The following is a 57,248-nucleotide window of genomic DNA, read 5'->3' on the forward strand; positions in this document are numbered from 1 at the left end:
CAGCTTTGGCTTTCTGGATAATCGGATCAAAGGCCGTTTTGTCGATACCCGGCAGGACAATATTGCTCTGCAGCGCAATCTTGGTGATGGCGAAACCGCCGCCGCTCTTATCCAGCGTAACCACCGCAACGGTATCGATAGAGGTCGCCGTATAGCCCTCTTCGCTGAGCATTAATGACAGCGCCATTGAGAAGCAGGCGGCATGGGCCGCGCCGATAAGCTCTTCCGGGTTAGTCCCTTTAACACCTTCAAAGCGGGTATTAAAACCATAAGGTTGTTGGTTCAGCGCGCCGCTTTCCGTCGAGACGGTGCCTTTACCGCTTTTCAGATCCCCTTCCCAATGCGCCTGACCTTTCTTATGAATTGCCATCGTTTCACTCCTTTTTGACGTTAAAGGAGTAAGTATAGACAGCTCTAGCTGACCTGAGCCAACTGTTGCTGAATGGCCTCCAGAAACAACGGCAGCGCGCTGGGCTGATAATCCCGTGACAGATAGATGCCATAGACGGCCAGGGATTTTGGCGTATATCCAGGCAGCACCTGCTTTAGCGCGCCGCTGTTTAGCGCGCGCCGGGCTTCCAGTTCCGGCAGCATGGCGATGCCGCATCCGGCAACCGCCGCTTCCATCAGCAGAGAGGAGATCCCGGCGCTCAGATTGCCGGAGACGGCCACCGACACGGGTTCACCCTGCGGATCGGTAAACTGCCATGTCGGGGTGGCGAAATGGCTATAGTGCAGACAGTTATGTTGACTAAGCTCCTCCGGCGAATTTATCTGGCCATGCTGCTGTAGCCACCTCGGCGAGGCGCAGAGTACCGAGCGGCAAATGCCAAGCCGCCGCGCTATCGCCCCCGGCTCCGGATTATCGGTGATCCGGATGGCGACATCGATACGCTCGCCAATCAGACTCACCGGATGGTTATTGATATCCAGTTCGAGACGCAGTTGCGGGTAGCGGGCCAAAAACTCCGGTAGCAGCGGTGAGAGCAACTGCATGGCGGTAAAGTGCGCGCAGGCGACCCGCAGCGTGCCGCTCGGCACCGCGCGTTCCGTCTGCCCCGCGATCTCATCCGCCAATTGCGTGAGGCTACGCGTTTTCTGCAAAACCTTTTCGCCAGCGCTGGTTAAAGTCAGTTTGCGCGTCGAACGATGAATGAGCCGGGTTCCGGCCCAGTGTTCCATCTGCTCCAGATAGCGACTCACCATCGGCCGCGACATACCAAGCGCCCTGGCCGCCGCGCTCAAACTGCCCAGCTCGCATATCCGCATATATACCTGGGCGGCGATCACTCGATCCATATCCGTATCCATCTGCACGTTTTATGAAACTCAGCATCTCTTTTTTCAGGAATTTTCGCAAATCAAGAATGACGTAAAATAAACCTATTCACCTGAAAGAGAGAAAACCAACATGAAAGTATCTGCCCTGGCCATCGCCACCGCCCTGTTCAGCACCACCACTTTTGCCGCGCCGTTGACCCTGCAAACCTACAACCCGCAGGAGAACGCGATCTTCGCGGTGAACTCCACGCTGGCCTCCGGCCCGCACGAGGCGGTGCTTTTTGACGCCCAGTTCAGCGTTAAGGATGGTGAAAAGCTGGTTGAGATGATCAACAAAAGCGGTAAGAAGCTCACGCACATTGTGATCACCTCCGGCGATCCGGATTTCTATTTTGGCCTCGAGCCGCTGGTAAAAGCCTTCCCGCAGGCCAAAGTGGTGGCGACCCCTCAAGTGGTTAAGCATATTGAAGAGACCAAAGCGGCGAAGCTGGCTTACTGGGGCCCGCAGATGAAAGACGGCGCGCCGAAGCAGGTCTATGTTCCACAGGTATTAGCCGCAGATAGCTTCACCATCGACGGCGAGAAAGTGGAAATTCGTCAGCCGCAGAACTACGGCGCGTTCGTCTGGATCCCGGCGAATAAAGCGATTCTTGGCGGCACCGGCGTCGCCTGGGGCATGCACGTCTGGACCGCCGATACCCAAAGCGCGGCGAGCCGTCAACAGTGGCGCCAGACCCTTAACGATATGGCCGCGCTGCATCCGCAACAGGTGATCCCGGGCCACTACCTCGGCACGCCGCCGGCGGGCGACAAGGCTATCGTCTTTACCCGCGACTATCTGGAGAAATTCGAGCAGGCGCTGAAAGCTCATAAAGATTCCGCCAGCGTCATCAAAGCCATGCAGGCGCAATATCCGGGTCTCGCTGAAGAAAGTTCGCTGGAGCTGAGCGCGAAAGTGAACACCGGCGAAATGAAGTGGTAATCGCCCGCGCCTGAATCGAGAACGCTCTTAATCTGCCGACGCAAGGTTGCTATTCGCAAAAAAATGGACCACGATAATCCCGTCGCGTTAAAAAGCGCGGCGTACTTAGGGTTACGTTTCGTCCGGCTTGCGTCGGGCTTGTCCTTGAAACCAGAACAGGATTAAGGAGTAAGAATGAAATCGAACCATCAGGCACGTCATCTTCTCGGTCTGAACTACAAGCTTTCACGCCAGAAAAAAGTGGTGCTGGAAGGCGACGAAGAAACTACCGTTAACCATATCCATGCTACGGGCCGCAAACGCCGCGGTGGTTAATTTTCCAGCTGAGTGATGATAAAAACACCATCCGCTAAACAGGATGGTGTTTTTTTAAGACAATCCCACGCTTCGCATCCTTCTTTTGTTACCATCTGCTCTATACTCTGCCCGCTGCATTTCCTGCCAGCCCGATCGCTTATCGCCGCGCCCGGGTCTGAAGTGAACATCAAGGAGTTAGTGCGATGCAATTCATCTATAAAAAAAACCGTTCTCTTTATATCCCCTACGCTGGCCCGGTTCTGCTTGAGTTTCCGTTACTCAACAAAGGAAGCGCCTTCAGCATGGAAGAGCGTAGCAGCTTCAACCTGCTGGGCCTGCTGCCGGAAGTGGTCGAAACCATCGAAGAACAAGCTGAACGCGCGTGGATCCAGTATCAGGGATTTAAAACCGAGATCGATAAGCACATTTATCTGCGCAACATCCAGGACACCAACGAAACCCTGTTTTATCGCCTGATTGGTAATCATCTCGATGAGATGATGCCGGTTATCTATACCCCCACCGTCGGCGCCGCCTGTGAGCGTTTCTCGGAAATCTACCGTCGCGCGCGCGGCGTGTTCATCTCTTATCAGAATCGCCACAACCTCGACGATATCCTGCAAAACGTACCGAACCATAACGTCAAAGTGATCGTGGTGACCGACGGCGAGCGTATTCTCGGTCTCGGCGACCAGGGTATCGGCGGGATGGGCATCCCTATCGGTAAGCTGTCGCTCTATACCACCTGCGGCGGTATCAGCCCGGCCTACACCCTGCCTATCGTGCTGGATGTCGGCACCAACAACCAACAACTGCTCGACGACCCGCTGTATATGGGCTGGCGTCATCCGCGCGTGACCGACGACGAGTATTATCAATTCGTTGATGACGTTATCCAGGCCATCAAAAACCGTTGGCCAGACGTGCTGCTGCAGTTTGAAGATTTCGCGCAGAAAAACGCCATGCCGCTGCTTAACCGCTATCGTAACGAGATTTGCTCGTTTAACGATGATATTCAGGGCACCGCGGCGGTCACCGTCGGCACATTGATCGCCGCCAGCCGTGGCGCGGGCAGCCAGCTCAGCGAGCAAAAAATTGTCTTCCTCGGCGCGGGCTCCGCCGGTTGCGGTATTGCTGAACAGATCATCGCGCAAATCATGCGCGAAGGGTTGAGCGAAGAGGAAGCCCGCCAGCGCGTATTTATGGTGGACCGCTTTGGCCTGTTGACCGACGGCATGCCGAATCTGCTGTCGTTCCAGAGCAAGCTGGTGCAGAAGCGCGAAAACCTGCAAGGTTGGGATACGACCAACGAAGCGCTCTCGCTGCTTGACGTGGTGCGTAACGTGAAGCCGAATATTCTGATCGGCGTTTCCGGCCAGCCGGGGCTGTTCACGGAAGAAATTATTCGTGAAATGCACAAGCATTGTCCGCGCCCGATCGTCATGCCGCTGTCGAACCCGACCTCCCGCGTTGAAGCCACACCGCAGAACATCCTGACCTGGACCGACGGCGAAGCGCTGGTGGCCACCGGCAGTCCGTTCACCCCGGTGACGGTTAAAGGCAAGCAGTACGCCATCGCGCAGTGTAATAACTCCTATATCTTCCCGGGTATCGGCCTTGGCGTTATCGCCGCGGGGGCATCGCGCGTCACCGACGAGATGCTGATGGCGGCAAGCGAAACCTTAGCCAACCACTCGCCGCTGGTGAATAACGGCGAAGGTCCTGTACTGCCGGAACTGAAAGATATTCAGGCCGTGTCGCGCGCTATTGCGTTCGCTGTCGGTAAAGTGGCTCAGGAACAGGGCGTGGCGGTGAAAACATCGGCCGAGGCGCTGCTGCAGGCCATTAGCGATAATTTCTGGCAGCCGGAATATCGCAACTATCGCCGAACCTCAATTTAATACGTAATCTCTAACCGGGCCAAATATCGGCCCGGTTTTTTTGTCTAATTCGCCTGCCGCTTATTTATATTTTTCGTTCTGATATTTCTTACACCAATATATAAATAAAAACACTTGCTACTTTTCCTTACCCATGCAACATTTTCCACCCCCACATCAAACAAAGGAATGCAAAGTGGAAAATGTGACTTTCAAAGAAAACAAAAACACACAGACAATGATCCGCGTCGTATTAATCCTGATAGGTCTTACTGCTATCTTCGCGGGTCTCTCTCTCTTTAGTGGCGATATGTGGCGAATCATACCCGATGCCGACCCGGAAAAAACCGCAACCGGTACTCTCGTTGGTCTTATTATATATTCACCCAGTAAATTCTTTTTTGCGTTGCTATATATTTTTATCGCCCCTCTAATATGGCTTTTGCTTGTTCGAAAAATCAACTTTCACCTTCTGCACCACCCTATCATCCCTGCAATTTTGTTTCTCTGCGCAGGCATCTTTGTTTTTCTGCATCCAGAAGTGACACCGGGCGAAGACTTGAGCATTCAGTACAGTCGCCACAATAGTTATCATACTTCTATATTCTGGCGAGAAAGAATAACCCGTATTTATCTTAATAACACAATTAAATACGAAACATTTGTCGAGACTAAAGACTCCAGTTGGGATTTTAGCAAATATAATATTAAAAGCGCCTGGCGCTGCAAAGTCGAACAATATTCAAGTTTTTCAACTCTGGGCTTCTATGAAAGCTGGTACCCGGACGATGATCCGCAGGTAATGGCCGCGAACTGTAGACAAATTACGGATATTGAAGGACTCTCTAAAGAAACACTCTACAGTGCCCAGCGGATTGCCACTCAAAATCCCCCGTCAGCGTCGCAAAAAAAGAACGATGAGTAAAATACGACGAAAACCGACATAAACATGTCTGGCTGGCGCGGAATGCCACTATTACTGGTAAACGCGACTTCACTATCACAGACGAGTTAATAGCCAACCACCCGTTAAGTCAGCTGGCAGGAGTGCAAACAGGTCACTCCTGCCCTGGTTGCAGCCTCAGCAAGCCCCTTTGTTCCGTGCGACATCTCAAACTGCCGTCATCGGCAATAAACCCGTACCTGTCTGCTCCACTTTATTGCAATATTTATCGCCGTGTTTACTAAACACCCGTCCATCCTTACGAGTGGCTTCACATATGCTTTATTAACTCGCTCATCCGCGAGTAAAGGTCTTGCCCGCTTACCCGGTCGCCGATAAATTAGCAATCAGATAACGCGGTGCTGAAATAAGCGCGCAGCAAAAACAGAAGGTTTAGGTATGGCGAATATTCGTGATGTCGCCCGTCGGGCCGGGGTGTCAATTAGTAGCGTGTCCAACGTACTTAATAATCGCACACAGCAGATGCGCGAAGAGACCCGACAGCGGATAGTCAAAACGATGGCTGAGTTAAATTACCGCCCGCCGCGTTGCGCCCCGCCGGTCGCCGATTCAGCAACCAAAATGCTCGGCCTGATGGTACCGTCTATCGTCAATCCGAGCTTTTCAGCGCTGGCACATGAACTGGATACTGCCGCGCGCGCTTTTCGCCATCGCCTTTTATTAGGCATTTGCTTCCGCGATGCCGCCGAGGAGTCGGCATTTATCGCGGATATGTTTTTGCATGGCGTACGCGGATTGATCGTCGCCGCCAGCGACGTACGCAAAACCCACTTTGTACGTGCAGCCGAACAAGGCATGACCATTATTAGCTATGACAATCGGCTGGCCGAAAGCGTCCCGCCTCGGGCGCGCTACTTCGATAGTGTCTCAATGGACAACGTTGAAGCGGGACGTCTGGCGGCGCAACATCTGCTGGACAACGGTTGCCGCAATATCGTCTTTGCCACCGAAAGCGGGTTAACGCTAGGGCGCAGCCATAAAATCCTCGGCTTTCAGTCCGCGCTTGCCCAAAGCGGAACAGCGGCAAGAGGCGTGGTGATAGAAGGCAGAGGCAATCGGGAATTCGGCGACGCCGAGATGTTCGAACTGGGCGTAAGTCTGGCGCAAAAAATTAGTGCCCGCACGCCGCGAGTGGATGGCGTGGTGGCGATTAACGATGCGTTAGCCATCGGCATGATGGTTGGGCTCCGCGCGCAGGGCCTGAGAATTGCGGAAGATATTTCGGTCATTGGCATCGATAACATCGCCCTCTCAGCGCTCTCATCGCCCGGCCTTACCTCGGTAATGGCCCCGCTTTCGACAATGGCGTCGATGATGGTAGAGCGGCTCGTCCAGAGAATTGCTGAGCCGGGATTACAAACCGACGAATTTATCTTCGCTCCGGAAGTGATTCAGCGCCAGTCGGTAAGAATAAAGCAACCATAGTTGTTTTATAAATAAATAACACGATGCAGATAATATTTATTATCAGCAGGGAGGCTTACACCCTTTTAGACTCAATACGCATATTAATGTCGGGATTCCCATCCCATTCTTTTGTACTTTAACGAGTATAACCGGAAATAATGATGAACCTACAATCTGCGCAAAATATAGAAAAGAGCGCCATTAAGAAATTGACATGGCACATTGTTCCATTAATGATATTGCTTTATTTTCTGGCTTTTCTTGATCGTAATAATATGGCCTACGCCGCAATGGCGTTAGAGGATAGCCTTGGTCTGACGGCCACCGCCTTTGGCTTTGCTTCGGGAATATTTTTCATCGGTTATTTTATGTTTGAAATCCCCAGCAACGCCGGCACGATTAAGTTCGGTCCGCGGCTGTGGTTCGCGCGTATTCTGATAACCTGGGGAATATTTGCCACCTTGATGGGCTTCGTCAGAACGCCGACCGAACTCTATATCTGTCGTTTTATGCTCGGCGTGTGCGAAGCCGGTTTCTTTCCTTCGGTGGTGTACTACTTCACGATCTTTTTTCCGCCCGCCTGGCGGACCAAAATTCTCGGCATGTTCATTATTGTTCAGCCGCTATCCAACGCCGTCGGTTCACCGATTTCAGGTTTAATTCTGCATATCGATAACGGCTGGTTTGGCCTTGAATCCTGGCAGTGGTTATTTATCCTCGAAGGTATTCCGCCGATCGTTATTGGCCTGTTCATCCCTTTTATTATCAAGAATTCACCACAGGAAGTCGGCTATCTCAACGCTGAAGAAAAAGCGTGGTTAATGAGTAGTACGAACCGTTCAAAATCAGGTAGTAAAGTCTCGCTGGCTGAGTTCGCCAGCGGTATTAAAAATCCCAAATATTTGCTTTATGCACTGCTGAACTTCGGGATGGTTTGCGGGATTTACGGCTTCGGAATGTGGCTACCGTCGATTATTACCGCCATTTCCGGCGATGACATTCTGCGCGTTAGTATGATTGCCCTCATCCCCTACGGCCTGGCGGCGCTACTGGTTTATCCATGGAGCATGCTGGCGAGTAAAACGCGAAAAATCGCCGTTTTTGCCGGTATCAGCATGGTCGTCGCCGCATTAGGACTCGCCGGCGCGGTGGTGTTCTTCAAGTACAACGTCGCGGTTTCACTCTCATTCCTGACCATTGCCGCCATTGGTATCTATACCGCGGTACCGTGTTTCTTATCGATGCCTGCCAACGTCTCGGCGGGCGCGGCGACGGCCGCGGGGCTCGCCGTAGTGAGCTGTATCGGCAACCTGGGCGGCTTCGTCGCCCCCTACGTGGTCGGCCTCCTTAACGACTTCAGCCACAGCAGCACGCCGGGTCTGATATTCCTCGCCATGTGCCTGCTAATCACCGGCCTGATTTGCATTTTCTACTGCGCCAGACAGCGCGAAGGCGTCATTCAATCCTGAAAATTTAAGGAAACATCATGGGAACTCTTATTGGTAAAAAAGCATTTATCACCGGCTCTGAACAAGGTATCGGCTGGGCTACGGCGGAAAAACTGATTCTGGCGGGATGCGATGTCTTTTTACACTATCACAGCGGTGAAGAAGGCCCGCAAGCGCTGGCGGCTATCGCCAGCGCGCGAGGGCAAAAAGCGGCCTGGCGCTATGCGGACTTGATTGACACTGAGGACGCGACCGCCTGCGTGCAGGCCGCCGCGGAATTCCTCGGCGGCATTGACATCCTGGTGAATAACGTCGGCGGCATCGTCGGGCGTAAGTGGCTTGGCGAAATTGACCGTCAGTTCTGGCAAACGGTGTTAGACGTCAATATGACCACCATGCTTAACGTCACCCAGGCGGCGCTTCCCTGGCTCAAATCGGCAACGGATGGCGCCAGCATCATTAACCTCGCCTCGCTGGCTGGGCGCTCCGGCGGGCATGCCGGATCTCTTGCCTATTCAACCACAAAAGGGGCCATCCTGACCTGGACACGCTCTCTGGCGGCTGAACTGGGCGAGCATGGCGTACGCGTCAATGCGGTTGCGCCGGGGCTTATTCTCGGCACCCGTTTTCATAACCGCCACACCACACAGGCATCGGCTGATGAAACCATCCGACAAATTCCGCTAAAGCGCGCGGGAACGCCAGATGACGTCGCCCGCGCCATTGCTTTCCTTGCCGGCGAGTATGACGGATTTATCTCCGGCGCCACTATCGATATTAACGGCGGAATTTATCGCATGTAATGCAAACCGGGCGGCCAGAGATTGCCGCCCGCCAGGGAGTTCCTGATGATCAAATTCGAAATTATCCATCCACAACTGCTGGCTGCTCTGGCGAGCTGCGGCCATAAATCACAAATTCTCATCGCGGATAGCAATTATGCCTGTCGCGTTAATGCCAATGCCGATGCCACGTTGATTCATCTCAACCTCGCGCCAGGCATGGTACCGGCAACTTATATCGTCGAAAAACTGCTTACCTGCGTTAATGTCGAACACGCGACGCTGATGGCATCGCCCCCGGAATTCACTAACACCATCGCCAGTGAATATCGGGAGCTTCTACCGACAAACTGCCCGCTTGAATTTGTCGAACGCCAGGCGTTCTACGCTAAGTCCCGGCTGCCGTTGACCCAACTGGTCATTGCTTCCGGCGAACAGCGTCGTTTTGCCAACCTACTTCTCACCGTGGCCCCGGCCTAATCGTCGTACCCGCCGCCGATAAGTCCGGCGGCGCGATCCTCAATGCTGGTATCTGGTCAAAAGACAATTTAGGCACTACACTCCCTGCATCCATCAACCTACTGAAAAAATAAGGAGGACCCCTATGCTGTACTGTGAACTGTTTAATGTTTCACATACATTTGGCGATCGCGCCAGCTCAAGCGTTATCGGTATCGTGCTGCGATAACTTTAGCTTGAGCGAAGAAGCCAACGACTAAATCCCTTCCTCGGGCTTACCGGGTTATCGTCAGCGATGTTTGACGAGGCATTCTCATGCCTGTAACTCTTGAGTAAGTTCACAATGAGCACACTTTTAAGCGCACAATCTCTCCACGTTGATACGGCCTTTGGCCCACTTTTCAACGACCTCTCCTTTACCCTGAAAAAAGGCGATCGCATTGGCCTGATTGGCTATAACGGTTGCGGCAAAAGCACGCTATTGCAGGTGCTCGACGGCACTCTCACGCCGAATTCTGGCAGCGTATCGCGGGCTAATCACTGCCTGCTGGCGCGAGTAGAACAACATCTTCCTGATGCCCTACTCAGCCAACCGTTATTACAGGTGGTACTGGAAAAACTGGCGCCTGGCGAACGGGATTCGCTGCGCTGGCAAGCGGAGCGGCTGCTCGCTGAAATGGGTTTTACCGTTCAACAGACCCAACAGCAAGCCGCCACCCTGAGCGGCGGACAGCATACCCGTCTGTTGCTTGCCCGCGCCTTGATCCAACAACCCGATTTGCTGTTGCTGGATGAGCCAGGCAACCATCTCGATCTGCCGACCCTGCTGTGGCTGGAAAGCTTTTTACAAACCTGGCAGGGGAGCTTCGTGGTGGTGTCGCACGATAACCTCTTACTGGATGCTGTAACTAATACCAGTTGGATTTTACGCGATAAAACGCTGCACGCTTTCTCACTCCCCTGCAGCGCCGCCCGTCGGGCGCTGGAAGAGCAAGATGCAAGCGATGCTCTGCGCCACAAAGCGGAACAAAAGGAGATCGACCGCGTCGCTGCCAGCGCCAAACGGCTGGCCATCTGGGGCCGGGTTTACGATAACGAAGATCTGGCGCGTAAAGCCAAGCAGATGGAAAGGCAGGTTTCACGCCTGAAGGATAGCCAGACGGAACTCACCGCCGGCACGCCGTGGCGTCTTGAGGTGCATGGCGACGCCGTTCGCGCCGATCGCCTGCTGGAGATGGAAAATCTCCCCGTTCCGCCGGCGCCGGGTCTTCCCGCCCTGTTCACCACCGGTGTGGCGCGGCTGCAAAGCGGCGACCGGGTAGCGATAATGGGTCGCAACGGCGGCGGGAAATCGTCGCTGCTGCGCCTGTTATGGCGGCAAATGCAGCAACCGGCTAGCGAAGCCGGCCTGCGTTTACATCCGCGGCTCCATGCGGGTTATTACGATCAAACCCTGCATCAACTGGCGGATGAGGCCAGCCTGCTGGAGGCGCTGGAGCCCTTTGAGCCTTCACCGGAAACGCGCAAGCGGGCGCTGATTTCCGCCGGCTTCGGCTGGGCGCGACACGGGCAGAAGGTCAGCACTCTCAGCGGCGGCGAACGTTCGCGACTGCTGTTTGTCGGCCTGTCGCTGGCAAGCTATAGCCTTCTGCTGCTCGATGAACCCACCAACCATCTGGATATGGAGGGTAAAGAGGCGCTGGCGGCGACGTTGCGGGAATATCCCGGCGGCCTGCTGCTGGTGAGCCACGATCGACAGCTCATCAGCCAGAGCTGTAACCGCTTCTGGTTAATTGATGAAGACGGGTTAAGCGAGTGGCACGACGTCGACGAGGTGTACACCCGTCTGCGCGGCAACGAGCGCCTTCAGAGCCCGGCGACCCAAACGCCGCCGCAGGCGACGACCGTCGACGACCTGCAAGAGGATCTGCTGGAACGTCTGGTGATGCTGGAGCAGTTATTGGCGGACGATCTGCAGCGTAAGCCGAAGCATCAGAAACCGCAGCTACAGGCGCAGTGGCGTCAGGAGATTGAGGAAATTAATATACAGTTGAGTTAACACGCTTATGCCACCGGAGCTTTAGCGCCCCGGTGGCATGACGGCTTTAGCGGCGGGTAAACTGTTGCTCAAGCATGGTCTTCCCCCATTGATCGCCCCGCCACTCTTTACTCAGCGTAAACCCAAAGGATTCATATAATTTACGCGCCGCCTGCAAGCCGCTAAATGTCCATAGCTGAACCGCATCGAAGCGCTGATTATCACAAAAGTTGATGGCTTCAGTCAGCAAGCGCCGCCCCACGCCGCTGCCACGACAGCCATCGCCGAGAATAAACCAGCGCAGATGCGCTTCATTATTACCGAGGTCTTCGCCATCAATGGCGACAGAGCCGACGACGACGCCATTTTTGACCGCCAGCCAAATCTGGTTACGTTGATTGTTCAGCCTGCCAGAAAATTCAGCCAGACCGCTGGCGACTTTACCTTCAAAAAAATGGCCAAAGCCGTAATGCCGGGCGTAATACTCACCGTGCATTTGCGCAATGCGGCCAATCATTCCCGGCTGATAGCCGGTGACTATCGTGATGTCGTTTGGTCTGCTCGTGACCGGCTGCTGACGACAGCGCTCAAGCGCCCACGAATAGGCCGTCAACCCCTCGGCAACGATCTGCTGCTGTGCGCTATCCAAATGCGCCAGCGCCTCAATCACCCGCATGGCGCCGTACTCATGAATGCGGGCGACCGTCGCCTGCCCTTTGGTTGTCAATGAGAGTTGTTTAAAACGCCCGTCATCAACACAACCATTTTCCTCTATCTCGTTAGCGGTCTGCAGGCGCGATAGCATGCGGCTGACGCTCGATTTATCCAGCCCCAATACCTGCACCAGTTGCGCGGCGGTCATCGCGCCATGATTAGAAATCTCCAGCAGCGCATGCACCGCTGAAGGTGAATAGTCGGTGGCCGCCAGCGTGCTGTTCATAAAGCCGAGCTCGCGCACCATCAATCGTGATGCGCAACGAATTTGATCGATAAGTAAAGTGTCAGACATGGTGACATCCATGAATCAAGATAGTTGCATCATACAACCACCATTCGCTCACCCTGTCAATCACCCTGACGCACGTAGCGCAATGCCGATTAAGCCCCCTAAAATTAGTATAAACGGATGAATATTGTGCCAAATATGCGGCAAATCCCCCCATTCCCAACCATACCGCTTGTAATTAGCGACATAAGATCTAATCCTTAATGAGTATTATTTTCGCTGTTAGCACCTTCGTATCATTAACAAGGAGAAACGCATGAAAGCTGCTGTAGTCACCCACGACCACCAGATTGATGTAACCGACAAAAAGTTACGCCCGCTGGAGCATGGCGAAGCGCTGCTGAAAATGGAATGCTGCGGGGTCTGCCACACTGACCTGCACGTGAAAAACGGCGATTTCGGCGATAAAACCGGCGTCATTCTTGGCCATGAGGGCATCGGCATCGTGGAAAAAGTCGGCCCTGGCGTGACGTCGCTGAAGCCGGGCGATCGCGCGAGCGTGGCCTGGTTCTTCGAAGGCTGCGGCCACTGCGAATACTGTAATAGCGGCAACGAAACCCTGTGCCGCTCGGTGAAAAATGCCGGCTATACCGTCGATGGCGGGATGGCCGAAGAGTGCATCGTCACCGCTGATTACGCGGTCAAAGTGCCGGATGGACTGGATTCGGCCGCCGCCAGCAGCATCACCTGCGCCGGCGTCACCACCTATAAAGCGGTGAAGGTCTCACACATCAAACCCGGCCAGTGGATTGCCATTTATGGCCTCGGCGGCCTGGGTAACCTGGCGCTGCAATATGCCAAAAACGTCTTTAATGCCAAAGTGATCGCCGTTGACGTCAACGACGGACAGCTGGAGCTTGCCGCCTCGATGGGCGCCGACCTGACGGTTAATTCCCGCAACGAAGACGCCGCCAAAATCATTCAGGAGAAAACCGGCGGCGCCCACGCGGCCGTGGTTACCGCCGTTGCTAAAGCGGCATTTAACTCCGCCGTAGATGCGGTTCGCGCCGGCGGCCGCGTCGTCGCCGTTGGCCTACCGCCGGAAGCGATGAGCCTGGATATCCCTCGCCTGGTGCTGGACGGTATTGAAGTAGTGGGTTCGCTGGTCGGTACCCGTCAGGATCTGATTGAAGCCTTCCAGTTTGCCGCCGAAGGCAAAGTGGTGCCGAAAGTCACTCTGCGCCCGCTTGGCGATATCAACGCCATCTTTAAGGAGATGGAACAGGGCCAAATCCGCGGCCGCATGGTTATCGATTTCCGCCGTTAATTCTGTCTGACTCTGCCAGACGAAAAAGTCTAACCTGCTGACTATTCCCGCATGTTGGGAATAGTCAGAATTCGCAAATGCTTAGCGCAAATCGTTGGTTCCTTTGTATTCCGTCGCGCCCGATGATGGCAAGACAATAGATAACAAAGGAATTCACCATGCAAAATCGCTTTCGCCTGGCTACGCTTGCCGCCCTTTTTATCGCAGGCGCATTTTCAGTTTCGGCCGCGCAAACGCCGATCAAAGGCGGCACCTTAATTTATCTGGAACAACAGCCGCACACCAATCTCTATCCGCCGGCCGGCGGTTTTTACCCTAACGGCGGGATCCTCAATCAGATAACCGACAAGCTGACCTGGCAGAACCCGGAAACGCTAGCTATCGAGCCGTGGATCGCCGAAAGCTGGACTAGCAACGACGATAAGACCGAATATACCTTTAAGCTGCGACCTGGCGTCACTTTCTCTGACGGCACCCCACTCGATGCCAACGCGGTCGCAAAGAATTTTGATACCTACGGTTTGGGCAATAAAGCCCTACGTCTGCCGGTTTCCGAAGTGATCAACAATTACGATCGTAGCGAAGTCATCGATCCATTGACCGTCAAATTCTACTTCAAAAAACCCTCACCGGGATTCCTGCAAGGTACCGCGACGATTGGCTCCGGGCTGGTTTCCCTCAGCACCCTGGCGCGAAGTTTTGAGGCGCTGGGCGATGCCCGCCATATCATTGGTTCCGGCCCCTTTACGGTAAAAGATGAAAAACCCGGACGCGAACTAACCCTGGTGGCGCGGAAAGATTATCAGTGGGGGCCGAAAAATCTTGCTCAGCAAGGCCCGGCGAACCTCGACGGTATTACCTATATCGTCACGCCGGAAGATAGCGTACGTATTGGCGCGCTGCTGGCGGGACAGGCCGGGTTTATTCGCCAGGTGCAGGCCTATGATGAAAAACAGGCGACCGACCAGGGCTTTAATATTTATGCCGCGCCGACGCGCGGCGTTAACGATAGCCTGAGCTTCCGCCCTGATAATTCGCTGGTTGCCGACCTGCGGGTACGCCAGGCGCTACTGCATGCTACCAACGCCAAACAGGTTGTCGAGACCCTTTTCTCACCTAACTATCCGCAGGCAAGTTCCGTCATCGCCCGCACCGCCGCGGGATACGTCGACTTAAGCGACAAACTGGCCTTCGATCAGCAGAAAGCCAAACAGCTGCTGGATGAGGCGGGCTGGATCCCGGGCGCGGATGGTATCCGGCAAAAAGCGGGACAGCGGCTGGCGCTCACCGTCTATGAATCCCTGCCGCAGCCGCAGAACAAAGAGGTGCTACAGCTGGTCGCGCAGCAGTGGCGTCAGGTTGGCGTGGCCTTAAGCGTGAAAGCCGGCGACGCCGGCAGCCGGGTACTGGATAATCTCGACCCGCTGAAAACGCCATTAACCGTTTCTGAAGTTGGTCGCGCCGACCCGGACGTGGTGAAAAGTATGTTCTTCCCGGCTAATCGCGATGCCTTGCTGCAACAGGGCGGTTCGAGCGACAAAGTAAAATCCTTCCGTGACGATAAGCTCAACGCCCTGTTAACCGCAATCTCTGCCGAAGTGGATGGGCAAAAGCGTCTGCAGCTAACTGGCGATGCACAGCGTTACCTGCTGGATAACGCCTACGTCATTCCTATCTTTGAAGAACCGCAGGTCTTTGCCGGCGCGTCATGGGTAAAAGGCGTACGTTTTGAAGCCGTAGGCCGTCCGTCGTTTTACGGCGTATGGCTGGATAAACACTAAGGGGGCGCCATGAGCCACTATCTTTGGCGACGGTTGGCACAAGGCGTGCTGGTGCTGTGGGCGGCCTTCACCCTGACCTTTTTTCTGCTGCAGGTACTTCCCGGCGACGCGATTTTGATTAAGTTTCAGAACCCCGATCTGGGGCTGAGCCCGCAACAGATCGCCGAAATGCGTGTGGCCTATGGTGCAGACAGCCCGCTGTGGCGGCAATATTTGCATACCTTGCTGGCCATGCTGCAGGGGGATTTCGGCTATTCACTCCAGGCGGGACTGCCTGTCAGTTCCCTGATTGCCAGCAATTTACCCGACACGCTGGCGCTGGCGTTGCCGGCCTTCGCGCTGGCGGTTCTGCTGGCCTTTGCGATCGCTATCGCTTCGCGTTTGCCGGGGCTACGCGGTATCAGCAATCTGCTACAGTCGTTGCCGGTGCTGTTTATTTCACTGCCGACCTTTTGGCTCGGCATCGCCTTAATCCAGATCTTTTCATTCCAATTGCACTGGGTCCCGGTTATCAATCCCGGACCTCTGCAAGGCCTGGTGCTACCCGTTATCGCGGTGGCGATACCGATTTCCGCGCCGCTGGCGCAAATTCTGTTACGCACCATGGATCACATCGCCGCACAACCCTTCGTTGCCGTTGCTCGCGCCAAGGGAATGAGCGAAACGCGGGTGTTATGGCGGCATGTCACCGGCAATGCTCTGTTGCCGACATTAAACATTGCCGGCCTGCTGCTGGGAGAACTGATCGCCGGGGCCTTAATTACCGAAACCGTTTTTGGCCGCAGCGGGCTCGGCCAACTGACGCAGCAGGCGGTGAATAATCAGGACATTGCCATTCTTCAGGCCGTGGTGATGATTTCAGCGCTGGGCTTTGTCGCGATCAATCTGCTGGTCGATCTGCTGATGCCGATGCTCGACCCGCGCTTAAAACCCCTGCGCGGAGGTGCGCTATGAGTCTGGTCGATTATGCCTCGGCGGCACGACGCCGTCCGGTGAACTGGCGCCGTTTTTCCTTCCAGCCTGGACTGTGGCTGGCATGGTCGGTGATGACGGTTGCGGTACTAATGGCTTTCGCGCCGCAATGGTTTACCGCGTTTAATCCGCTCGACGGCATCGCTGGCGCCCAGCGTCTGGCGCCGCAGGCGGGACACTGGCTGGGTACCGACCAGCTCGGTCGCGATGTGTGGAGCCGAATCGTCTACGGCGCAGGGCATTCGCTGTCCGCGGCCCTGGCCGCCGTCGCTATGGGACTGGTTGTCGGCACGGCGTTGGGCACCGTTGCCGGCGCGCTGGGCGGGCGGGTCGAAGCGGTCGTCATGCGGATTGTCGATATTCTGCTGGCTATTCCCTCGCTCCTGCTATCACTAACGGTAATCATACTGCTCGGTTTTGGCACCCTGAACGCCGCCATGGCGGTTGGCGTTGCCGCTATCGCCAGTTTCGCCCGACTGTCGCGCGCCGAAGTCGTGCGCATTCGTCACAGCGACTATGTCGAAGCAGCCTACGGAAGCGGAGGCACTTTTTTGTCCGTATTCTGGCGGCATATTCTGCCTAACTCGCTTTCGCCGGTGCTGGCTTTCGCCACCCTCCAATTCGGCCAGGCTATTCTTGCCCTCTCAACCCTGAGTTTTCTCGGCTATGGCACTCCGCCGCCGGTGCCGGAATGGGGATTACTTATCGCCGAGGGGCGTAACTATCTTTCCACCGCCTGGTGGCTCACCACCTTCCCCGGAATCGCGGTCATTGCCGTGGTACTGGCAGCCAATCGTATCAGCCAACAACTCAACAGGGAGCGCCGATGAACGTGCTTAGCGTAGAAAACCTCACCATCAGCTACCGCTCTGGCGGGTTGTGGCGCGAAGTGGTTCACCGGGTTAGTTTTACGGTTAAACGCGGCGAGATGCTGGCGTTCGTCGGCGAATCCGGTTCGGGCAAAACCACAACCGCCCAGGCGATTATCGGCCTGCTGGCGGAAAACGCCCGCCTCGATGCCGGGACGGTTCGTCTCAACGGTGAAGAGATTAGCCGCTGGTCAGGCAAGCGGCTGGATAGCCTGCGCGGGGCCAGAATCAGCCTGGTGCCGCAGGATCCCGGCAACTCGCTGAATCCGGTGCAAACCATCGGCGCGCAGGTCGGCGAAATACTCCGCCTGCATCAAAAAAACAGTAAAACCGAGCGTCGAGAGCAGGTTATCGCCCTGCTGGAAAAAGTCGGCTTAAGCCATCCGGAGCAGCGCGTAGACCAGTATCCGCACCAGCTCTCCGGCGGTATGAAGCAGCGGGTGCTGATCGCGATTGCCATCGCCCTGAAGCCGGATTTGATTATTGCCGATGAGCCGACCAGCGCGCTCGACGTGACGGTACAAAAAAGAATCCTCGATCTGCTCGATCATTTGCGTCGTGAATCCGGCACCGCGGTGCTATTTGTCACCCATGACCTCGCGCTGGCGGCGCAGCGTGCCAACCGGCTGGTAGTTTTTCGTCACGGTGAAATTCAGGAACAGGGCAACACGGGAGATGTTATCCGCACCCCACAGCACGGCTATACCCGCCAGTTGCTGTGCGATCTACAGGGGCAAAACCTGCACTTAACCACCGCCATTCGCCCGTTTGTTACGCCGGCAATACGGGTTGAAGGCGTGAGCAAACGCTTTGCGTTAGGGGGCAGCCATCTGCAGGCGCTGAATAACGTAAGCTTTATTTTACCGCGTGGCAGTACCCATGCGCTGGTCGGCGAATCGGGCTCAGGAAAAACCACCCTCGCCCGTATCTTACTGGGTTTTGAGCAGGCCGATAGCGGACAGGTGTCCATTGACGGTATTGCCAGCGGACAATTGAGCCGCGAGGCCCAGCGCCAGCTGCGGCGCAAAATTCAGTTTGTTTATCAAAACCCTTTCGCCTCACTCGATCCTCGCCAGACCTTGTTCGACATTATCGAAGAGCCGCTGAAGAATTTTCAGCGCCTGACCAAAGATGCGCGGCGCCAGCGGGTCGAGTCCGCCGCCGCCCGCGTCGCGCTGGCGCCGGAGCTACTCAACCGAACCGCTCGCGAGCTATCCGGCGGCCAGCGTCAGCGGGTCGCTATCGCCAGGGCTCTGATCCTCGAGCCCACGATTCTGGTGCTCGATGAGGCCACCTCAGCGCTGGATGTCACTGTGCAGGCGCAAATTCTCGCCCTGTTGCTGCAATTACAGCAACAGCTTGGGTTGAGTTATCTGTTTATCACCCACGATCTGGCGACTGTGCGTCGCATCGCCCATAGCGTGACGGTGCTGCGCGCCGGGCAAGTCATCGAACAGGGCGAGGTAAAGCAGTTGTTCGCCGCGCCGCAGCACGACTATACCCGCGAGCTGCTCGCCGCCATTCCTCATTATCACGCACCCAGCATGGAGATTGCATGATGCCTAAACGTCTCGGATTTTTCACCCGCCTACTTGATCGCGCCGCGCCGCAAGAGCGCTATCGCCTGGCGACGGAGCAGATCCGCCACGCGGAACGGCTGGGCTTTGATAGCGCCTGGGTGGCGCAACACCATTTTCATGAAAATGAAGGCGGATTACCGTCGCCACTGGTGTTTCTTGCCCATGCGGCGGCGCATACGCAACGGATCCGTCTCGGTACCGCCATCATTACGCTGCCGATGGAAAACCCGCTGCGCGTCGCGGAAGATGCGGCAGTGCTGGATTTACTCGCTGAGGGTCGCCTGGAAGTGGGTTTTGGCTCCGGCGGGACGCCAACCTCTTTTCTCCCCTTTGGCCTGGCCTGCGAACAACGCGGCGCGATCTTCGCCGATCATCTGCATTTGATTGAAAGCGCCTGGCGCGGCGATACGTTGGCTCATCCGGACAACCATCTTTATCCGCCTGCGCCGCAGCTGGCAAAACGGATTTGGATCGCCACCTTTTCGATTGAAGGCGCTATTCGGGCCGCTAAATCCGGCCATGGGTTGATGCTATCGCGCACGCAGCCGCGCCCGCCAGGTCAAAGCGAGCTGCCGCTGGATGCGATTCAGAACCCGATTATCGACGCCTACCTCGCCGCGCTGCCTGCCGGCGTGTCGCCGCGAATTCTGGCCTCCCGTACCGCGTTTATTGCCGACAGCCAGGGGTACGCGCTACAGGCCGCAGAGCCGGGATTAAGTAAACAGGCGGCAGCCCATCGCGCCGCCGGCCATGAAATTATTGGTGACAATGTCACGGATTACGCTCGCCAGTTGGATGCCCACATTGGCGATGCGCCACATGTGCTTGCATCGCTGGCTAAAGACAGTGTGCTAACCCGGGTGACTGACATTTCGTTTCAGGTCCATTCGGTGGAGCCATCGCATCAGGACACGTTGCGTTCTATCGAACTCATCGCTAAACACATTGCCCCGCAATTCAGATAAGGAGTCGCTATGAGCTTAAGTCAGGATATTTTGGCTGAACTGGCGGAGATCGCCGCCGATTCACCGCTGGGCAAGGCCCGCGCTTTGCGCGACGCTGCGACCCGCCACGCCCAGGGAAGTTACGAGGTGCTATTTAGCCAACAGGATGAGGATTTTCCGCTCGAGGAACGTTTCGCCATCGCCGCAAAAGTGGCCAGACTTCATCAGGCAGATGCGCTGGCGGCGCATTACGCCGGTTTCGGCCTTGCCGACCCGACAACCCCACGGCTTGCCGCCGCGCTGGGATTTGCCCGCCTGCTGACCTTTACTCCGGTGGAAGCGACGCCAGCGGCGATACAAACGCTTAGCGACGCGGGCTGGAGCCTGCGCGGCATTGTGACGCTGGCGCAGCTTATTGCGTTTGTCAGTTTTCAAAGCCGATTACTGAGCGGCTTGCGTTTGTTAAATGGTAAATCAATTTCCGAAGCCGAGACCCCGGTGGTTGCCGGCTACTGGCACACTCATCCCAGGACTGCCCGCGGTAAACCTGCGCCGGTGGCCTTTACGCGCGATGAATTACACTGGGAACCGTGGATTGCCGATAAGCCGCTCGCTGAATTTAATCCCGTCGAGCAGGCGCTACTGGCGCAGTTCGGCCACAGTGACTCCCCCTACTTCCGCCTGCTGGCGCGCAACCAACCGGTGCTTGAACAGCGCACGCTGACCGATAAAGGGATCTTCTATACGCCGGGTGGCCTGCCGCGCGCCGAACGTGAACTGGCGGCAACGGTGGCCAGTAAAATCAACGGCTGCATCTACTGCGCGTCGGTACACGCGCGCAAGGCGGCGCAGTTGGCAAAAGATGAGCGAGCGGTGGAGACCCTGCTGGCGGTGACGCCTGGGGAGAATCTCAGCGATGGTCAAGGGCCGCGCTGGCAGGCGGAGATTGACGCCGCCGCCGCGCTTTCCGTTACCCCACCTGCGATAACCTCAGCGCATCTCAGCGCGCTGGAGCTGCAGGGTCTGGATATCGTCGAACAGTTGGATCTGCTGCAATCGGCGGCATTCTTCGCCTGGGCTAACCGCCTGATGCTAACCCTTGGCGAACCGTGGCGGGATTAATCAGACCTGCTCTGCCTGGGTAACGCGATGACGCGTTACCCGCCGCTGATATCGCGCATACAGCAGTAACGAGCTCATCGCCAGGAACGACAGCGCTGCCGCCGGCAGCGCCACCGAACGCCAACCTGCGCCAAAGGTAATCATCATTCCGCCGCAGTAGGCGCCTATCGCGCTGCCGAGGTTAAACGCTATTTGCCCGCCCGCCGCCCCGAGCATTTCTCCGCCTCTGGCATTTTGTAGCAGTAGTATTTGCAGCGGCGCGGCGAGTGCGAAGAGCCCGGCGCAGCAGATAAACGCCAGCGCCAGCGAAGCCAGCGGCTGCATGCCAAAGGCAAAGATGAGCAGTAACGCCGCGACAATGACGCCGTTGGTCATCGCCGCAATACGCAGCGGACTGTAGCGTCCTGAGATCCTGCCGCTAAAGAGATTACCTAAAACCATCCCCAATCCGACCAGCATCATAATTAACATCATCGCCGACTCGCTAAAGCCGGAGACATTCATCATGAAGGGCTTGATATAGCTAAACCAGGCAAAAACGCCGGCATTGCCGAACATCGTGGCGGCGAAAATAAACCACGGAGCCGGGGTTTTAAGGAAATGGAATTGTTCACTGAGCCGGGAGGCGGATTTGTCATATAGCGTCGGCACCCAGCGCAGTATCGCCAAAAGCACCAGCACATCAAATAGCGCGATGGCCGTGAAGGTATAACGCCAGCTGAACTGATGGCCAAGCCAGGTGCCAGCCGGTACGCCAAGCAGGTTCGCCACCGTCATACCCGCGATCATCCCGGCGACCGCCGCGGTAACCCTGCCCGGCGAGGCGATTTTCGACAAGATAATCGCCCCGACGCCAAAATAAGCACCGTGAGGAAAACCTGAAATAAAGCGACCGAGCGCCAGCATGGGATAACTTGAGGAGAAGGTAAATAACGCGTTGCCTGCCACACATAGCGCCACCAGGAACAGCATCACCGATTTCAACGAAAAACGGCTGGAAAACAACGCCATGACAGGCGCGCCAAACACCACGCCAAAGGCGTACCAGGAGATCATGTTGCCGGCCGCGGGGATGGTAATACCGACATCATGGGCGATTTCCGGCAATACCCCCATGATGCCAAACTCCGCCATTCCGAGGCCAAAGGTTCCCAGCGCTAAGGAAAAAATCGTTTTCTTCATCTAGTCGGTCACTTTAATGTGCATTCACGACGCTAGTGTAACCGATTTCACACCCAGTTTTCTCCCCTTACGACCGACGAAAACTCAACCCATCCCCAGATAAGCATTTCTGACTTCCGGGTTATCCAGCAACTCTGCGCCGCTACCGCTCAGACGTATTTCGCCGTTGACCAGCACATACGCGCGGTTAGCCAGTTTTAGCGCGTGGTACGCATTTTGCTCCACCAGCAGCAGCGTCATACCCTGGGCGGTCAACTCGCGCAAGATGCTGAAAATCTGCTTCACCACCAGCGGCGCCAGACCCAGGCTCGGTTCATCTAATAGCAATAGCTTTGGCCGACTCATCAGCGCGCGGGCGATCGCCAGCATTTGCTGCTCGCCGCCGGAGAGCGTCATCGCCCGCTGCGCGCGACGCTCTTCCAGCCGTGGAAAAAGCTGATACATCCGCGCTTTATCTTCATTCTGATAACGATTACCAATGGGAATAGTGCCCATCAGCAGATTCTCTTCCACCGTCATGTCGGCAAAAATACGTCGTCCTTCCGGCGCCTGGGCAATACCGTTGGTGGCGATATAGTGCGTCGACTGGCGGCTAATATCATGTCCGCGATAGATAATACTGCCAGCGGAAATACGCGGCTGGCCGAAAATGGACATCAGCAGCGTGGATTTTCCGGCGCCGTTAGCGCCGATTAACGCCACCGTTTCGCCTTCATTGACCGTTAGCGATACCGACTTCAGCGCCTGGATTTGCCCGTAAAAAACATTAACCTCGCGAAATTCCAGCAACGGTTGGCTCATCAGGCAATCTCCTGTTCATCGGTACCAAGGTATGCGGCGATCACGCTCAGGTTGGCCTGGATCTCAGCCGGGGTGCCATGAGCAATTACATCGCCGTGGTCGAGCACAATCACGCGATCGGAGATTTCCATCACCAGGCTCATATCATGTTCGATCAGCAGTATGGTGACGCCATGATGTTCTCGCAGAAAACGAATAATCCGGCTCAGGGCACGCGTTTCCGCCGGATTGAGTCCGGCTGCGGGTTCGTCAAGACACAGTATTTCCGGCCCGGTACACATCGCGCGGGCGATCTCCAGTCGCCGCTGCTGGCCATAAGAGAGCGTTCCCGCCAGCCGATTGGCGCAGTCAACCATTTCCACCACTTCCAGCCAGTAAAAGGCCCGCTCTAATGCGCGGTTCTCCGCCTGCCGATAGCCGCGGGTGTTCAGGATCCCGGCGATCAAGTGGCGGTTGACCTGCATATGCTGGGCCACCATCAGATTTTCAATCACCGTCATTTCGCGAAACAGGCGGATGTTCTGGAAGGTACGCGCCAGCCCGGCGCGGTTGACCAGATGCGCGCCGCCGAACATTTTGTAGTACATCCGCCGTCCCAGGCGCGCAGGATGGAAAAAATCATCGGCATGCAGTTTCTGCCCGAGAACCTGAATCACATCGGTCATTCGTTGCCGGGCATTAAGACGAATGGCGCCGCCGCTGGCGCGGTAGAATCCGGTCAGGCAATTAAACACCGTGGTCTTCCCCGCGCCGTTCGGGCCAATCAGGGCGGTAATCGATCCGCGTTCAACCTCAAGGTTGACATCATTCAGCGCTTTAATCCCGCCAAAATGCATCATCAGATGCTCGACCTGCAATATTGCATCGCTCATGGCGCGACTCCTTTGCGGATTTCCACCCCGGTACGCCCGGTGCGCACCAGCCCGCGCGGGCGCCAGATCATCATCAGGACCATCAGCACGCCAAAGAGCAGAACCCGGTATTCGTCAAAGCCGCGCAGCAGCTCCGGCGTGACCGTCAGGACGAAAGCCGCCAGCACCACTCCCAATGTCGAGCCCATGCCGCCTAATACCACGATGGCGAGGATCAGCGCCGATTCGAAAAAGGTGAACGACGTCGGGTTGACGAACCCCTGATAAGTCGCGAAAAAGACGCCGGCGATGCCGGCCGTCGACGCGCCAAGCATAAACGCGGACAGCTTAACCAGCACGTGATTCAGCCCCATCGCCCGGCATGCGATTTCATCTTCCCGCAGCGCCTCCCAGGCCCGGCCAATCGGCATCCGGGTCAGGCGGTGTTTTATCAGCAACACCATTAACACCACGATAAACAACACGGCATAAATAAAGATAAATTTAAGGTTGGGGTTGTAGGCAATATGCAGAAATTCATGAATCGGAGTGCCGCCCTCTTTGGCTCGCCGGGCAAACTCGAGGCCGAAGAGCGTTGGCGATGGCACCGAAACGCCGTTGGGGCCGCCGGTAAAGCTCACCCAGTTGTTGAGCACCAGGCGGATGATTTCGCCGAATCCCAGCGTCACAATAGCCAGGTAGTCGCCATGCATTCGTAATACCGGAAAACCCAATAATGCTCCTGCCAGCGCTGCCATCACCGCCCCCAGCGGCAGCATTGCCCAGAAACCTAAGCCAAGGTATTGATAGCCAAGCGCCAGGCCATAGGCGCCAATGGCGTAGAAGGCGACGTACCCCAAATCAAGTAACCCCGCGAGACCCACCACGATGTTTAATCCCAGCCCCAGCAGGACGTAGATAAGCCCGAGGATCGCCACGGTAAGCAGATACTTGCTGACCATTAACGGGAAAGCGATAGCCACGATCGCCAGCAGCGGCAGGACAAAACGCAGCCGACTACGATAGCCGGGGGGACGGACAAATACCCCCTGGTCGTTGCCTTCAAAACGTCCGACAAACCGCTTCCCCCCGCGGGTTTGCAAAAGCAGGCTGAGCAACAGCCGCCCCGCCATCACCACCGCCACCAGCACGATGACGCGCTGTGGGGAAAGCGTAAAACTGTACCCCTTCAGCACGATGCCGACGATCGGGCCAAAGACTATCAGCGCGCATAAACCGGCCAGCACGCTATCAATAACGCTGCGTTTGACGTCGATGCCGTCTAAACGGGAAATATCGGTCATATGTCCCCCTTAGACCTTGGCCACCACAGGACGGCCCAGAAGCCCCTGCGGACGAAAAATCAGAATCGCCACCAGCAATGCGAACGAGAAGACATCCTTATAATCCGAGTTCACTAACCCGGCGAACTGCGCCTCGGCAACGCCCAGCAGCAGGCCGCCAAGCATCGCCCCCGGTAGCGAACCGATCCCGCCCAGCACCGCCGCGGTGAAGGCCTTAATGCCGATAATGAAGCCGATATAAAAATCAAACGTGCCGTAATTCATGGTCACCAGCACCCCGGCGAGGCCCGCCATGGCGGCGCCAATCATAAACACCAGCGAGATCACCCGATCGGTGTTAATGCCGAGAATGGCCGCCATCCGCCGATCCTGCTGGGTCGCGCGGCAAACCCGACCTAACTGCGTGTGGTTGATTATCCAGCTCAGTACCACCATGCCGACGAAGGCGGCGAGCAGGATGAAGATTTTGGTCCAGGTGATTTGCACCACGCCATCACCTACCGTAATCCGCAATACGCCGTGCATCAACGTCGGGATCCCCTGTTGATTGGGGCCCTGACTCAGTTGCACGTAGTTTTGTAAAATCAGCGACATGCCAATAGCCGAAATCAGCGGCGCCAGACGCGTTGAGTTACGTAGCGGCCGATAAGCAATGCGTTCGATGGCCCAGCCGTAGACGCCGGTGATGATAATCGTAAACACCAGCGTGCCGAAAATCAGCAGCGGGAAGGAGTGAATACCGAAGTAGGCCAGCAGCGCCAGCCCGATAGCACACAGATAGGCTGAGACCATATATACCTCGCCGTGGGCGAAGTTAATCATACCGATGATGCCATAAACCATGGTGTAGCCAATGGCGATAAGCCCATATACCGCGCCAAGCGTTAAGCCATTGATCAGTTGTTGCAGAAAGAATGCCGCCATATGAACCATCCTGCCAGTCAAGGTGCAGCAGACGCAGAGGCCTTAACGTCTGCTGCTTATGGTGGTACGACGCCCCTCTGATGAGGACGTTATGCGCACTACAATCCCGGGTTACAGCTGATGATATTTGCCTTTATCATCCCATTGATAAACCACGTAATCCGATACTTTCAGGTCGCCTTTGCCATCCCAGGCTTTTTTACCCATCACGGTATCGACGCTATGGTTTTTTAACCATTCGCTGGCTTTGGCATTATCGGTACCGGCGGCGTTATAGGCGGCGGCGATAGCCTGAATCGAAGCGTAGGCGTAAAGGGTATAACCCTCCGGTTCAAAACCGCTGGCGCGGAATTTGTCGATCACCGCTTTACCTTCAGGAATGGTGCGCGGATCCTTACCGAAGGTCATTAATACGCCGTTGGTGAACTGCGGCCCGCCCGCGGCGGTAACTAACTCTTCGGTCACCACGCAGTCGCCGGAGAAGAACTTAGCCTGGACGCCCTGCTCGCGCATCTGGCGCACCAGCGGGCCGGCTTCCGGGTGGCAGCCGCCGAAATAAACCACATCCGGTTTCAGGGCGCCGATTTTGGTTACCAGGGCATTAAAGTCTTTTTCCCCGCGGGATAAGCCTTCATACAGCACTTCTTTCGTCCCGCGTTTAGCCAGCGCCGCGCGCGTCGCATCGGCTAATCCCTGACCGTAGGTGTCTTTATCGTGAATGACGGCGATCTTCTTCGCCTTCAGCACATCCAGCATGTAGTTGGCGGCAATCACCCCTTGCTGGTCATCGCGCCCGCACATGCGGAACATATCTTTCATTCCGCGTTCGGTGATTTGCGGATTGGTGGAACCCGGCGTGATGGTCAGGATGCCGGCTTCGTCATAGACCTCGGAGGCGGGCATCGTCGAGGAAGAGCAGAAGTGACCCACCACCGCCGAGACGCCGGAGTCGTCGACCAGGCGGTTAGCCACTGCCACCGCTTGCTTGGGTTCACAGGCATCATCGCCCTGCACCAGCACAATTTTTTCGCCTTTAATCCCCCCGGCGGCATTAATATCAGCCGCCGCCTGCGATGCCCCTTTCCAGTATTGGGCGCCATAGGTCGCATTCGGCCCGGTAAATGGGCCGGCCACGCCAATCTTCACATCCGCCTGTGCATAAAATGCCGCGCTCAAACAACCTGCTATTGCAAAATGCAGAGTCAACTTTTTAAGTTTTAAAGACATTCGGATAGTCCTCAGCGATATCGAACAGACGCCATAAACTGGCGCAGTAAAAACCACTTACAGCGTAACGTGCCAATGCTGGAATAAGCCGTAGCGGCTTCGCTAGATAAAGCAAAAAACCCGCCAGGAAGAGAGGTATCGCCAGATCGATTACTAATAGTCGCGTAGCGTGACCGCAATCGGTACCACCCCGGCAATGCGCCAGTCTTTACAGGTCAGGAGGTCTGTTGCCGTCACGTGGCCTGCCGGGAACGCTGGTGTCCATACCGACAGTGAGCTAAACATAGAACGACTTTAGCAACCTTGCGCACCGGGCTGGTGCAAAAGTGCGGTGATGATCAAAACTAGTGAAAATTTTGCTGCATTAATGTGAAATTAATAACGAGAGCATGGGGAATGCTCGGCAATACAGGTCGCTACCATAAAGAATTGCCGATGAATAGCAACTTTATGCTGCCAGACGGCGTTTACGCTTTGAAACATTAACTTCTTTTACGTATTATCCTAGCCTTGCTCTTTTACCTGCCGCCGTGGCGGGTTTCGCCTCATGGATGAAAATCATGACTTTAAAAAAATTAATTATTATCGCCATCAGCGCGCTTTCTATTAACGCCTGCGCCTTCGCGGCGGGTAATCTCGCCGACCAGTTACATTATACGCCGCCGGAACCGGCAGACCTTGCCGTTAATCCACCAGCAGAATCGCCTGAATCGAAAACGGAACAACCAAAATTAACGATGACGCCCGACGTTAATGCCTACACCTATTACAACGAAAAGGTGAATCCCGTTACCAATGATATTGACCGTATTGAACAAGGCGGCGTCGTCGAATTCTGATTTTTACCGGCGCATCGTGCGCGCCGGTAAACATTGACCACGGAGTATTCGCCATGATGAAGGATTATCTGATCATCGCCTGGATTACTATCGTCGCCTGCTGGCCCATTACGTTACCGGTGTTAGCCGTGGTCGCGGGAATACTAGTTTATTCCCGCCATCGCGTGGCGGGTATTGTTGTATCCGGGCTGTTTATCCTCGAAGCCGTGGCGGCATGGCAGTTTGAGCGCTATATGTAACCACGGTTTGTTTTAATTGAGCGGCCCGTGGTTAACCTGGCTGAGCGCTAAATTGACATCGAAAATCTTGTAGAACATCTCCTGCACGCCAAATTGCCGTAGGCGGGCGACGTGTTTTTTTGCATAAGCCTGCGCGCTCTGTTCATCTTCGAACAGATATATGCCGCCGGCTTCCTGCGTAGCGCTATTCTCCGTCCAAATCTTCCAGATAAAACCGGGCTCATGGTTAATAGATTGCGCGAGCTCGGCTAATTGCGCCGACATTTCATCGCCAAACGGTCCGCTAAAAGCAAAGTGCACTTGCAAAAGTTTATTCGACATACTCTCTCCCTGAATGATTTTAGTAAATTGACGAGACTATCCTACCCGATTCCTCATTAAGCAACAGTGAGTTGATGCGCTTAATGGCTATCTTTCTCTCTCCGCCGGATGAGAAGTTTTCCGCCGCTTTGCCTGGCTCTGATTACACTTTAAACAGCGACCTGCCTTTCAGGCCACCACGCAGGAGGACAGCCATGGGAAACAAGAAGAAAGCCGTTGCGCCCGTCATACCCGCCAAAACGGAGCCGTTAAGCGAGAAAGAATATCAGCAGGCGTTGCGTAAACTGCACGTCGAGTTGGTCAAGCTACAGCGGTGGGTAGTGCATAAAGGGCTTAAGGTATGCATCGTCTTCGAGGGTCGCGATGGCGCAGGCAAAGGCGGCACCATCAAAGCGATAACCGAACGCGTCAGCCCCCGGGTTTTCCGCGTCGTCGCCCTGCCCGCGCCAACCGAGCGCGAACGCAGCCAGCTCTATTTTCAGCGTTATATCAAACATCTTCCCGCCGCCGGCGAGATAGTGATTTTCGATCGCAGCTGGTACAACCGGGCCGGCGTTGAGCGGGTGATGGGATTTTGTACCGAGGAGGAGGTGCAAAAATTCCTCGACGGCGCGCCGATGGTAGAACGAGGGATGGTCGATTCCGGCATTATTTTACTGAAATACTGGCTGGAGGTAACGCCGCAGGAGCAAGAACGGCGCCTGCGCGACCGTATTGATGACGGACGCAAAATCTGGAAGCTATCGCCGATGGATATTAAATCCTTCAACCGCTGGGATGACTACACCGTAGCGCGTGATGCGATGTTTGCCGCCACCGATACCGCCTGGGCGCCGTGGTTTGTCGCCCGCTCGGAAGATAAAAAACGCGTACGCCTGAATATTATTACCCATCTGCTTTCACAGATCCCCTACGAGGCTCTACCAACGGAACACATTACCTTACCGAAACGTAAAATTGGCAAAGTGAAACCGACCCATTTTCCTTTCCGGTTTATTCCTGAGAAGTTTTGAAGGAATAGCTTTATCACCTTTGCGCAGTATTCCCCCTGCGCAGAGGATTATTACAATAAACGTTAATATTTCATCTGTTGCGTTGCTCTGGAACCCGGCTCGCAAAATATAAAAAAGCGTTGTTAACGACATTTATTTTCCGGTTTAATGCAGAGATAATCAGACTGTTAATCACAGGGAGCAGAAAATGAATAGCAATGCGATGAATAAAAAACAGCGAAACGAGTCTGATGCGGCGATTAAACAGACCTTCGATCGGCAAACCATTAGTGATGCGGAAAGACTACAGCAACACCAGGAATTCATAAATGCCATGAATGAATTTACCGCGCGCGCCGGTTTACTGTCGGAAGACCCATTCTTCGAAGGGATTTAGTTATCATGCAATCTGATGTTTATCGTAATCCATCACCGAGGACAAATGAACTCCAACCTTATCTTATGGTGATTCAACATGATTATTATGATGATTTATCATCAAGGTTAGTTTTGCCACTGAGTTATCATATACATATGGCGAGTCATTATCACCCTGCAGCTCCACTAGTAAATATTGACTTTCAAAAGCTATTCCTCAACACCCCGGGAATAACCAGCGTAGCAAAGCAGCGCCTGAATAATAAATATTTCGTCTGTAATTTACATAAAGAAAGAACGGCTGTTATTTCCGCCATCGATGCGCTTATAACAAATACGTAAACCCGCCCCGATATCACCGGGGCGGGTTTACCCCATAAAGGCTTACTTCATTCCCTCACGGCTCTCTTTTTGCGCTTCCAGGCGTTCGACATCGCGATACCAACGCGGGTGATGTTTCTTCGCCCAACGGCGGCTGACCTTGCCTTCGATCATGCCCTTAATCGACCCTTTGACCCAGAATGCCATATACATATGGATGAGGATCGCGTGGATCAGGATAATCGCCGAAGTAGCGTGTATCAGCAGGCTGTAACGGATAACCGGAATCGGGAAATAGTCCGCAAAATACGGGCGCCAGATAATCACCCCGGTCACCAGCAGCACAAAAATCATGCTCATAATGGTCCAGAACATCATCTTCTGCCCGGCGTTATATTTACCGACGCGCGCGACCTTATGTTCGTTGCCTTTCAGAACCTCCACGATGCCTTTCAGCCAGGGGATATCCTGTTTATCAGGGATATTGTGGTGGACAAAACGCACAAACATAAACATCAGCGCGACAAAAATCAGCACCCCGAAAAACGGGTGCAGGATACGCCCCATCTGCGGTGTGCCGAAGGTTTCCGTCAACCACTGCAGGGTCGGGAAGAAAAACGAAATCCCCGACAGCGCCACCAGGAAGAAACAGATAACCACCGTCCAGTGACAGGCGCGGTCGATAAATTTGGTGCGCACTATCATTTTCGATTTATTCATCATGTTCCTCCTCATCGTCATCAACTTCCTTGTTCGGCCCGATACCGATGTAGTGGTAAATCAGCCCGGCAAAGGTGGCAATAAAGCCCGCCGCCGACAGCGGTTTCAGCGCCCCCTTCCACAGATTGATACTGGTATCGATCTGCGGCGCTTTCGGCAGCTTGTGATACAACTCCGGCTGGTCGGCATGATGCAGCACGTACATCACGTGGGTGCCGCCTACGCCCTGCGGGTTGTAGATCCCGGCGTTGGCATAACCGCGTTTTTTAAGCTTATCCACCCGCTCCTGCGCCACTTCCAGCATCTCTTTTTTCGTACCGAAGTGGATAGCGCCGGTAGGACAGGTTTTCACGCAGGCCGGTTCCTGACCGACGCTGACCCGATCCACACACAGCGTGCATTTATAGACCCGGTTATCCTCTTTATTGAGACGCGGAATATTAAACGGACACCCGGCAATGCAGTAGCCGCAGCCGATGCAGTTTTCCTGCTGGAAATCGACGATGCCGTTGGCGTACTGAATGATCGCCCCGGCGGACGGGCAGGCTTTCAGGCAACCCGGCTCTTCGCAGTGCATACAGCCATCTTTGCGGATAAGCCACTCCAGCTTGCCGTTCTGTTCGGTCTCGCTAAAACGCATTACCGTCCAGGATTTAGCGCTGAGATCCGCCGGGTTGTCGTACACGCCGACGCAGTGCCCCACTTCATCGCGAATGTCATTCCACTCGGAACAGGCCACCTGGCAGGCTTTACATCCTACGCAGGAGGAGACATCGATAAGCTTGGCGACTTCGGCCTTATAGTCCCGCGCGCGTGGCGCGGGGGTCATCTGGTTGGTCGCGGAGCGTTTAATAATGTCTTGTGTTTCCATCGCCATTTAATCGCTCCTTACGCTTTCTCGATGTTGACCAGAAACGCCTTATACTCCGGCGTTTGCGAGTTGGAATCGCCGACGTTAGGCGTCAGGGTGTTGGCGATGTAACCTTTACGGGCCACGCCTTCAAAACCCCAGTGCAGCGGGATACCGACGGTTTCTACCTGCTGGCCGTTGACGTTCAGCGTGCGCAGTCGGCGGGTCACCACGGCAACCGCGCGAATAAAGCCGCGCTTGCTGCTGACTTTCACCCAGTCGCCGTTGACGATACCTTTGCTTTTCGCCAGCCCTTCGCTGATTTCGACAAACTGTTCCGGCTGCGCAATCGCATTAAGCAGCGCATGCTTGGTCCAGGTATGGAAGTGTTCGGTCAGGCGATAGGTAGTACCGACATACGGGAACTTATCCTTCTTACCTAAGCGAATAGCGTCATCTTCGTATAAACGCACTACCGGGCTGGAGACCACATTCGGGTGCAGCGGGTTGGTGCCAAGCGGCGTTTCCATCGGCTCGTAGTGTTCAGGGAACGGCCCTTCCGCCAGTTTATCGAGCGCAAACAGGCGCCCAAGCCCCTCTTGCTGCATAATAAACGGCCCGGTGTTGCTCCCCGGCGGCGCGGTATTGAAGTCCGGAATATCATTACCGACCCACTTACTGCCGTTCCACTGGATCAGCATTCGCTTCGCATCCCAAGGTTTACCGTTAATATCGGCCGATGCGCGGTTATACAGCACGCGGCGGTTGAGCGGCCAGGCCCAGGCCCAGCCCAGCGTATTGCCAAGCCCAGAAGGATCGGCGTTATCGCGATTCGCCATCTGGTTACCCTGCTCGGTCCAGCAGCCGGTGTAGATCCAGCAAGATGACGCGGTGCTGCCGTCATCGCGCAACAGTGCGAAGCTATTCAGCAACTGTCCTTTTTTCGCCAGCAGCGCCCCATTGCCATCGTAGAGATCCGCCAGCGCGTAGCCGTTGTTCTCTTTTGCAACCTCCTCCGATTCCGGATGATCTGGCTGCTTATAACTCCAGCTCATTTTCAGCAGCGGTTCCGCGCCCTTACCGCCTTCGCGACGGTACAGCTCACGCAAACGGTGATAGATCCCGGCAAGAATTTCGCCATCGTTGCGTGCTTCGCCCGGCGCGTCCTGGCCTTTCCAGTGCCACTGCAGCCAGCGACCGGAGTTGGCGATCGAACCGTCTTCTTCGGCAAAGCAGGTCGATGGCAGACGGAAGACTTCGGTCTGAATCGTAGCCGGGTCGACATCATTAGACTCGCCGTGGTTCTGCCAGAAAGTCGAGGTCTCGGTCACCAACGGATCGATAACCACCATATATTTCAGCTTACTGAGGCTACGCACCACTTTGTTTTTGTCCGGGAAGGACGCAACCGGGTTGAAGCCCTGGCAGATATAGCCGGTGACGTTGCCGTTATCCATCATATTGAAGTACTTGATGACGTCGTAGGCCTGATCCCATTTCGGCAACCAGTTGAAGCCCCAGTCATTCTCTTTCTGCGCCGCATCGCCGTAGAACGATTTCATCAGGCTGACGAAGAATTTCGGGTAGTTGCTCCAGTAGTTCACCTGGTCGGCCAGCGTCGCTTTCGGCGTGTTGGCGCTAAGATAACTTTGCAGATCGCTCTGTTTATCGGACGGCAGCGTCAAATAACCCGGCAGACTGGTCGACAACAGACCCAAATCGGTCAGCCCCTGAATATTGGAGTGTCCGCGCAGCGCGTTGACGCCGCCGCCAGCCATGCCCATGTTGCCGAGCAGCAGTTGGATCATCGCCATTGTGCGGATGTTCTGCGCGCCGACGGTGTGCTGCGTCCAGCCCAGCGCATACAGGAAGGTGGTGGTGCGATCCGCGACGCTGGTTGAAGCCAGCACCTCGCAGACTTTGAGGAAGTCTTCTTTCGGCGTACCGCAGATGTTTTCAACCACTTCCGGCGTGTAGCGGGAAACGTGCTGCTTGAGCAGATTCCAGACGCAGCGCGGATGGCTGAGCGTTTCATCGCGTTTCGCGTAGCCATTTTCATCGAACTGGTAGTTCCAGGACGATTTATCATACTGGCGCTTTTCCGCATCGTAGCCGCTGAACAGGCCATCTTCGAAGGTAAAATCATCCCGTACCAGCAGGCTGGCATTGGTGTAATGCTTTACGTACTCGGCATTAATCTTATTATTTTCGATAAGGTACAACAGCACGCCCGACAGGAACGTAATGTCGGTACCGGAACGAATCGGCGCATAGATATCGGCCACCGACGCGGTACGCGTAAAGCGTGGGTCGACGACGATAAGCGTAGCATCGTTATTGTTCTTCGCTTCCATCGCCCAGCGGAATCCCACCGGATGCGCTTCCGCGGCGTTGCCGCCCATCACCATTACGACGTTTGCGTTTTTGATATCAACCCAGTGGTTGGTCATCGCACCGCGACCAAATGTTGGAGCAAGACTTGCTACCGTTGGTCCGTGTCAGACGCGCGCCTGGTTGTCTACCGCCAGCATGCCGAGCGAGCGCACAAATTTTTGCGTCAGCATGCCGGTCTCATTACTCGCCGCCGAGGCGCACAGCATTCCGGTGGAAAGCCAGCGGTTAACCGTCACGCCCTGTTCGTTCTTCTCAATAAAGTTGGCATCGCGGTCGGCTTTCATCAATTTGGCGATGCGGTTAAAAGCTTCATCCCAGGAGATGCGCTGCCATTTATCCGAACCCGGAGCGCGGTATTGCGGATACCGTAGGCGATTTTCACTGTGGACGTAGTCCAGCAGACCGGCGCCTTTCGGGCACAGCGCGCCGCGGCTTACCGGATGATCCGGATCCCCTTCGATATGATAAATCGCTTCTTTGGCGTTTTTCGCGCCGTCGCCCAGGCTATACATTAATAGCCCGCAGCCCACGGAGCAGTAAGTGCAGGTGTTGCGGATCTCTTTTGCGCGCAGCAATTTGAAATTGCGTGCCTGAGCCAGCGCCATTTTCGGGGCGAAGCCCAGTGCGGCAGCTGTTGTTCCGGCCATACCGCCTGCGCAGATTTTAAAAAACTTTCTGCGGCTGACGTCCATTGATTCCTCCATGCAGGATGTTTGTTCATCGCGCGGAGGAAACTAACAGCAATGTCCCTTTTTTTATTGCGTCAAATCAAGGTCGCCCACGCTAGCCCTCTAAAGAGTCATCGGCGACGAGTTTGACTAACCCCAAAGAGTTATGTGCTACGGAAAAGATCGACCGCCGGGCGCAAAAAGATGTTATAAATTCTGGCTGCGTTTGAGTCACTATCAGGTTAAACATGGAAAAAAAGAGAGCGACGTCAATAGGCTTCGCCGCCATTATATTATGGAGCACGATGGTCGGCTTGATTCGCGGCGTTAGCGAAGGGCTAGGTCCTGTCGGCGGCGCGGCGATGATTTATAGTCTCAGCGGCCTGCTGCTCATTTTTACCGTCGGCTTTCCCAACCTGCGCCAGATCCCGCGCCGCTATCTGTTAGCCGGCAGCGTGCTGTTTGTTAGCTATGAGATCTGCCTCGCCCTGTCGCTGGGCTTCGCCGCCACCCGCCAGCAGGCCATTGAAGTGGGAATGGTCAATTACCTGTGGCCCAGCCTGACCATTTTATTCGCCATTCTTTTTAACGGTCAGAAAAGCAGCTGGCTGGTGATCCCCGGCTTATTGCTGGCGCTGTTCGGCGTGAGCTGGGTGCTCGGCGGCGAGCACGGACTCAACCTCAATGAAATTATCAATAACGTCATCTCCAGCCCGCTGAGCTACTTTCTGGCATTTATCGGCGCATTTATCTGGGCAGCCTACTGCACGGTTACCGCGAAATATGCCAAAGGCAAAAATGGCATTACCCTCTTCGTCTTATTAACGGCGCTGACCCTGTGGCTGAAGTTTTTGGCCAGCGCGCAGCCGCCGATGCAGTTTAGCTGGCCGGTGGTCATTAAGCTGATTACGGTCTCCGTGGCGCTGGGGCTGGCCTACGCGGCGTGGAACGTTGGCATCCTGCACGGCAACGTCAGCCTGCTGGCGGCGGCGTCGTACTTTACGCCGGTGCTCTCTTCCGCGCTGGCGGCGGTGCTGCTCAGCGCCGCGCTCTCATGGTCATTCTGGCAGGGGGCCGGGATGGTATGTCTCGGCTCCCTGCTCTGCTGGTATGCCACCCGCCGTTAGCCGAGGTCGCCGCCCGCCACCGGTAGCGTCACGCCGGTGATATAGCTGGCCTCATCGCTGGCGAGAAACAGGATCGCATTCGCCTGTTCCGCCAGCGTGCCGTAACGGCGCATCAGGCTGCTCGCCACCGTCTGATCGACAACCTGCTGATACCACGCCTTTTCCTGCTCGCTCGGCTGCTCTTCATTGCGCGGCGTCAGGCGCGGCGGCGCCTCCGTACCGCCCGGCGCGACGGCGTTAATCCGAATGCCGCTGCCGCTGTACTCCATAGCGATAGACCGGGTCAGCGCATTAACGCCGCCTTTCGCCGCCGAGTAAGGCACCCGGTTCACCCCTGCCGTCGCCACCGACGAGATATTGACGATGCTGCCTTTCCCCTGCTTCAGCATCCAGGGGAGCGCCGCGCGGCAGCCCCACAAGGTGGGGAACAGCGAGCGGCGGATCTCTTTCTCAATTTGTTCTGGCTGATACTCGGCGAAAGGTCGCGCCCAGATGGTGCCGCCGACGTTGTTGATGAGTACGTCGAGGCGGCCAAAATGCGCGACCCCGGCGGCAAACGCCTGTTCAGTACTCTGCCACTGCTCAAGGTCAGCCTCCAGCGCCAGTACCTGATTTCCGGCCCGGGCTAAAACGGCAGCCAGTTCGTGTACGTAAGGCGAGCGGTCAATCAGCAACAGGACGGCGCCTTCAGTTGCCGCCTGTTCCGCGGTCTGGCGACCAATGCCCTGCGCCGCGCCGGTGATAGCGACGACTTTATTGGTAAAACGCATCATGTCTCCTTACGCCGCCGCGCTCTGGCTGGCGATAAATTTCTCATACCAAAACCCTGCCGGGGAAATTCCTCGTTCGCGCAGTGCCGTGGCGACCGCATTCACCATCGGCGGCGGTCCGCAAAGATAGATGTCAACGTCGCCATTATTCAGCATCGCGTCATCGAGATGTTCAGTCACGAAGCCGCGCTGCGGGCAGGAACTGCTTTCATCCGCCACCACCGGCAGCCAGCGATATCCCGTCAGTTGCTGTTTAAACGCATCCAGCGCGTCGGTTTTCACCAGATCGTCGTCACGGGTCACCCCGTACAGTAACGTCACCGAACGCGGGCTACCCTGTGTCTGCAGGGTGTGTAACATGGACAGCAGCGGCGCCAGCCCGGTGCCACCCGCCAGCATGAGCAGCGGGCGTTCGCCGCTGCGCAAATAGAAGCTGCCCATCGGGCCGCTGAGGGTCAGGCGGTCGCCGGGCCGCGCCTGCTGGGTTAACCACTGGCTCATCATGCCGCCAGGCACGTTACGGATCAGAAAGCGCCCTTCGAGAGAACCCGGCAACGAGCTAAATGAATAGGCGCGCACATGAGGCGTGCCCGGTACCTGAATGTTGATATATTGCCCCGGCAGAAAAGCCAGAGGTTCATCCAGCGCGACCACCAGTTCGATGGCGGTATCGGACAGTAAATTCACCTGTCGTACCTGCGCCCCGGTGTTCGTCAGCGCGGTTTTACACTGCGTGGCGGCCACCGGCACGTCGATCACACAGTCGCTGGTCGGGACCATCTGGCAGGTCAGCACCTGGCGAGCCTGCGCTTCGTCGTCGCTTAACGCCTCGTCGAGATAATCCTCCCCCAGGTCGTATTCACCGCTGGCGCAGTGACATTTGCAGGTGCCGCAAACGCCGTCAGAACAGTCCATCGGCAGGTTTACCTTCTGGCGATAGGCCGCATCCAGCACCTTCTCTCCGGCATTGCATTGAATAAATCGCGTAATGCCGTCCTCAAAATTAAGAGCAATATTAAAAGTCATAAGCGCCTCTTAAATGTGGTAAACATCGATAACCTGACGGATATAGTCGTTATTCAGGCGTACCGTTTTACGAACGATCTGCGGCCTGCCGTCCTGCTCAATTAGCGTGCAGCAGGTAGAGCCGAAATAGGCATCCGTGTGTTGATAGCGATGGCTCCAGGTGACCCAGTTGTAGCGCACCGCAAGCCCCTCATCGCTCTCGCCCATCAGCTCGACATTGCTGATAATGTGCGTGGTACGCGGCTCCGGCGTGCTGGCGCCGGAACGTTCGGTTTTAATGCGATAGACACGATCCTCCAGTCCTTCACGGTTGGGGTAGTAGATAAGTGAAATCTCTTTTTGCGGGTCGCGCGTCAGCTGGTCATCGTCGCCCCATGCCGGCATCCAGTAGACCACCTGCGGGCTGTAACAACTCAGCCACTCATCCCACTGACGGTCATCCAACAGGCGGGCTTCGTAATAGAGAAACTGACGAACTTGTTCGAGATTCAGCATCAGGCCACCTCCACGCGCTGGGTAATGGACTGGTTGTAGCGCTGCTGTTCCTGTTCCAGCGCCGCCAGCATGACCGTTTGCCAGTGGTGATGATGGGCGATATACAGCGCCTCATCTTCCGATTTCACCCCGCTTAGCCGTGGCGTAAAACCCGCGTGCCTGGCGTGTTCATCCGGGCCGTCGACCCAACGTAGCGCGCCGCGGCTGAGGTCGCTCCATGCCAGATTTTCGCCAAGATAGCCGCGCTGGCAGGCGCTGAACTCTTCCAGATCGTCCGGCGTCCCCATTCCGCTGACGTTAAAGAAATCTTCGTACTGGCGGATGCGTAACGCCCGGGCCTGGTCTGATTCCCCTTTCGGCGCAAAACACCAGATGGTGACTTCGGTTTTATCGACCGCAATCGGGCGAATTACGCGGATCTGGGTAGAAAACTGATCCATCAGGTAGACGTTGGGATACAGGCACAGGTTGCGGGTTTCATTGACCATCTGGTCGGCGCGCAGTTCACCGAACTCCGCCTGCAGACGGTCGCGGTGGGCATAGACCGGGCGCACTTCCGGGTTCAACGCGCGGGTCCACAGCAACATGTGGCCGTTGTCAAATCCGTAGCCGCCGCCGACGCTCTTTGACCAGCCGTTGGCGTCAACCGCATGCGTCCCTTCCGCTTCATAGTTGCGGCGTGACATGGTTGAGGCGTAATTCCAGTGCACCACGCTGACGTGATAACCATCGGCGCCGTTCTCCGCGCCCAGCTTCCAGTTGCCTTCGTAAACGTAGCTCGACGAGCCCTTCAGCACTTCCAGTCCTTCCGGCGCCTGATCGACGATCAGATCGATGATTTTGCGGGTTTCGCCGAGATACTCCTCCAGCGGCTGCACGTCCGCATTGAGGCTACCGAATAAGAAACCGCGGTAAGACTGAAAACGCGGCAATTTTTGCAGATCGTGAGACCCTTCATGTTTGAAGGTGTCAGGATAAGCGCCGGTGCTCTCATCTTTGGCTTTTAATAATTTGCCGTTATTGCTGAAGGTCCAACCGTGGAACGGACAGGTAAACGAATTTTTATTCCCGGTTTTGCGTCGACATAACATGGCGCCGCGGTGGGCGCAGCTATTAATTAATGCATGCAATTCATTCTTTTTATCGCGAGTAATAATAACCGGCTGCCGTCCCAGCGTCAGGGTATAATAATCTCCCGGCTCGGCAATCTGGCTTTCGTGGGCGAGAAACACCCAATTACCTTCGAAGATATGTTTCATTTCAAAATCAAATAACTGCTGATCGGTAAATATAGAGCGATGGCAACGGTAAATATGATTTTCACGATCGACAATTAACGCGTTGTTAATTTTGTCTTTAAGCGCTGATAGCGTTTTTTGCATGAGTTAACTCCTCCTGCAGGATTCAGGATTAAAGATATTTGGCAAATATGGTGATTATCGGGTGTAGAGCGCGGCCCGGGCCATCAGCGTGGCCGGGGCCGCTAAAGCAGATTACTCTTTGGCGCGCAGACGGGTGCCGCGGTGCTCTTCGTCGGGGCTCAGCGCTTTACAGAGGGTGAAATCAAAGCGCACTTCGGTGTGCTCGCCGTCCAGTTCACGCTGTGCAATCGTCTCGCGGTCGCTCACTTTCACCGGGTCGGCAATCAGTCCATCGCGGGTGGCAAAGGCAAAATCATCCCACAGGTATTTGTCGCCGCTGAGGTTGATCTGGCTGGTCAGATGTTTATGCCCCGGCGCGGAGACGAAGAAGTGAATGTGCGCCGGACGGTTGCCGTGGCGGCCTAACTGATCCAGCAACTTCTGGGTTGGACCATCCGGCGGGCAGCCGTAGCCGGATGGCATGATGCTGCGCACGCTATAGCGTCCATCGGCGCCGGTGCGAATACGACGACGCAGGTTGTAGTCGCTCTGGCTCTGATCGAAGAACGAGTAATTACCCAGGGTATTGGCGTGCCAGATATCAACGATGGCGTTAGCGATCGGCTGGCCCTGGCTATCTTTAACCTGGCCGTGCAGCCACATCACTTCGCCGGCGTCGGTGCCATCATCCATGCGGGCATGGCGGTCGGCCAGTGGCGCATTGGCCACATACAGCGGCCCTTCGATGGTGCGAGGGGTGCCGGTTTCACGATGCGCTGCCGCGTCGATAGCGTCCTGACGCAGGTCGAGGAAGTGCTCAAGACCCAGCCCCGCCGCCAGCAGCGCCGCCTCCTGGCGCCCACCCAGCTCGTGCAAATAGTTCACCGCGTGCCAGAACTCTTCTTCTGTGACGTTATAGTCATCGATCAGCGTGCAGATATTCTCCAGCAAACGGTGGACAATGGCTTTAAAACGTTCGTTACCGCCTGGAACATTTAAACCCGCGCCTTCACGTAATAATTTCTGCACGGCTTCTTGTTGTACGAAAGCATTACTCATAATTATTCTCTCTTATCGTTGTAGGATATTTGCCGGGTGCCCCCGGCATGAGGTCATGTTTTATTATTATTAGCTATCGTCTTCACGAATAGACGAGGGATGACGGCACAGCGCCTCTACGCGAATATCCATAAATGGATATAACGGCAATCCCATTAAAATTTGATGCAACTCTTCGGCATCTTTTACATCGAAAATGCTGACATTGGCGTAAAGACCGGCGACGCGCCAAATATGTCGCCACTTGCCTTCACGTTGTAATTGTTGCGAATAGGCTTTTTCGCGTTGTTTAATTTCATCCGCTTCGGCGGCAGGAAACCCGATCGGAATATTAACGGTCATATCAACTTTAAATAGCATTATTTTCTCCTGTTATGCTTTACGGGAATAGAAGCGCAGCTTGTCTTCATCCAGCTCCACCCCGAGTCCTGGCGTTTGCGGCAACGCCACCTGACCGTCGGCAAAGGTCAGCGGTACGCTGACGATATCGTCTTTGAGTAGCAGCGGGCCGAACATCTCGGTTCCCCACTGCAGCGGCAATGTCGACCAGGCATGCAGAGAAGCAACGGTCCCCACGGTCCCTTCCAGCATCGTGCCGCCATACAGGCCAATCCCCGCCGCCTGCGCGACGCGGGCCAGCGCCAGCACGCTATTCGGCCCGCCCGCCTTGGCGATTTTCAGCGCGTAAGCGCCGGTAAAGCCCTGCTGCGCCAGTTGGTAACCATCGTAAGCGGTCGCGACCGCTTCATCCGCCAGGATCGCGGTTTCGATTTGCTGGCTCAGGCGCACCAGCGCTGCATTGTCCTGCGCGCTCACCGGCTGTTCGATGAGATCGACCCCCATCGCCGCCAGCTCGCGACAGCCCTTCGCGCCGGTCGCGGCGTCCCAGGCCTGATTAACGTCAACGCGAATGCTGGCGCGATCGCCTAAGGCTTCCACAATGGCGCGGGTATGGCGGAGATCGGTGGCTAATTCCCGTGCGCCAATTTTCAGCTTGAATGCCTGATGACGGCGCTCGGCTAACAGCTTTTCCCCTTCGGCAATATCTTTCGCGGTATCGCCGCTGGCTAACGTCCACAGCACCGGCAACGACGTTTGCAGCGCGCCGCCGAGCAGTGCCGATACCGGTAGCCCTAAAGCTTTGCCCTGGGCATCAAGGAGTGCGGTTTCAATGGCAGATTTTGCGAAAGTATTGCCTCTAATGGCGCTATTCATACGCGCCGTCAGCGCATTCAGGTTATCCGCCGGCTGCCCTTTCAGCAGCGGCGTCAGATAGTGGGTCAAGGCCGATGAGATAGCCTCCGGGCTCTCGACGCCGTAGCTCAGCCCGCCGATGGTCGTCGCTTCACCGATACCGCATACGCCATCGGAACGGGTAATGCGCACGATGACCAGCGTCTGGCAGCCCATGGTGGTCATCGATAATTTATGTGGCCGGATAGTCGGTACATCCACTAACCAGCTCTCAATGCGTTCTACGGTCGCAGTCATTTTTTGTTCCTGAAAGATGCATAACTTTTTGTACCCACATCCATAACGGGGATGTCTGTGCTTTGACAATAGGGTCCAGCCTGGCGGATGGTCAACGGCGATAATCGAAATGTTGTGCGATTATCGGCACGCTTGTTAAATTGCGGTTAATAATGTGATCGAGGTGGTAAAACAGGCACAATTCGCCGCACCCTGGTTTGCGCGCGGTATAGTGATTCCCCGTGAGCTTTACGTTGCAACGGAGAAAGATGCAATGAGCGACAATACCCACACTACGCTGAGCGCCAGGCAGGCCGAGCACGACCCCAATTTTATGCTGTCACTCGCCCGCGGGCTGGAGGTGCTCAATGCTTTTACTCCCCAGCGCCAGCGGCTGACCATTTCGCAGTTAAGTCAAAAAACGCAAATTTCTCGCGCGGCGGTGCGCCGCTGCCTGTATACCCTGGCGGCGCTGGGGATGGTGCATAGCCCGGACGGCCGCAGCTATGAACTGCTGCCGCGCGTGCTGGCAGTGGGCCACGCCTATCTGGCAGGAACCCCGCTGGCGAAGGTGGCGCAAACGGCGCTGGACAATCTTGGTAAGACGTTAGGTGAAAGCTGCTCCGCCGCCACGCTTGATGGCGACAACGTACTGTATATCGCCCGCGCGGCGGTCAATAACTTGCTCAGCGTCGATCTGGGCCGCGGCAGCCGCCTCCCGGCATGGACAACCTCAATGGGACGGGTATTGCTGAGCGCGTTGCCCGAAGACCAACTAGAAGTGACGCTGTCACGCGCACATCTGATGCGCTACACCCCGTATACCCTGTGCGATCCCGCGGCACTGCGCGCGGAAATCGCCAAAGTTCGCATGCAGGGCTATGCGCTGGCGGACAGGCAAATTGAAGTTGGATTATGCTCGCTTGCGGTACCGCTGCTGTCGCGTAGCGGCCAGGTGGTGGCAGCGCTCAACGTTGGCGTCCCCGCCTCTTCGATGAGCGCCGCGGCGCTGAAGGAGAAAGCCCTGGCGCCGCTGCGCCGTGCGGCGATGGAGCTTTCTCTTCAGCTATGACATTACCGTGGCGCCGGCGTATTGGCCAGCCCGCGCCAGATCCCCAGCGCCAGTAACAACAGCAGAACGCCAGCCGTCGCCAGGGAAATGCTATGGGCGCTGATGAACGCGGTTTTCGCCGCCGCGATTAGTGAATCTGACGGTATCGCGGGGAGCGATTGCGCCACCTTCATCGCCTCGCCGATGGACGATGAGGCCTGTACCGCTGCCTCACCGCCAATCCCGGCAGGCAGTTCAATCGCCGAACTGTAGCTACGGGTCAGAATCAGGCCGAACAGCGCAATACCGAGCCCCGCGCCCAATTCATAGGCCATGGTTTCAATGGCGCCTGCCGCCGACGCCTTCTCTTTCGGCGCTGCCGCCATGATCGCCGACGTTGACGCCAGCAGCGCGCTGGCGGCGCTAAAGCCCAGCAGCGTCATTAACCCCCACGCCTGCCACTGTTGCGTGCTGAAGTCGGTCATCGACAGTCCCAAAAAGCTTAAAGCGCTCAGCAACATACCGCCGGTCGCCACCTGCCGCAGCCCTAGTTTCGATACCAGCATTCCGGCAATCGGCCCGCTAAAGCCGCTGGCGACCATCACCGGCAGCATGAACAACCCGGCTTCAAACGGCGTTTTCTGATGCACGAACTGTAGCTCCTGCGCCATCAGCAATTCAAAACCAACCAGCGTAATGAGCGCGGTCATCGCCATCATCACCCCGCTTAAAATAATGCGGTGGGTGAAGAGACGCATATCCACCATCGGCGTCGGCATCGACAGCTGTTTGCGGACAAACCAGGTCAACATGGCCGCCCCGCCGATAGCCACCAGCGCGATTAGCCACAGCGCCAGCTGCCCCTTTAGCGCCGACTTAGCGCTAAACACCAGCATCAGAATGGCCGCAATCAGGATCAGCGCCTGCGGCAGATTCAGCGGTTGCTCGCGGCGGGCGGGCTGACGGGGCACAACCTTAGCGTTGATGGCAATGACCAGCAGCACGATTGGCACGTTGATCAGGAACACCGATCCCCAGTAGAAGTGTTCCAGCAGCATGCCGCCCACCAGCGGGCCAAATGCCGCGCCGCCGGATCCCACCGCGGCCCATAATCCCAGCGCCATGTTACGCTGGCTGGCTTCGGCGAAAGTGCCGCGGATCCCGGCAAGCGTCGCCGGCACAATCATTGCCGCGCCAACCGCCAGCAGCGCGCGGGAAATAATCAGCGTTATCGCCGACGGCGACAGCGCGGCGCACAGCGAAGCGATACCAAAAATTGCGCTACCGAGCAGCAATAAGCGCTTAAAGCCGATTTTATCGCCCAATGCGCCCATCGGCAGCACCATACCGGCCATCACCAACGAATAGATATCAATGATCCACAGTAGCTCGTTGCCGCTGGTGCCAAGCGCGACGCTGAGCGTCGGGGCGGCCACATGCAGCACCGTTGCGTCAATTGCTACCGGGATATAAACCAGCAAAATCGCCATCAGCGTTAACCATTGCCGAGACATACTACTTTTCCTCAATTTTCCAAATTGGACACGCGTCCAGGATTGCGATCCTGCCGGATTGTTGAACGTCTGTCCAACTTTTTGTTACCATCATCCCATCACCTCTTTATCACGGGTCGCTATGCACTATTTAAATCGGGAAGCGCGTCGGGAAGTTATCATGCAGGCCGCCATGCGAGTGGCGCTAAATGGCGGCTTCAGCGCCATGACCGTGCGCCAGATAGCCAGCGAAGCCGGCGTCGCCGCAGGTCAGTTACATCATCATTTTGCCTCGACCGGCGAGCTAAAAGCGCAGGCCTTTATCCGCTTGATCCGCGAAATGCTCGATATTCAGCTGCTGACCGATGACGCCTCCTGGAGCGAACGCCTGTTTTCATTACTCGGCAGCGAAGATGGCCGTCTCGAGCCCTATATACGCCTGTGGCGGGAAGCGCAGATTTTGTCCGATAGCGATGAGGAAATTAAGGCCGCGTATCTGCTGACCATGAGCATGTGGCATGATGAAACGGTCACGGCGATTAACCGCGGCGCCGAAGCCGGTGAATTTCAGCCGCAGGATACGGCAGAAAATATCGCCTGGCGTCTGATTGCCCTGGTTTGCGGGCTGGATGGCATTTACGCGTTGGGGATGCAAGCCATTGACGATGCCGCATTTACACGTTACTTAAAACATTATATCGCGCTGGAACTCCCTCAGGCTTAAGTTACATTTAGTAACAATTGACCACCCTTCATTGCCGGCGTGAATTCTTTCACGTCTCGATTCTTATCTATTCTCAAACAATACAATTATTAAAAACAGCTGAGCCTTAATTCCAGCCTGCACAACTTCAGCTGTTTTTTTATTTATCCTTTTGATCTCGTACGCTTTAGTGAGGGTGTTATGTCGATAGAAGGTGATAAAAAGAATCATTATCTTTTAAAAGATTGGCGACCAGAAAATGAAGCCTTCTGGGAAAATAAAGGAAAAGCCATCGCACGCAGGAACTTATGGATTTCCGTATTTTGTCTGTTACTCGCCTTCTGCGTCTGGATGTTATTTAGCGCGGTCGCGGTCAATCTCAATAAAGTTGGTTTTAATTTCACAACCGACCAGCTTTTTTTATTAACGGCGCTACCTTCACTTTCCGGCGCAATATTACGCGTCCCCTACTCCTTTATGGTACCTATAATGGGTGGGCGCTACTGGACGGTTATTAGCACGGTTATTCTGGTGATTCCCTGTTTATGGCTGGGGTTGGCAGTACAAAATCCAACTACTCCGTACTGGGTATTTATCGCTATTTCATTGCTGTGTGGTTTTGCCGGCGCCAATTTTGCCTCAAGCATGGGCAACATCAGTTTCTTCTTCCCCAAAGCCAAACAAGGCAGCGCATTAGGCATCAACGGCGGTCTCGGCAATCTCGGGGTCAGCGTGATGCAACTGGTCTCTCCCATTTTTATCTTTCTGCCGATTTTTACCTTCCTGGGCGTCCGCGGCGTTGAGCAACCAGGCGGCGCCATGCTGTGGCTTGGCAACTCACCGCTGCTGTGGGTGCCGTTACTGGTCATCGCCACCGTTTTCGCTTGGTTCGGCATGAACGATATTGCCAGTTCCAAAGCCTCGATTCGCGATCAGTTACCGGTATTGAAGCGTCCGCATATGTGGCTGTTAAGCCTGCTGTATCTGGCGACCTTCGGCTCGTTTATCGGCTTTTCCGCCGGCTTCGCGATGCTGGCGAAAACCCAGTTTCCGGATGTCGATATCCTGAAACTGGCCTTCTTCGGCCCGTTTATCGGCGCGCTGGCGCGCTCCTTCGGCGGTATCATTTCCGACCGTCTGGGCGGCGTACGGGTGACGCTGGTTAACTTCATTCTGATGGCGGTCTTTACCGGCCTGCTTTTCCTCACCCTGCCGGGATCCGGTTCCGGAAGCTTCTTCGCCTTCTACGTGGTGTTTATGGGCCTGTTCTTAACCGCCGGGCTTGGCAGCGGCTCCACCTTCCAGATGATCGCCGTGATCTTCCGCCAGCTTACCATTGATAGCGTGAAAAAGCGCGGCGGCAGCGACGAACAGGCCCAGCACGAAGCGGTGACCGATACCGCCGCCGCGCTCGGTTTTATCGCCGCAATCGGCGCTATTGGCGGTTTCTTTATTCCAAAAGCCTTCGGGACCTCTCTGGCCATGACCGGCTCGCCGGTGGGCGCGATGAAAGTCTTTTTTGTCTTCTATGTGGTTTGCGTGCTGGTGACCTGGCTGGTCTATGGCCGCCGTAAACCCGCCTAACCATAACGATTTATCTGCCGGATGGCGGCTTACGCCTTATCCGGCCTACGAGTTCGTTCGCTCATCCGGCCGGGTGGCACGATGCCGGACATCATCGGAGCAGGAGAAATGTCATGAGTAAATTACTGGATCGCTTTCGCTACTTTAAGCAGAAACGCGAGACCTTTGCCAACGGCCACGGTCAGGTCTACGACAACAACCGTGACTGGGAAGATAGCTACCGGCAACGCTGGCAATTCGACAAAATTGTCCGCTCCACGCACGGTGTGAACTGTACCGGCTCCTGTAGCTGGAAAATTTATGTCAAAAACGGCCTGGTCACCTGGGAAACCCAGCAAACCGATTATCCGCGCACCCGACCGGACCTGCCAAACCACGAACCGCGCGGCTGCCCGCGCGGCGCCAGCTACTCCTGGTATCTCTACAGCGCCAACCGCCTGAAGTACCCGCTGGCGCGTAAACGGCTGATTGAGCTGTGGCGCGAAGCCCTGACACAGCATCCCGACCCGGTACAGGCCTGGGATAGCATCATGCAGGACCCGCTGAAAACCCGCAGCTACAAAGAAATTCGCGGTAAAGGCGGCTTTGTACGCTCCAGTTGGAAAGAGTTAAATCAACTGATCGCCGCGGCCAACGTCTGGACCATTAAAAACTACGGTCCGGATCGCGTCGCGGGCTTTTCGCCGATCCCGGCGATGTCGATGGTCTCCTACGCCGCGGGCACCCGTTATTTATCGCTGCTCGGCGGCACCTGTCTGAGCTTCTATGACTGGTATTGCGATCTGCCGCCCGCCTCGCCGATGACCTGGGGCGAACAGACCGACGTACCGGAATCCGCTGACTGGTACAACTCCAGCTACATTATTGCCTGGGGTTCAAACGTCCCGCAGACGCGAACCCCGGACGCCCACTTCTTCACCGAAGTGCGCTACAAGGGCACCAAAACCATCGCCATTACTCCGGACTATTCGGAAGTCGCCAAGCTCTGCGACCAGTGGCTGGCGCCGAAGCAAGGTACCGACAGCGCGCTGGCGATGGCGATGGGCCACGTGATCCTCAAAACTTTCCACCTCGATAATCCGAGCGATTACTTTCTCAACTACTGCCGTACCTATACCGATATGCCAATGTTGGTGATGCTCGACCGTCGTGACGACGGCAGCTATGCGCCGGGCCGTATGCTACGCGCCGCTGACCTGCTTAACGGACTGGGAGAAAGTAATAACCCGGAATGGAAAACCGTCGCCTTTAACGCCGACGGCGAACTGGTCGCGCCGAACGGATCCATCGGCTTTCGTTGGGGCGAAAAAGGCAAATGGAATCTCGAACAGCGCGCTAACGGCCGTGACGTCGACTTAAAACTGTCTCTGCTGGATATACACGATAGCGTGGTGTCGGTCGGCTTCCCCTACTTCGGCGGCAATGAAAACCCGCATTTTCGCAGCGTGAAGCAGGAGCCGGTAACGCTTCATCAACTGCCAGCGAAACAGCTGCCGTTAGCCAGTGGAGAAAACGCTCTGGTAGTGAGCGTGTATGACCTGGTGCTGGCGAACTACGGTCTGGATCGCGGCCTTGACGATGCCAATGCCGCGCGCGACTTCGCGGATGTGAAAGCCTATACCCCGGCGTGGGCCGAACAGATCACCGGCGTGCCGCGTCACCATATCGAGCAAATCGCCCGCGAGTTCGCCGATACGGCGCATAAAACCCATGGCCGTTCGATGATTATCCTTGGCGCCGGTGTGAACCACTGGTACCACATGGATATGAACTACCGCGGGATGATCAACATGCTGGTATTCTGCGGCTGCGTCGGTCAGAGCGGCGGCGGCTGGTCGCACTATGTCGGCCAGGAGAAACTACGCCCGCAGACCGGATGGCTGCCGCTGGCGTTCGCGCTGGACTGGACTCGTCCACCGCGGCAGATGAACAGTACCTCTTATTTCTACAACCACGCCAGCCAGTGGCGCTACGAAAAACTAACCGCTCAGGAGCTGCTCTCACCGCTGGCCGACGCCAGCAAATTCAGCGGCCATATGATCGACTTCAACGTTCGCTCCGAGCGCATGGGCTGGCTGCCTTCCGCGCCGCAGCTTAACGTTAACCCGCTGAGCATCAAGCAGCAGGCCGACGCTGCCGGGCTGTCCCCCGCAGAGTTCACCGTCCAGTCGTTAAAAGCAGGCGATATTCGCTTTGCCGCCGAGCAGCCGGATAGCGGCCACAACCACCCGCGCAACCTGTTTATCTGGCGTTCGAACCTGCTGGGATCGTCCGGTAAAGGCCATGAGTACATGCTCAAGTACCTGCTCGGTACCGATAACGGTATTCAGGGCGAGGAGTTTGGCGCCACCGCTGACGTGAAGCCTGAGGAAGTCGAGTGGCAGACCGCGGCGATTGAGGGCAAACTCGATCTACTGGTGACCCTCGATTTCCGCATGTCCAGTACCTGCCTGTTCTCAGATATCGTCCTGCCGACCGCCACCTGGTACGAAAAAGACGATATGAACACTTCGGACATGCACCCGTTTATCCACCCGCTTTCCGCCGCCGTCGACCCGGCATGGGAGGCGAAAAGCGACTGGGAAATCTACAAGGACATTGCGAAAAGTTTCTCTGAAGTATGCGTCGGCCACCTTGATAAAGAGACCGATGTGGTACTGGTGCCGCTGCAGCATGACTCTCCGGCGGAGCTGTCACAGCCGTTTGATGTCCTCGACTGGCGCAAGGGCGAATGCGATCTCATTCCAGGCAAAACCGCGCCGTCAATTGCGCTGGTTGAACGTGACTACCCGGCCACCTGGGAGCGCTTCACCTCGCTGGGGCCGTTACTCGATAAGCTCGGCAACGGCGGTAAAGGCATTTCGTGGAATACGCAAAACGAAGTCGACTTCCTCGGTAAACTCAACTACGTCAAGCCCGACGGTCCGGCCAAAGGCCGCCCGCGCATCGACAGCGCGATCGACGCCAGTGAAGTCATCTTGAGCCTGGCGCCGGAAACTAATGGCCAGGTGGCGGTGAAAGCCTGGCAAGCGCTGGGAGAATTTACCGGCCGCGACCACACCCATCTGGCGCTGAATAAAGAGGATGAGAAAATCCGCTTCCGCGATATTCAGGCGCAGCCGCGCAAGATCATCTCCAGCCCAACGTGGTCTGGTCTGGAAAGCGAACATGTCTCTTATAATGCCGGTTATACCAACGTTCACGAACTGATCCCGTGGCGCACCCTCTCCGGGCGGCAACAGCTCTATCAGGATCATCCCTGGATGCGCGCCTTCGGCGAAAGTCTGGTGGCCTATCGCCCACCTATCGATACGCGCAGCGTCAGCCAGATGAAGGACGTGCCGCCAAACGGCTTCCCGGAAAAAGCGCTCAACTTCCTGACCCCGCATCAGAAATGGGGTATCCACTCGACCTATAGCGAAAACCTGCTGATGCTGACGTTGTCGCGCGGCGGACCCATCGTCTGGCTAAGCGAAACCGACGCAAAAGAACTGGGGATTGAAGATAACGACTGGATTGAAGCCTTCAACGCCAACGGCGCCCTCACCGCGCGTGCGGTGGTGAGCCAGCGCGTGCCGCCGGGCATGACCATGATGTATCACGCCCAGGAACGCATTATGAATATCCCAGGTTCGGAGGTGACCGGTCGTCGGGGCGGCATCCACAACTCCGTCACCCGTGTCTGTCCAAAACCCACGCATATGATTGGCGGCTACGCTCAACTGGCTTACGGCTTTAACTACTACGGCACCGTCGGCTCCAACCGCGACGAGTTCATTATGATCCGCAAAATGAAAAACATTGACTGGCTGGATGGCGAAGGTCGCGACCAGGTACAGGAGGCGAAAAAATGAAAATACGTTCACAAGTCGGAATGGTGCTGAATCTGGATAAATGCATCGGCTGCCATACCTGCTCCGTCACCTGTAAAAACGTCTGGAGCAGCCGCGAAGGGATGGAATATGCGTGGTTCAACAACGTGGAAACCAAGCCCGGTATCGGTTACCCCAAAAACTGGGAAGATCAGGACGAGTGGCAAGGCGGCTGGATCCGCGGTATCAGCGGCAAGCTCACTCCCCGTCTGGGCAACCGCGTCAGCGTGTTGTCGAAGATTTTCGCCAACCCGGTGCTGCCGCAGATTGACGATTATTACGAACCCTTTACCTACGATTATCAGCACCTGCACAACGCGCCGGAAGGCAAATACTTGCCTACCGCCCGCCCGCGTTCGCTGATTAGCGGCGAACGGATGGATAAAATCAGCTGGGGGCCAAACTGGGAGGAACTGCTCGGCGGCGAGTTTGAAAAACGCGCCAAAGACCGCAACTTCGAAGCGATGCAAAAAGAGATGTACGGCCAGTTTGAAAACACCTTCATGATGTATCTGCCGCGTCTTTGCGAACATTGCCTTAATCCGAGCTGCGTGGCTACCTGCCCAAGCGGCGCTATCTACAAGCGCGAAGAAGACGGCATCGTGCTGATCGACCAGGATAAATGCCGCGGCTGGCGGATGTGCATCAGCGGTTGTCCGTACAAAAAAATCTACTTTAACTGGAAGAGCGGCAAATCGGAAAAATGCATCTTCTGCTATCCGCGCATTGAGTCCGGGCAACCGACGGTGTGCTCCGAAACCTGCGTCGGCCGCATCCGCTACCTTGGCGTGCTGCTGTACGACGCGGACCGCATCGAAGAGGCGGCCAGTACCGAACATGAAACCGACCTCTACGAGCGCCAGTGCGAGGTGTTCCTCAACCCTAACGACCCGGCGGTCATCGAAGAGGCGTTGAAGCAGGGTATTCCGCATAACGTGATCGAAGCCGCGCAACAATCACCGGTGTATAAACTGGCAATGGACTGGAAGCTGGCGCTGCCGCTGCACCCGGAATACCGAACCTTACCGATGGTCTGGTACGTCCCGCCGCTGTCGCCGATTCAGTCCGTCGCCGACGCCGGCGGCCTGCCGAGCAACGGCAACATTCTGCCGGCGGTCGAAAGCCTGCGTATACCGGTACAGTATCTGGCGAACCTGCTGAGCGCCGGCGATACCGGCCCGGTCCTGCGCGCGTTAAAACGCATGATGGCGATGCGCCATTACAAACGTTCGCAAACCGTTGAAGGCGTGACCGATACCCGTGCGATTGAAGAAGTGGGCCTCAGCGTCGAGCAGGTGGAAGAGATGTATCGCTACCTGGCGATCGCCAATTACGAAGACCGCTTCGTGATCCCCACCAGCCACCGCGAACTGGCGGAAGACGCCTTCCCTGAACGCAACGGCTGCGGTTTTACCTTCGGCGATGGTTGCCATGGTTCTGATACTAAATTCAACCTGTTCAACAGTCGTCGCATCGACGCGATTGATGTGGGAGACGTTCGTCGACATGGGGAGGGAGAGTAATGCGGCTTCTCAAAGTCATCGCTTTACTGCTGGAGTATCCCGACGACGCGCTGTGGGATAACCGCGAGGAGGCGCTGGCGCTGGTCAGTGCCGATGCGCCCGCCCTGACGCCGTTTGTTACGCGATTACTGGCGGCGCCGCTGCTCGACCGTCAGGCCGAATGGTGTGAGGTGTTTGAGCGCGGTCGCGCCACCTCGCTGCTGCTGTTTGAACACGTTCACGCCGAATCGCGCGACCGCGGCCAGGCGATGGTCGATCTGATGAACCAGTATGAACAGGCGGGTCTGCAGATCGATTGTCGCGAACTCCCGGACCACCTGCCTTTATATCTTGAGTATCTCAGCACTCTCCCGTTGGCCGATGCCCGTGAAGGACTGCAGAACGTCGCGCCCATTCTGGCATTGCTCGGTGGACGCTTAAAGCAGCGCGAATGCGATTACTATCAACTCTTTGACGCCCTCCTCACGCTGGCGGATAGTCCACTCAATAGTGACAGTGTCACCAGGCAGGTAGCGAGCGAGAAGCGTGACGACACGCGCCAGGCGCTGGATGCGGTGTGGGAAGAAGAACAGGTGAAGTTTATTGAAGATAATGCAACCGCTTGCGATAGCTCGCCAATGCAAGCTTATCAACGACGCTTTAGCCAGGATGTGGCGCCGCAGTACGTCGACATCCGCGCCGGAGGCCCGAAATGATACAGTACTTAAACGTCTTCTTTTACGATATCTACCCTTATCTCTGCGGCACCGTGTTCCTGGTGGGCAGTTGGCTGCGCTATGACTACGGTCAGTATACCTGGCGCGCGTCATCCAGCCAGATGCTCGATAAACGGGGCATGGTGCTGTGGTCGAACTTATTTCATATCGGCATCCTCGGCATCTTCTTCGGCCACTTCTTCGGGATGCTGACGCCGCACTGGGTCTATTCATGGTTCCTGCCGATGTCGCAGAAACAGGTGATGGCGATGGTGCTGGGCGGCGTCTGCGGCGTGCTGACCCTGGTCGGCGGCATAGGCCTGCTGGTGCGTCGTCTGACCAACCCGCGCATTCGCGCCACCTCCACCACTGCGGATATCCTGATCCTGTGCATTCTGCTGATTCAGTGCGCGCTGGGGCTGACGACTATTCCGTTCTCCGCCCAGCATCCGGACGGCAGCGAAATGTTGAAACTGGTAGATTGGGCGCAGGCGGTAGTCACCTTCCACGGCGGCGCATCGGCGCATTTGGATGGTGTCGCGTGGGTGTATCGCGTCCATCTGGTGCTGGGGATGACTATCTTCCTTATTTTCCCGTTCACCCGACTGGTTCACGTCTGGAGCGCGCCGATAGAGTATTTCACCCGCCGCTACCAGGTGGTGCGTTCCCGGCGCTGAAAGCCAGCGGCTTTTATCATTCATCCCTACCGGTAGCCCGGACGAGGCGCCTACGCCGACTCCGGGTATTTATCAGCCCTGGCTCCAGCCTTTATGCCGGATGGCGGCTACGCCTTATCCGGCCTACAACGACTGCCCCGGCCTGCCGGGAACGTCTCAGCGATTTTGAGGCCACCAACATCGGCAGTTTCAGTCAGCATTGATGCGGTTGTAGCGGTGTAGCCCGGACGAGGCGCTTGCGCCGACTCCGGGGTCATATTCATCGGCCACGGCTCCAGCCTTTATTCCGGATGGCGGCTACGCCTAATCCGGCCTACGGCGACCATGCGCTTTCCTCGTCCCGTTATAAACGTTACTTCCCGGCTTCCGGATGGGTATCGAACGCCGCCATTACCGCTGCCAGCGCAGCTTCGCTGAACCCGTGTTTTGGGTCGTCTACACCTAATCCGAATCGGGTTTGCAGCGCTTCATACAGCGCCGACACGTCCGCAAGATCCACCTTCTCCACCACGTGGTTGTTCTCCCAGTGGGTAAAATGGAAATTGGTGAGCGTCATTTTCCCGCCGTCAGGCAGATGACGGCACATCAGCAGATGGTGACGAAAGTGGGACTGCGGCCAGTGCGCCGACCAGAAGTTACCCATCACATAATCAGAAGCATACTGTCGACCCAGATCGAAATGGTACATCGACTGCCAGTGCTCATGATGATTAAACTGCAGCGTCCACTCATCGCCTTCATGCACCAGGCGATAAATACCATGCGGCGTATGCTGCGGAATATCCGCCAGCAGCTTAATCGGCGCGGTCAGCGTCTGGCCGCCGAAACCGACGTCGGCGATCCAGCGTTCGCCCTCCACTTCCACCAGCAATAAGCGATGGGTACGCGGCGGCATTTGTGGCGGATTAGCCAACACCACGCGCCCCAGCAGGCTGCGAACCGAGAAACCAATCTCACTTAGCGCCCGCTGCAACAGCCCGTTCTGCTCAAAGCAGTAACCGCCGCGGCGGGCGGTGATTAACTTCTCCTCGAGCGCCCGATCGTCAAGGTGGATTTCACGCGGTAGTAAAACGTCCAGATTCTCAAACGGGATCGCGCTATTGTGATGGCTATGCAACTCCCGCAGGGTGTCAATGGAAACATCGGGGGTTCCCGTCCAGGCCAGACGAGTAAAATACGCGCTTAAAAATGGGGTCATCAACGCCTCCAGCTTTTGGTGTCCGACATTTATAGCGTATTTTTTCCCCGCGACGGCGTATTTTGTGCGATCGCGCCAGATGATTTCTGATTTAGGTCGCGGTTGACGTATTGATTACCTTTGTATTGTGAATAAACTACTTACAGGCATTCGCCACTCACCAAGGAACGCTTATGAGCCGTTTTCGCCACGTCGAACTTCAGTACGCCAGTCGCCTGCTCAACCACGGCCCGACCATTATGATCACCAGTTATGACGCGCAGTCAGGGCGGCGCAACGTGATGTCCGCCGCCTGGTCGATGCCAGTTGAATTTGCCCCGCCTCGCGTGGCTATTGTGGTGGATAAAAGCACCTGGACGCGTGATCTCATTGAGCGTAACGGCGCCTTTGGTATCGTGGTGCCAGGCGTGGCCGCCGCCAGTTGGGTCTATGCGGTAGGCAGCGTAAGCGGGCGCGATGAAGATAAGTTCAATGCTTACGGTATCCCGACGGTGCAGGGTCCCGAACTGGGGTTACCGTTAATTGAAGAGAAATGCCTGGCGTGGATGGAATGCCGTCTGCTACCCGCCACCGCGGCACAAGAACAATACGATACGCTGTTTGGCGAAGTGGTTGCCGCCGCGGCCGATGAACGCGTTTTCGTCAGCGGCCGCTGGCAGTTTGACGATGATAAACTCAATACCATTCACCATCTCGGTACCGGTAATTTTGTCGCCAGCGGACGTCACGTGCAGGCCAATACGCCAGAAAACAAATAAGGTTTCCTACGACGCCTGGTGTTGACGGCGGCGGTCATCGCTGGGAGTCAGGCCAAAGACCTTTTTATAAAGCGTCGTGAAGTGATTGCTATTGGCGAAACCGCATAAAAAGGCGATTTCTGTGATCGTCATTTCCGTTTCCCGCAGTTTTACTCGCGCGGATACCAGGCGCAGGCGCTTGACATAATTATCGGGCGTTAATCCAGTCGCCTCTTTAATATGACGAAAAGCAGTGCGCGACGTCAGGTGAAATTGTTCAGCAAGTTGCGGCCAGTTATGTTCCTCAAAGCAATGTTCCTGTAACCAGGTGAGCAGCTTATGGAGTTTGTATTTAGTGGTGCTATATTCGACTTCACTTTCCGCTCGTTGAATAAGCGTAATTAGCTGAAAAAAGGTGGCCTCACGCAGGGCGTTATTCTTAGTTTGTTGGTATTCGGCACTACATATTTTTTCAATCAATAGCTTACACTGTTGCCGGGTCTCCTGCGATAACCAACCGTAGCGCGAGGAGTCGGTGGCCGCAAAGTTTTGCAATAACGGTGCAAGTTCGCGTAAATAGATAAAATCAACCTGCGGATTAATTAATAGATTAATTAACTTCAGCGTCCCAAGCTCATCATAATAATGCGTATCGCCAGGAGAAACATAAAAAACATCCCCTTGTTGAATATACAAAGGCCGGCCATTAATAACGTGGAGGCCATGCCCTTGTTCAACTATCACTAACTCCGCGAATTCATGACCATGTTCGCGGTTATTATCCTCTGGATCGCTGGCGTAAATAGCCAGTTTAGCGAGTGGATTGCTGAAATAAGAATCAATAGTCAACGTCATCATCACTTAATATCCAATACGGCAAGGCAGCTGATAGCACGATAATGCATTTCCCAAGCCACTATCGGTAAGATTTATCAAATTGTGATCGCCAACCGCCCCATCCCACTGCCATTGCCAACATGGCCATCGCGTTGGCATTGCCAGAGTGGTTGCCACTCACATCGTCATTTTATGCTGCGAGTCCCCTAACTTTGAGGACGCAGTATGTCACAAGCCATGCAATACAACGCCCAAGTTGCGATGATCCGCCATCCGCAGTTTTTACGCACCGCGGAGTCGCTTAAACCCGCACTGCACAGCGAATACCGCGAACCGCAGGCCATTATTGACGCTCATGCCGATGCCAGCGCACCCTTCGGCTGGCAGGCTGTGGAGCTTTGCACCCCACAGCAATTTTACCAGCGTGAATTCACCAGTGGCGACAGCGTCATCGTGGACTTCGGTAATCACTTTGTTGGC

54 protein-coding genes and 1 pseudogene (2 of these 55 running past the window's edge) are annotated in these 57,248 nt (G+C 55.9%); 31 read left to right on the top strand and 24 right to left on the bottom strand.

Translation table 11 applies throughout. From position 1 onward, the window contains the following. Positions 1-370, bottom strand: partial view of an OsmC family protein gene (locus tag PGS10_RS01955; RefSeq protein ID WP_316422331.1) — the 5' portion only. The gene continues 62 nt to the left of window position 1, outside the view; only the first 370 of its 432 coding nucleotides appear in the window; its start codon is at positions 368-370; its stop codon lies beyond the left edge, outside the window. Positions 371-414: 44 nt separating this feature from the next. Continuing rightward, on the bottom strand, positions 415-1,299 hold the full coding sequence (locus tag PGS10_RS01960; protein ID WP_047048576.1) for a LysR family transcriptional regulator: 885 nt from the start codon (positions 1,297-1,299) through the stop codon (positions 415-417). Positions 1,300-1,411: 112 nt separating this feature from the next. Here PGS10_RS01960 and PGS10_RS01965 point away from each other — a divergent pair, with 112 nt between their 5' ends. From PGS10_RS01965 to PGS10_RS02005, 9 genes are all read left to right on the top strand, one after another. Continuing rightward, positions 1,412-2,263 carry a Vmh family MBL fold metallo-hydrolase gene (locus PGS10_RS01965; protein WP_047048579.1) on the top strand — a complete coding sequence of 284 codons (852 nt, stop codon included), beginning with the start codon at positions 1,412-1,414 and terminating at the stop codon, positions 2,261-2,263. Positions 2,264-2,437: 174 nt separating this feature from the next. After that, the gene (sra, locus tag PGS10_RS01970) at positions 2,438-2,578 is read left to right on the top strand and encodes a stationary-phase-induced ribosome-associated protein (RefSeq protein WP_015366494.1); all 141 of its coding nucleotides are present in this window, start codon (positions 2,438-2,440) and stop codon (positions 2,576-2,578) included. A gap of 185 nt (positions 2,579-2,763) precedes the next feature. Next, the gene (locus PGS10_RS01975; RefSeq protein WP_015366493.1) at positions 2,764-4,461 is read left to right on the top strand and encodes an NAD-dependent malic enzyme; all 1,698 of its coding nucleotides are present in this window, start codon (positions 2,764-2,766) and stop codon (positions 4,459-4,461) included. 217 nt (positions 4,462-4,678) lie between these two features. After that, entirely contained in the window at positions 4,679-5,365 is a 687-nt protein-coding gene (locus PGS10_RS01980; protein WP_316422431.1) for a glycosyl transferase, read from the top strand. A 417-nt stretch (positions 5,366-5,782) separates the two neighbouring features. Beyond that, positions 5,783-6,829, top strand: a complete 1,047-nt coding sequence (locus PGS10_RS01985) for a LacI family DNA-binding transcriptional regulator (protein ID WP_316422333.1) — start codon at positions 5,783-5,785, stop codon at positions 6,827-6,829. A 143-nt stretch (positions 6,830-6,972) separates the two neighbouring features. Continuing rightward, positions 6,973-8,280 (top strand): MFS transporter, encoded by a 1,308-nt coding sequence (locus PGS10_RS01990; protein WP_045394178.1) that lies wholly within the window; start codon positions 6,973-6,975, stop codon positions 8,278-8,280. Between the two features lie 17 nt (positions 8,281-8,297). Beyond that, positions 8,298-9,062, top strand: coding sequence for an SDR family NAD(P)-dependent oxidoreductase (locus PGS10_RS01995; protein ID WP_047048589.1), 765 nt, complete (start codon positions 8,298-8,300; stop codon positions 9,060-9,062). Positions 9,063-9,107: 45 nt separating this feature from the next. Then, entirely contained in the window at positions 9,108-9,521 is a 414-nt protein-coding gene (locus PGS10_RS02000; protein WP_047048592.1) for an RbsD/FucU domain-containing protein, read from the top strand. A gap of 322 nt (positions 9,522-9,843) precedes the next feature. Continuing rightward, positions 9,844-11,559, top strand: coding sequence for an ABC-F family ATP-binding cassette domain-containing protein (locus PGS10_RS02005; protein ID WP_047048594.1), 1,716 nt, complete (start codon positions 9,844-9,846; stop codon positions 11,557-11,559). A gap of 46 nt (positions 11,560-11,605) precedes the next feature. On the opposite strand, the gene PGS10_RS02010 is transcribed toward PGS10_RS02005, so the two are convergent. After that, complete coding sequence (locus tag PGS10_RS02010; protein WP_047048599.1) at positions 11,606-12,547, bottom strand: bifunctional helix-turn-helix transcriptional regulator/GNAT family N-acetyltransferase; 942 nt, start codon at positions 12,545-12,547, stop codon at positions 11,606-11,608. A gap of 253 nt (positions 12,548-12,800) precedes the next feature. Between PGS10_RS02010 and adhP the strand changes: the two genes are divergently transcribed. From adhP to PGS10_RS02045, 7 genes are all read left to right on the top strand, one after another. Continuing rightward, the gene (adhP, locus tag PGS10_RS02015; protein ID WP_015366486.1) at positions 12,801-13,811 is read left to right on the top strand and encodes an alcohol dehydrogenase AdhP; all 1,011 of its coding nucleotides are present in this window, start codon (positions 12,801-12,803) and stop codon (positions 13,809-13,811) included. 158 nt (positions 13,812-13,969) lie between these two features. After that, positions 13,970-15,592: a TIGR04028 family ABC transporter substrate-binding protein gene (locus tag PGS10_RS02020; RefSeq protein ID WP_316422335.1), complete on the top strand. Its 1,623-nt coding sequence runs from the start codon at positions 13,970-13,972 to the stop codon at positions 15,590-15,592. Positions 15,593-15,601: 9 nt separating this feature from the next. Next, the gene (locus tag PGS10_RS02025; RefSeq protein WP_316422337.1) at positions 15,602-16,546 is read left to right on the top strand and encodes an ABC transporter permease; all 945 of its coding nucleotides are present in this window, start codon (positions 15,602-15,604) and stop codon (positions 16,544-16,546) included. Next, positions 16,543-17,394, top strand: a complete 852-nt coding sequence (locus PGS10_RS02030; protein WP_316422338.1) for an ABC transporter permease — start codon at positions 16,543-16,545, stop codon at positions 17,392-17,394. The genes PGS10_RS02025 and PGS10_RS02030 overlap by 4 nt, the downstream gene beginning before the upstream one ends. After that, positions 17,391-18,992, top strand: a complete 1,602-nt coding sequence (locus PGS10_RS02035; RefSeq protein ID WP_047048613.1) for a dipeptide ABC transporter ATP-binding protein — start codon at positions 17,391-17,393, stop codon at positions 18,990-18,992. Before PGS10_RS02030 ends, PGS10_RS02035 begins: the two co-directional genes overlap by 4 nt. Then, complete coding sequence (locus PGS10_RS02040) at positions 18,992-19,978, top strand: putative FMN-dependent luciferase-like monooxygenase (protein WP_165430697.1); 987 nt, start codon at positions 18,992-18,994, stop codon at positions 19,976-19,978. The genes PGS10_RS02035 and PGS10_RS02040 overlap by 1 nt, the downstream gene beginning before the upstream one ends. A 9-nt stretch (positions 19,979-19,987) precedes the next feature. Further along, positions 19,988-21,079 (top strand): alkylhydroperoxidase domain protein, encoded by a 1,092-nt coding sequence (locus tag PGS10_RS02045; RefSeq protein ID WP_316422339.1) that lies wholly within the window; start codon positions 19,988-19,990, stop codon positions 21,077-21,079. On the opposite strand, the gene araJ is transcribed toward PGS10_RS02045, so the two are convergent. From araJ to PGS10_RS02080, 7 genes are all read right to left on the bottom strand, one after another. Beyond that, positions 21,080-22,261, bottom strand: coding sequence for an MFS transporter AraJ (gene araJ, locus PGS10_RS02050; RefSeq protein ID WP_316422340.1), 1,182 nt, complete (start codon positions 22,259-22,261; stop codon positions 21,080-21,082). A gap of 84 nt (positions 22,262-22,345) precedes the next feature. Further along, a complete protein-coding gene (locus PGS10_RS02055) occupies positions 22,346-23,062 on the bottom strand; it encodes an ABC transporter ATP-binding protein (RefSeq protein WP_047048625.1) in 717 nt (238 codons plus the stop codon). Continuing rightward, positions 23,062-23,934 (bottom strand): ABC transporter ATP-binding protein, encoded by an 873-nt coding sequence (locus tag PGS10_RS02060; RefSeq protein WP_047048628.1) that lies wholly within the window; start codon positions 23,932-23,934, stop codon positions 23,062-23,064. The genes PGS10_RS02055 and PGS10_RS02060 overlap by 1 nt, the downstream gene beginning before the upstream one ends. Next, complete coding sequence (gene livM / locus PGS10_RS02065; RefSeq protein WP_316422341.1) at positions 23,931-25,217, bottom strand: high-affinity branched-chain amino acid ABC transporter permease LivM; 1,287 nt, start codon at positions 25,215-25,217, stop codon at positions 23,931-23,933. The genes PGS10_RS02060 and livM overlap by 4 nt, the downstream gene beginning before the upstream one ends. Positions 25,218-25,226: 9 nt before the next feature. Then, entirely contained in the window at positions 25,227-26,141 is a 915-nt protein-coding gene (locus PGS10_RS02070; RefSeq protein WP_047067670.1) for an ABC transporter permease subunit, read from the bottom strand. 111 nt (positions 26,142-26,252) lie between these two features. Beyond that, complete coding sequence (locus tag PGS10_RS02075; protein ID WP_015366474.1) at positions 26,253-27,368, bottom strand: branched-chain amino acid ABC transporter substrate-binding protein; 1,116 nt, start codon at positions 27,366-27,368, stop codon at positions 26,253-26,255. 153 nt (positions 27,369-27,521) lie between these two features. After that, entirely contained in the window at positions 27,522-27,653 is a 132-nt protein-coding gene (locus tag PGS10_RS02080; protein WP_015366472.1) for a hypothetical protein, read from the bottom strand. A gap of 275 nt (positions 27,654-27,928) precedes the next feature. On the opposite strand from PGS10_RS02080, the gene PGS10_RS02085 reads away from it, so the two are divergent. Together PGS10_RS02085 and PGS10_RS02090 are read left to right on the top strand one after the other, a co-directional pair. Beyond that, positions 27,929-28,207, top strand: coding sequence for a hypothetical protein (locus PGS10_RS02085; RefSeq protein ID WP_047048636.1), 279 nt, complete (start codon positions 27,929-27,931; stop codon positions 28,205-28,207). Positions 28,208-28,260: 53 nt separating this feature from the next. After that, positions 28,261-28,446 (top strand): hypothetical protein, encoded by a 186-nt coding sequence (locus tag PGS10_RS02090; protein ID WP_063415516.1) that lies wholly within the window; start codon positions 28,261-28,263, stop codon positions 28,444-28,446. 12 nt (positions 28,447-28,458) lie between these two features. Here PGS10_RS02090 and PGS10_RS02095 read toward each other — a convergent pair whose 3' ends face one another. Beyond that, positions 28,459-28,767, bottom strand: a complete 309-nt coding sequence (locus tag PGS10_RS02095) for a monooxygenase (RefSeq protein ID WP_316422342.1) — start codon at positions 28,765-28,767, stop codon at positions 28,459-28,461. A gap of 194 nt (positions 28,768-28,961) precedes the next feature. On the opposite strand from PGS10_RS02095, the gene ppk2 reads away from it, so the two are divergent. The 3 genes from ppk2 (at position 28,962) to PGS10_RS02110 (ending at position 30,479) form a co-directional block, all read left to right on the top strand. Beyond that, positions 28,962-29,780 (top strand): polyphosphate kinase 2, encoded by an 819-nt coding sequence (ppk2, locus tag PGS10_RS02100; RefSeq protein ID WP_047079112.1) that lies wholly within the window; start codon positions 28,962-28,964, stop codon positions 29,778-29,780. A 187-nt stretch (positions 29,781-29,967) separates the two neighbouring features. Then, the gene (locus tag PGS10_RS02105; RefSeq protein WP_047048646.1) at positions 29,968-30,156 is read left to right on the top strand and encodes a hypothetical protein; all 189 of its coding nucleotides are present in this window, start codon (positions 29,968-29,970) and stop codon (positions 30,154-30,156) included. 5 nt (positions 30,157-30,161) lie between these two features. Then, entirely contained in the window at positions 30,162-30,479 is a 318-nt protein-coding gene (locus PGS10_RS02110) for a CcdB family protein (protein ID WP_080957285.1), read from the top strand. 42 nt (positions 30,480-30,521) lie between these two features. On the opposite strand, the gene fdnI is transcribed toward PGS10_RS02110, so the two are convergent. Genes fdnI through fdnG form a run of 3 tightly spaced genes read right to left on the bottom strand, consistent with a single transcriptional unit; the run spans position 30,522 to position 35,114 of the window. Beyond that, a complete protein-coding gene (gene fdnI, locus PGS10_RS02115; RefSeq protein WP_045366159.1) occupies positions 30,522-31,178 on the bottom strand; it encodes a formate dehydrogenase-N subunit gamma in 657 nt (218 codons plus the stop codon). Further along, positions 31,171-32,055, bottom strand: coding sequence for a formate dehydrogenase subunit beta (gene fdxH, locus PGS10_RS02120; RefSeq protein WP_047048652.1), 885 nt, complete (start codon positions 32,053-32,055; stop codon positions 31,171-31,173). Before fdxH ends, fdnI begins: the two co-directional genes overlap by 8 nt. An 11-nt stretch (positions 32,056-32,066) precedes the next feature. Next, complete coding sequence (fdnG, locus tag PGS10_RS02125) at positions 32,067-35,114, bottom strand: formate dehydrogenase-N subunit alpha (RefSeq protein ID WP_088389858.1); 3,048 nt, start codon at positions 35,112-35,114, stop codon at positions 32,067-32,069. A gap of 224 nt (positions 35,115-35,338) precedes the next feature. On the opposite strand from fdnG, the gene yddG reads away from it, so the two are divergent. Further along, complete coding sequence (gene yddG, locus PGS10_RS02130) at positions 35,339-36,217, top strand: aromatic amino acid DMT transporter YddG (protein ID WP_163310964.1); 879 nt, start codon at positions 35,339-35,341, stop codon at positions 36,215-36,217. Here the strand turns inward: yddG and PGS10_RS02135 are convergent. The 7 genes and pseudogenes from PGS10_RS02135 to PGS10_RS02165 all read right to left on the bottom strand — a co-directional run bounded on the left by PGS10_RS02135 (position 36,214) and on the right by PGS10_RS02165 (position 42,463). Beyond that, complete coding sequence (locus PGS10_RS02135) at positions 36,214-36,987, bottom strand: 1,6-dihydroxycyclohexa-2,4-diene-1-carboxylate dehydrogenase (RefSeq protein WP_047048657.1); 774 nt, start codon at positions 36,985-36,987, stop codon at positions 36,214-36,216. The two genes, yddG and PGS10_RS02135, sit on opposite strands and share 4 nt — an antisense overlap. Positions 36,988-36,996: 9 nt before the next feature. Next, complete coding sequence (gene benC, locus PGS10_RS02140) at positions 36,997-38,013, bottom strand: benzoate 1,2-dioxygenase electron transfer component BenC (RefSeq protein WP_049060279.1); 1,017 nt, start codon at positions 38,011-38,013, stop codon at positions 36,997-36,999. A 9-nt stretch (positions 38,014-38,022) separates the two neighbouring features. Next, entirely contained in the window at positions 38,023-38,508 is a 486-nt protein-coding gene (benB, locus tag PGS10_RS02145; protein WP_015366457.1) for a benzoate 1,2-dioxygenase small subunit, read from the bottom strand. Then, positions 38,508-39,890: a Rieske 2Fe-2S domain-containing protein gene (locus PGS10_RS02150; RefSeq protein WP_045394118.1), complete on the bottom strand. Its 1,383-nt coding sequence runs from the start codon at positions 39,888-39,890 to the stop codon at positions 38,508-38,510. The genes benB and PGS10_RS02150 overlap by 1 nt, the downstream gene beginning before the upstream one ends. Positions 39,891-40,001: 111 nt before the next feature. Then, positions 40,002-40,928, bottom strand: coding sequence for a catechol 1,2-dioxygenase (gene catA, locus PGS10_RS02155; protein ID WP_015705528.1), 927 nt, complete (start codon positions 40,926-40,928; stop codon positions 40,002-40,004). Positions 40,929-40,997: 69 nt separating this feature from the next. Beyond that, a complete protein-coding gene (gene catC / locus PGS10_RS02160) occupies positions 40,998-41,288 on the bottom strand; it encodes a muconolactone Delta-isomerase (protein ID WP_015366454.1) in 291 nt (96 codons plus the stop codon). Between the two features lie 12 nt (positions 41,289-41,300). Further along, positions 41,301-42,463 (bottom strand): annotated as a pseudogene (locus PGS10_RS02165) (muconate cycloisomerase family protein). A 209-nt stretch (positions 42,464-42,672) separates the two neighbouring features. Here PGS10_RS02165 and PGS10_RS02170 point away from each other — a divergent pair. Then, on the top strand, positions 42,673-43,470 hold the full coding sequence (locus PGS10_RS02170; protein WP_047048665.1) for an IclR family transcriptional regulator domain-containing protein: 798 nt from the start codon (positions 42,673-42,675) through the stop codon (positions 43,468-43,470). 2 nt (positions 43,471-43,472) lie between these two features. Here the strand turns inward: PGS10_RS02170 and PGS10_RS02175 are convergent, their stop codons facing one another. Continuing rightward, positions 43,473-44,963 (bottom strand): MFS transporter, encoded by a 1,491-nt coding sequence (locus PGS10_RS02175; protein ID WP_063415991.1) that lies wholly within the window; start codon positions 44,961-44,963, stop codon positions 43,473-43,475. Between the two features lie 121 nt (positions 44,964-45,084). Here PGS10_RS02175 and PGS10_RS02180 point away from each other — a divergent pair, with 121 nt between their 5' ends. The 6 genes from PGS10_RS02180 (at position 45,085) to narI (ending at position 53,996) form a co-directional block, all read left to right on the top strand. Beyond that, the gene (locus PGS10_RS02180) at positions 45,085-45,666 is read left to right on the top strand and encodes a TetR family transcriptional regulator (RefSeq protein ID WP_316422347.1); all 582 of its coding nucleotides are present in this window, start codon (positions 45,085-45,087) and stop codon (positions 45,664-45,666) included. A gap of 180 nt (positions 45,667-45,846) precedes the next feature. Further along, complete coding sequence (locus PGS10_RS02185) at positions 45,847-47,229, top strand: NarK family nitrate/nitrite MFS transporter (protein ID WP_049060100.1); 1,383 nt, start codon at positions 45,847-45,849, stop codon at positions 47,227-47,229. Positions 47,230-47,342: 113 nt separating this feature from the next. Then, a complete protein-coding gene (locus PGS10_RS02190) occupies positions 47,343-51,083 on the top strand; it encodes a nitrate reductase subunit alpha (RefSeq protein ID WP_316422348.1) in 3,741 nt (1,246 codons plus the stop codon). Further along, entirely contained in the window at positions 51,080-52,624 is a 1,545-nt protein-coding gene (narH, locus tag PGS10_RS02195) for a nitrate reductase subunit beta (protein WP_047048682.1), read from the top strand. The genes PGS10_RS02190 and narH overlap by 4 nt, the downstream gene beginning before the upstream one ends. Next, positions 52,624-53,319: a nitrate reductase molybdenum cofactor assembly chaperone gene (gene narW / locus PGS10_RS02200; protein ID WP_045394098.1), complete on the top strand. Its 696-nt coding sequence runs from the start codon at positions 52,624-52,626 to the stop codon at positions 53,317-53,319. The genes narH and narW overlap by 1 nt, the downstream gene beginning before the upstream one ends. Beyond that, positions 53,316-53,996, top strand: a complete 681-nt coding sequence (narI, locus tag PGS10_RS02205) for a respiratory nitrate reductase subunit gamma (RefSeq protein ID WP_045394095.1) — start codon at positions 53,316-53,318, stop codon at positions 53,994-53,996. Before narW ends, narI begins: the two co-directional genes overlap by 4 nt. A 352-nt stretch (positions 53,997-54,348) precedes the next feature. Here narI and nhoA read toward each other — a convergent pair whose 3' ends face one another. Then, entirely contained in the window at positions 54,349-55,194 is an 846-nt protein-coding gene (gene nhoA / locus PGS10_RS02210) for an N-hydroxyarylamine O-acetyltransferase (RefSeq protein ID WP_045394092.1), read from the bottom strand. A 173-nt stretch (positions 55,195-55,367) separates the two neighbouring features. Here nhoA and PGS10_RS02215 point away from each other — a divergent pair, with 173 nt between their 5' ends. Continuing rightward, positions 55,368-55,952 (top strand): flavin reductase family protein, encoded by a 585-nt coding sequence (locus tag PGS10_RS02215; protein WP_045394090.1) that lies wholly within the window; start codon positions 55,368-55,370, stop codon positions 55,950-55,952. 6 nt (positions 55,953-55,958) lie between these two features. Here PGS10_RS02215 and PGS10_RS02220 read toward each other — a convergent pair whose 3' ends face one another. Beyond that, positions 55,959-56,789 (bottom strand): helix-turn-helix domain-containing protein, encoded by an 831-nt coding sequence (locus PGS10_RS02220; protein WP_045394088.1) that lies wholly within the window; start codon positions 56,787-56,789, stop codon positions 55,959-55,961. 204 nt (positions 56,790-56,993) lie between these two features. On the opposite strand from PGS10_RS02220, the gene PGS10_RS02225 reads away from it, so the two are divergent. Then, positions 56,994-57,248, top strand: partial view of a sugar hydrolase gene (locus PGS10_RS02225; protein WP_316422350.1) — the 5' portion only. 1,317 nt of this gene lie beyond the right edge of the window; 255 of the gene's 1,572 nt are visible here — the first part of the coding sequence; it begins with the start codon at positions 56,994-56,996; its stop codon lies beyond the right edge, outside the window.

Source organism: Klebsiella sp. 141153 (assembly GCF_032601995.1).
GTDB classification, from domain to species: Bacteria; Pseudomonadota; Gammaproteobacteria; order Enterobacterales; family Enterobacteriaceae; genus Klebsiella; species Klebsiella aerogenes.

Bases quoted from the DNA above. Each gene is read 5' to 3' on its own strand.
- PGS10_RS01960 (WP_047048576.1), bottom strand. From the start codon at position 1,299: ATGGATCGAGTGATCGCCGCCCAGGTATATATGCGGATATGCGAGCTG.
- PGS10_RS01965 (WP_047048579.1), top strand. From the start codon at position 1,412: ATGAAAGTATCTGCCCTGGCCATCGCCACCGCCCTGTTCAGCACCACC.
- sra (WP_015366494.1), top strand. From the start codon at position 2,438: ATGAAATCGAACCATCAGGCACGTCATCTTCTCGGTCTGAACTACAAG.
- PGS10_RS01975 (WP_015366493.1), top strand. From the start codon at position 2,764: ATGCAATTCATCTATAAAAAAAACCGTTCTCTTTATATCCCCTACGCT.
- PGS10_RS01980 (WP_316422431.1), top strand. From the start codon at position 4,679: ATGATCCGCGTCGTATTAATCCTGATAGGTCTTACTGCTATCTTCGCG.
- PGS10_RS01985 (WP_316422333.1), top strand. From the start codon at position 5,783: ATGGCGAATATTCGTGATGTCGCCCGTCGGGCCGGGGTGTCAATTAGT.
- PGS10_RS01990 (WP_045394178.1), top strand. From the start codon at position 6,973: ATGAACCTACAATCTGCGCAAAATATAGAAAAGAGCGCCATTAAGAAA.
- PGS10_RS01995 (WP_047048589.1), top strand. From the start codon at position 8,298: ATGGGAACTCTTATTGGTAAAAAAGCATTTATCACCGGCTCTGAACAA.
- PGS10_RS02000 (WP_047048592.1), top strand. From the start codon at position 9,108: ATGATCAAATTCGAAATTATCCATCCACAACTGCTGGCTGCTCTGGCG.
- PGS10_RS02005 (WP_047048594.1), top strand. From the start codon at position 9,844: ATGAGCACACTTTTAAGCGCACAATCTCTCCACGTTGATACGGCCTTT.
- PGS10_RS02010 (WP_047048599.1), bottom strand. From the start codon at position 12,547: ATGTCTGACACTTTACTTATCGATCAAATTCGTTGCGCATCACGATTG.
- adhP (WP_015366486.1), top strand. From the start codon at position 12,801: ATGAAAGCTGCTGTAGTCACCCACGACCACCAGATTGATGTAACCGAC.
- PGS10_RS02020 (WP_316422335.1), top strand. From the start codon at position 13,970: ATGCAAAATCGCTTTCGCCTGGCTACGCTTGCCGCCCTTTTTATCGCA.
- PGS10_RS02025 (WP_316422337.1), top strand. From the start codon at position 15,602: ATGAGCCACTATCTTTGGCGACGGTTGGCACAAGGCGTGCTGGTGCTG.
- PGS10_RS02030 (WP_316422338.1), top strand. From the start codon at position 16,543: ATGAGTCTGGTCGATTATGCCTCGGCGGCACGACGCCGTCCGGTGAAC.
- PGS10_RS02035 (WP_047048613.1), top strand. From the start codon at position 17,391: ATGAACGTGCTTAGCGTAGAAAACCTCACCATCAGCTACCGCTCTGGC.
- PGS10_RS02040 (WP_165430697.1), top strand. From the start codon at position 18,992: ATGCCTAAACGTCTCGGATTTTTCACCCGCCTACTTGATCGCGCCGCG.
- PGS10_RS02045 (WP_316422339.1), top strand. From the start codon at position 19,988: ATGAGCTTAAGTCAGGATATTTTGGCTGAACTGGCGGAGATCGCCGCC.
- araJ (WP_316422340.1), bottom strand. From the start codon at position 22,261: ATGAAGAAAACGATTTTTTCCTTAGCGCTGGGAACCTTTGGCCTCGGA.
- PGS10_RS02055 (WP_047048625.1), bottom strand. From the start codon at position 23,062: ATGAGCCAACCGTTGCTGGAATTTCGCGAGGTTAATGTTTTTTACGGG.
- PGS10_RS02060 (WP_047048628.1), bottom strand. From the start codon at position 23,934: ATGAGCGATGCAATATTGCAGGTCGAGCATCTGATGATGCATTTTGGC.
- livM (WP_316422341.1), bottom strand. From the start codon at position 25,217: ATGACCGATATTTCCCGTTTAGACGGCATCGACGTCAAACGCAGCGTT.
- PGS10_RS02070 (WP_047067670.1), bottom strand. From the start codon at position 26,141: ATGGCGGCATTCTTTCTGCAACAACTGATCAATGGCTTAACGCTTGGC.
- PGS10_RS02075 (WP_015366474.1), bottom strand. From the start codon at position 27,368: ATGTCTTTAAAACTTAAAAAGTTGACTCTGCATTTTGCAATAGCAGGT.
- PGS10_RS02080 (WP_015366472.1), bottom strand. From the start codon at position 27,653: ATGTTTAGCTCACTGTCGGTATGGACACCAGCGTTCCCGGCAGGCCAC.
- PGS10_RS02085 (WP_047048636.1), top strand. From the start codon at position 27,929: ATGACTTTAAAAAAATTAATTATTATCGCCATCAGCGCGCTTTCTATT.
- PGS10_RS02090 (WP_063415516.1), top strand. From the start codon at position 28,261: ATGATGAAGGATTATCTGATCATCGCCTGGATTACTATCGTCGCCTGC.
- PGS10_RS02095 (WP_316422342.1), bottom strand. From the start codon at position 28,767: ATGTCGAATAAACTTTTGCAAGTGCACTTTGCTTTTAGCGGACCGTTT.
- ppk2 (WP_047079112.1), top strand. From the start codon at position 28,962: ATGGGAAACAAGAAGAAAGCCGTTGCGCCCGTCATACCCGCCAAAACG.
- PGS10_RS02105 (WP_047048646.1), top strand. From the start codon at position 29,968: ATGAATAGCAATGCGATGAATAAAAAACAGCGAAACGAGTCTGATGCG.
- PGS10_RS02110 (WP_080957285.1), top strand. From the start codon at position 30,162: ATGCAATCTGATGTTTATCGTAATCCATCACCGAGGACAAATGAACTC.
- fdnI (WP_045366159.1), bottom strand. From the start codon at position 31,178: ATGAATAAATCGAAAATGATAGTGCGCACCAAATTTATCGACCGCGCC.
- fdxH (WP_047048652.1), bottom strand. From the start codon at position 32,055: ATGGCGATGGAAACACAAGACATTATTAAACGCTCCGCGACCAACCAG.
- yddG (WP_163310964.1), top strand. From the start codon at position 35,339: ATGGAAAAAAAGAGAGCGACGTCAATAGGCTTCGCCGCCATTATATTA.
- PGS10_RS02135 (WP_047048657.1), bottom strand. From the start codon at position 36,987: ATGCGTTTTACCAATAAAGTCGTCGCTATCACCGGCGCGGCGCAGGGC.
- benC (WP_049060279.1), bottom strand. From the start codon at position 38,013: ATGACTTTTAATATTGCTCTTAATTTTGAGGACGGCATTACGCGATTT.
- benB (WP_015366457.1), bottom strand. From the start codon at position 38,508: ATGCTGAATCTCGAACAAGTTCGTCAGTTTCTCTATTACGAAGCCCGC.
- PGS10_RS02150 (WP_045394118.1), bottom strand. From the start codon at position 39,890: ATGCAAAAAACGCTATCAGCGCTTAAAGACAAAATTAACAACGCGTTA.
- catA (WP_015705528.1), bottom strand. From the start codon at position 40,928: ATGAGTAATGCTTTCGTACAACAAGAAGCCGTGCAGAAATTATTACGT.
- catC (WP_015366454.1), bottom strand. From the start codon at position 41,288: ATGCTATTTAAAGTTGATATGACCGTTAATATTCCGATCGGGTTTCCT.
- PGS10_RS02170 (WP_047048665.1), top strand. From the start codon at position 42,673: ATGAGCGACAATACCCACACTACGCTGAGCGCCAGGCAGGCCGAGCAC.
- PGS10_RS02175 (WP_063415991.1), bottom strand. From the start codon at position 44,963: ATGTCTCGGCAATGGTTAACGCTGATGGCGATTTTGCTGGTTTATATC.
- PGS10_RS02180 (WP_316422347.1), top strand. From the start codon at position 45,085: ATGCACTATTTAAATCGGGAAGCGCGTCGGGAAGTTATCATGCAGGCC.
- PGS10_RS02185 (WP_049060100.1), top strand. From the start codon at position 45,847: ATGTCGATAGAAGGTGATAAAAAGAATCATTATCTTTTAAAAGATTGG.
- PGS10_RS02190 (WP_316422348.1), top strand. From the start codon at position 47,343: ATGAGTAAATTACTGGATCGCTTTCGCTACTTTAAGCAGAAACGCGAG.
- narH (WP_047048682.1), top strand. From the start codon at position 51,080: ATGAAAATACGTTCACAAGTCGGAATGGTGCTGAATCTGGATAAATGC.
- narW (WP_045394098.1), top strand. From the start codon at position 52,624: ATGCGGCTTCTCAAAGTCATCGCTTTACTGCTGGAGTATCCCGACGAC.
- narI (WP_045394095.1), top strand. From the start codon at position 53,316: ATGATACAGTACTTAAACGTCTTCTTTTACGATATCTACCCTTATCTC.
- nhoA (WP_045394092.1), bottom strand. From the start codon at position 55,194: ATGACCCCATTTTTAAGCGCGTATTTTACTCGTCTGGCCTGGACGGGA.
- PGS10_RS02215 (WP_045394090.1), top strand. From the start codon at position 55,368: ATGAGCCGTTTTCGCCACGTCGAACTTCAGTACGCCAGTCGCCTGCTC.
- PGS10_RS02220 (WP_045394088.1), bottom strand. From the start codon at position 56,789: ATGATGACGTTGACTATTGATTCTTATTTCAGCAATCCACTCGCTAAA.